This window comes from Bacillus sp. FJAT-27231, from assembly GCF_001183975.1.
Taxonomy (GTDB): Bacteria; Bacillota; Bacilli; order Bacillales; family Domibacillaceae; genus Pseudobacillus; species Pseudobacillus wudalianchiensis.
In genome coordinates, this window is sequence record NZ_LFZU01000002.1 from 1 (window position 1) to 57,671 (window position 57,671).

52 protein-coding genes and 2 pseudogenes are annotated in these 57,671 nt (G+C 36.4%); 43 read left to right on the forward strand and 11 right to left on the reverse strand.

Annotated elements, in window-relative coordinates; translation table 11 throughout:
* The 17 genes and pseudogenes from AC623_RS21850 to AC623_RS20425 form a co-directional block, all read left to right on the forward strand.
* A pseudogene (locus AC623_RS21850) lies at positions 1-266 on the forward strand (hypothetical protein); the annotation flags it as partial.
* A 6-nt stretch (positions 267-272) separates the two neighbouring features.
* Positions 273-695: a single-stranded DNA-binding protein gene (locus AC623_RS20350; protein ID WP_049666845.1), complete on the forward strand. Its 423-nt coding sequence runs from the start codon at positions 273-275 to the stop codon at positions 693-695.
* Between the two features lie 21 nt (positions 696-716).
* Positions 717-3,251 carry a VirD4-like conjugal transfer protein, CD1115 family gene (locus AC623_RS20355; RefSeq protein ID WP_049666846.1) on the forward strand — a complete coding sequence of 845 codons (2,535 nt, stop codon included), beginning with the start codon at positions 717-719 and terminating at the stop codon, positions 3,249-3,251.
* Between the two features lie 15 nt (positions 3,252-3,266).
* Complete coding sequence (locus AC623_RS20360) at positions 3,267-3,473, forward strand: hypothetical protein (protein ID WP_049666847.1); 207 nt, start codon at positions 3,267-3,269, stop codon at positions 3,471-3,473.
* A gap of 6 nt (positions 3,474-3,479) precedes the next feature.
* Positions 3,480-5,447, forward strand: coding sequence for a pLS20_p028 family conjugation system transmembrane protein (locus AC623_RS20365; RefSeq protein ID WP_053104198.1), 1,968 nt, complete (start codon positions 3,480-3,482; stop codon positions 5,445-5,447).
* 59 nt (positions 5,448-5,506) lie between these two features.
* Positions 5,507-5,797: a DUF5592 family protein gene (locus tag AC623_RS20370; protein ID WP_049666949.1), complete on the forward strand. Its 291-nt coding sequence runs from the start codon at positions 5,507-5,509 to the stop codon at positions 5,795-5,797.
* Positions 5,798-5,816: 19 nt separating this feature from the next.
* Positions 5,817-6,590 (forward strand): hypothetical protein, encoded by a 774-nt coding sequence (locus AC623_RS20375; RefSeq protein ID WP_049666849.1) that lies wholly within the window; start codon positions 5,817-5,819, stop codon positions 6,588-6,590.
* A 13-nt stretch (positions 6,591-6,603) separates the two neighbouring features.
* Positions 6,604-8,556, forward strand: a complete 1,953-nt coding sequence (locus AC623_RS20380; protein WP_049666850.1) for a VirB4 family type IV secretion system protein — start codon at positions 6,604-6,606, stop codon at positions 8,554-8,556.
* Between the two features lie 5 nt (positions 8,557-8,561).
* Positions 8,562-9,665, forward strand: coding sequence for a bifunctional lytic transglycosylase/C40 family peptidase (locus tag AC623_RS20385; protein WP_049666852.1), 1,104 nt, complete (start codon positions 8,562-8,564; stop codon positions 9,663-9,665).
* A gap of 15 nt (positions 9,666-9,680) precedes the next feature.
* Positions 9,681-10,268: a hypothetical protein gene (locus AC623_RS20390; protein ID WP_049666854.1), complete on the forward strand. Its 588-nt coding sequence runs from the start codon at positions 9,681-9,683 to the stop codon at positions 10,266-10,268.
* A 19-nt stretch (positions 10,269-10,287) separates the two neighbouring features.
* The gene (locus AC623_RS20395) at positions 10,288-11,127 is read left to right on the forward strand and encodes a hypothetical protein (RefSeq protein ID WP_049666855.1); all 840 of its coding nucleotides are present in this window, start codon (positions 10,288-10,290) and stop codon (positions 11,125-11,127) included.
* 191 nt (positions 11,128-11,318) lie between these two features.
* Positions 11,319-11,576 (forward strand): hypothetical protein, encoded by a 258-nt coding sequence (locus AC623_RS20400; protein WP_049666857.1) that lies wholly within the window; start codon positions 11,319-11,321, stop codon positions 11,574-11,576.
* Positions 11,573-12,760 carry a MobP2 family relaxase gene (mobP2, locus tag AC623_RS20405; protein ID WP_049666858.1) on the forward strand — a complete coding sequence of 396 codons (1,188 nt, stop codon included), beginning with the start codon at positions 11,573-11,575 and terminating at the stop codon, positions 12,758-12,760. Before AC623_RS20400 ends, mobP2 begins: the two co-directional genes overlap by 4 nt.
* 8 nt (positions 12,761-12,768) lie before the next feature.
* Positions 12,769-13,203: a hypothetical protein gene (locus AC623_RS20410; protein ID WP_049666860.1), complete on the forward strand. Its 435-nt coding sequence runs from the start codon at positions 12,769-12,771 to the stop codon at positions 13,201-13,203.
* Positions 13,204-13,488 carry a hypothetical protein gene (locus tag AC623_RS20415; protein WP_049666862.1) on the forward strand — a complete coding sequence of 95 codons (285 nt, stop codon included), beginning with the start codon at positions 13,204-13,206 and terminating at the stop codon, positions 13,486-13,488.
* Positions 13,489-13,569: 81 nt separating this feature from the next.
* Positions 13,570-15,099, forward strand: a pseudogene (locus AC623_RS20420) (LPD25 domain-containing protein); the annotation flags it as partial.
* Between the two features lie 131 nt (positions 15,100-15,230).
* Positions 15,231-16,688, forward strand: coding sequence for a DNA topoisomerase (locus AC623_RS20425; protein ID WP_082174577.1), 1,458 nt, complete (start codon positions 15,231-15,233; stop codon positions 16,686-16,688).
* Between the two features lie 22 nt (positions 16,689-16,710).
* Here AC623_RS20425 and AC623_RS20430 read toward each other — a convergent pair whose 3' ends face one another.
* Positions 16,711-19,659, reverse strand: coding sequence for a Tn3 family transposase (locus tag AC623_RS20430; RefSeq protein WP_049666863.1), 2,949 nt, complete (start codon positions 19,657-19,659; stop codon positions 16,711-16,713).
* Positions 19,660-19,695: 36 nt separating this feature from the next.
* A complete protein-coding gene (locus tag AC623_RS20435) occupies positions 19,696-20,247 on the reverse strand; it encodes a recombinase family protein (RefSeq protein ID WP_049666865.1) in 552 nt (183 codons plus the stop codon).
* Between the two features lie 254 nt (positions 20,248-20,501).
* On the opposite strand from AC623_RS20435, the gene merR1 reads away from it, so the two are divergent.
* The 7 genes from merR1 to AC623_RS20470 are packed head-to-tail and all read left to right on the forward strand — an operon-like array spanning position 20,502 to position 25,366.
* Positions 20,502-20,900: a mercury resistance transcriptional regulator MerR1 gene (gene merR1, locus AC623_RS20440; protein WP_049666866.1), complete on the forward strand. Its 399-nt coding sequence runs from the start codon at positions 20,502-20,504 to the stop codon at positions 20,898-20,900.
* Between the two features lie 13 nt (positions 20,901-20,913).
* Positions 20,914-21,183 carry a hypothetical protein gene (locus AC623_RS20445; RefSeq protein ID WP_047914437.1) on the forward strand — a complete coding sequence of 90 codons (270 nt, stop codon included), beginning with the start codon at positions 20,914-20,916 and terminating at the stop codon, positions 21,181-21,183.
* Positions 21,180-21,482, forward strand: a complete 303-nt coding sequence (merT, locus tag AC623_RS20450) for a mercuric transport protein MerT (protein ID WP_049666869.1) — start codon at positions 21,180-21,182, stop codon at positions 21,480-21,482. Before AC623_RS20445 ends, merT begins: the two co-directional genes overlap by 4 nt.
* A 17-nt stretch (positions 21,483-21,499) precedes the next feature.
* Positions 21,500-21,838: a mercury resistance system substrate-binding protein MerP gene (merP, locus tag AC623_RS20455; protein ID WP_049666870.1), complete on the forward strand. Its 339-nt coding sequence runs from the start codon at positions 21,500-21,502 to the stop codon at positions 21,836-21,838.
* A 15-nt stretch (positions 21,839-21,853) separates the two neighbouring features.
* Positions 21,854-23,494, forward strand: coding sequence for a mercury(II) reductase (gene merA / locus AC623_RS20460; RefSeq protein ID WP_049666872.1), 1,641 nt, complete (start codon positions 21,854-21,856; stop codon positions 23,492-23,494).
* A 57-nt stretch (positions 23,495-23,551) separates the two neighbouring features.
* On the forward strand, positions 23,552-24,367 hold the full coding sequence (locus AC623_RS20465; protein WP_082174578.1) for a type IA DNA topoisomerase: 816 nt from the start codon (positions 23,552-23,554) through the stop codon (positions 24,365-24,367).
* A 15-nt stretch (positions 24,368-24,382) separates the two neighbouring features.
* Entirely contained in the window at positions 24,383-25,366 is a 984-nt protein-coding gene (locus tag AC623_RS20470) for a toprim domain-containing protein (RefSeq protein WP_049666873.1), read from the forward strand.
* Between the two features lie 219 nt (positions 25,367-25,585).
* Here AC623_RS20470 and AC623_RS20475 read toward each other — a convergent pair whose 3' ends face one another.
* Positions 25,586-25,912, reverse strand: coding sequence for a four-helix bundle copper-binding protein (locus tag AC623_RS20475; protein WP_049666875.1), 327 nt, complete (start codon positions 25,910-25,912; stop codon positions 25,586-25,588).
* A 143-nt stretch (positions 25,913-26,055) separates the two neighbouring features.
* Here AC623_RS20475 and AC623_RS20480 point away from each other — a divergent pair, with 143 nt between their 5' ends.
* The 4 genes from AC623_RS20480 to AC623_RS20495 all read left to right on the forward strand — a co-directional run bounded on the left by AC623_RS20480 (position 26,056) and on the right by AC623_RS20495 (position 29,611).
* Complete coding sequence (locus AC623_RS20480; RefSeq protein ID WP_231603732.1) at positions 26,056-27,438, forward strand: HAMP domain-containing sensor histidine kinase; 1,383 nt, start codon at positions 26,056-26,058, stop codon at positions 27,436-27,438.
* Positions 27,435-28,112 (forward strand): response regulator transcription factor, encoded by a 678-nt coding sequence (locus AC623_RS20485; protein ID WP_049666876.1) that lies wholly within the window; start codon positions 27,435-27,437, stop codon positions 28,110-28,112. Before AC623_RS20480 ends, AC623_RS20485 begins: the two co-directional genes overlap by 4 nt.
* 36 nt (positions 28,113-28,148) lie before the next feature.
* On the forward strand, positions 28,149-29,123 hold the full coding sequence (locus tag AC623_RS20490) for a F510_1955 family glycosylhydrolase (RefSeq protein WP_049666878.1): 975 nt from the start codon (positions 28,149-28,151) through the stop codon (positions 29,121-29,123).
* A 104-nt stretch (positions 29,124-29,227) separates the two neighbouring features.
* Positions 29,228-29,611, forward strand: a complete 384-nt coding sequence (locus tag AC623_RS20495) for a DUF302 domain-containing protein (protein ID WP_049666960.1) — start codon at positions 29,228-29,230, stop codon at positions 29,609-29,611.
* 117 nt (positions 29,612-29,728) lie between these two features.
* Here AC623_RS20495 and AC623_RS20500 read toward each other — a convergent pair whose 3' ends face one another.
* Positions 29,729-31,333 (reverse strand): multicopper oxidase family protein, encoded by a 1,605-nt coding sequence (locus tag AC623_RS20500; RefSeq protein ID WP_049666883.1) that lies wholly within the window; start codon positions 31,331-31,333, stop codon positions 29,729-29,731.
* A 259-nt stretch (positions 31,334-31,592) separates the two neighbouring features.
* On the opposite strand from AC623_RS20500, the gene AC623_RS20505 reads away from it, so the two are divergent.
* On the forward strand, positions 31,593-32,144 hold the full coding sequence (locus tag AC623_RS20505) for a TVP38/TMEM64 family protein (RefSeq protein ID WP_049666884.1): 552 nt from the start codon (positions 31,593-31,595) through the stop codon (positions 32,142-32,144).
* 28 nt (positions 32,145-32,172) lie between these two features.
* Here the strand turns inward: AC623_RS20505 and AC623_RS20510 are convergent, their stop codons facing one another.
* Entirely contained in the window at positions 32,173-32,892 is a 720-nt protein-coding gene (locus AC623_RS20510) for an urease accessory protein UreH domain-containing protein (RefSeq protein ID WP_049666886.1), read from the reverse strand.
* Positions 32,893-32,994: 102 nt separating this feature from the next.
* Complete coding sequence (gene lgt / locus AC623_RS20515) at positions 32,995-33,795, reverse strand: prolipoprotein diacylglyceryl transferase (RefSeq protein WP_049666887.1); 801 nt, start codon at positions 33,793-33,795, stop codon at positions 32,995-32,997.
* 247 nt (positions 33,796-34,042) lie between these two features.
* On the opposite strand from lgt, the gene spoIIP reads away from it, so the two are divergent.
* From spoIIP to asnB, 5 genes are all read left to right on the forward strand, one after another.
* Positions 34,043-35,191, forward strand: coding sequence for a stage II sporulation protein P (spoIIP, locus tag AC623_RS20520; RefSeq protein WP_049666889.1), 1,149 nt, complete (start codon positions 34,043-34,045; stop codon positions 35,189-35,191).
* 383 nt (positions 35,192-35,574) lie between these two features.
* A complete protein-coding gene (gene resA, locus AC623_RS20525) occupies positions 35,575-36,108 on the forward strand; it encodes a thiol-disulfide oxidoreductase ResA (RefSeq protein ID WP_049666890.1) in 534 nt (177 codons plus the stop codon).
* A gap of 17 nt (positions 36,109-36,125) precedes the next feature.
* Complete coding sequence (resB, locus tag AC623_RS20530; protein WP_049666892.1) at positions 36,126-37,739, forward strand: cytochrome c biogenesis protein ResB; 1,614 nt, start codon at positions 36,126-36,128, stop codon at positions 37,737-37,739.
* 22 nt (positions 37,740-37,761) lie between these two features.
* Positions 37,762-38,949, forward strand: a complete 1,188-nt coding sequence (gene ccsB, locus AC623_RS20535) for a c-type cytochrome biogenesis protein CcsB (RefSeq protein WP_049666893.1) — start codon at positions 37,762-37,764, stop codon at positions 38,947-38,949.
* Positions 38,950-39,206: 257 nt separating this feature from the next.
* Positions 39,207-41,129, forward strand: a complete 1,923-nt coding sequence (asnB, locus tag AC623_RS20540) for an asparagine synthase (glutamine-hydrolyzing) (protein ID WP_049666894.1) — start codon at positions 39,207-39,209, stop codon at positions 41,127-41,129.
* Here asnB and AC623_RS20545 read toward each other — a convergent pair whose 3' ends face one another.
* Positions 41,130-41,981, reverse strand: a complete 852-nt coding sequence (locus AC623_RS20545; protein WP_053104203.1) for a C39 family peptidase — start codon at positions 41,979-41,981, stop codon at positions 41,130-41,132. It lies immediately after the preceding gene.
* Positions 41,982-42,346: 365 nt separating this feature from the next.
* Between AC623_RS20545 and AC623_RS20550 the strand changes: the two genes are divergently transcribed.
* The gene (locus tag AC623_RS20550; RefSeq protein WP_082174579.1) at positions 42,347-43,495 is read left to right on the forward strand and encodes a D-alanyl-D-alanine carboxypeptidase family protein; all 1,149 of its coding nucleotides are present in this window, start codon (positions 42,347-42,349) and stop codon (positions 43,493-43,495) included.
* A gap of 148 nt (positions 43,496-43,643) precedes the next feature.
* Here AC623_RS20550 and AC623_RS20555 read toward each other — a convergent pair whose 3' ends face one another.
* The 3 genes from AC623_RS20555 to AC623_RS20565 all read right to left on the reverse strand — a co-directional run bounded on the left by AC623_RS20555 (position 43,644) and on the right by AC623_RS20565 (position 46,486).
* Entirely contained in the window at positions 43,644-45,062 is a 1,419-nt protein-coding gene (locus tag AC623_RS20555; RefSeq protein ID WP_082174580.1) for a sensor histidine kinase, read from the reverse strand.
* On the reverse strand, positions 45,062-45,769 hold the full coding sequence (locus AC623_RS20560; protein WP_049666899.1) for a response regulator transcription factor: 708 nt from the start codon (positions 45,767-45,769) through the stop codon (positions 45,062-45,064). Before AC623_RS20560 ends, AC623_RS20555 begins: the two co-directional genes overlap by 1 nt.
* A gap of 78 nt (positions 45,770-45,847) precedes the next feature.
* The gene (locus AC623_RS20565; RefSeq protein WP_197091029.1) at positions 45,848-46,486 is read right to left on the reverse strand and encodes a YwmB family TATA-box binding protein; all 639 of its coding nucleotides are present in this window, start codon (positions 46,484-46,486) and stop codon (positions 45,848-45,850) included.
* A gap of 266 nt (positions 46,487-46,752) precedes the next feature.
* Between AC623_RS20565 and AC623_RS20570 the strand changes: the two genes are divergently transcribed.
* From AC623_RS20570 to AC623_RS20605, 8 genes are all read left to right on the forward strand, one after another.
* Positions 46,753-47,673: a plastocyanin/azurin family copper-binding protein gene (locus AC623_RS20570; protein ID WP_049666901.1), complete on the forward strand. Its 921-nt coding sequence runs from the start codon at positions 46,753-46,755 to the stop codon at positions 47,671-47,673.
* Between the two features lie 168 nt (positions 47,674-47,841).
* Positions 47,842-48,513 (forward strand): C40 family peptidase, encoded by a 672-nt coding sequence (locus tag AC623_RS20575; protein WP_049666903.1) that lies wholly within the window; start codon positions 47,842-47,844, stop codon positions 48,511-48,513.
* Positions 48,514-48,676: 163 nt separating this feature from the next.
* A complete protein-coding gene (locus tag AC623_RS20580) occupies positions 48,677-49,384 on the forward strand; it encodes a cytochrome c biogenesis CcdA family protein (protein ID WP_049666904.1) in 708 nt (235 codons plus the stop codon).
* Positions 49,385-49,807: 423 nt separating this feature from the next.
* Positions 49,808-50,095 (forward strand): metal-sensitive transcriptional regulator, encoded by a 288-nt coding sequence (locus AC623_RS20585; RefSeq protein WP_049666905.1) that lies wholly within the window; start codon positions 49,808-49,810, stop codon positions 50,093-50,095.
* 96 nt (positions 50,096-50,191) lie between these two features.
* A complete protein-coding gene (gene copZ, locus AC623_RS20590; protein WP_049666906.1) occupies positions 50,192-50,395 on the forward strand; it encodes a copper chaperone CopZ in 204 nt (67 codons plus the stop codon).
* A 151-nt stretch (positions 50,396-50,546) separates the two neighbouring features.
* Entirely contained in the window at positions 50,547-52,964 is a 2,418-nt protein-coding gene (locus tag AC623_RS20595) for a heavy metal translocating P-type ATPase (protein ID WP_049666908.1), read from the forward strand.
* Between the two features lie 127 nt (positions 52,965-53,091).
* Entirely contained in the window at positions 53,092-53,724 is a 633-nt protein-coding gene (locus AC623_RS20600; RefSeq protein WP_049666910.1) for a YdhK family protein, read from the forward strand.
* Positions 53,725-53,970: 246 nt separating this feature from the next.
* Positions 53,971-55,473, forward strand: coding sequence for a multicopper oxidase family protein (locus tag AC623_RS20605; RefSeq protein ID WP_049666911.1), 1,503 nt, complete (start codon positions 53,971-53,973; stop codon positions 55,471-55,473).
* Positions 55,474-56,131: 658 nt separating this feature from the next.
* Here the strand turns inward: AC623_RS20605 and AC623_RS20615 are convergent.
* Positions 56,132-57,490: a DUF4062 domain-containing protein gene (locus AC623_RS20615; RefSeq protein WP_049666914.1), complete on the reverse strand. Its 1,359-nt coding sequence runs from the start codon at positions 57,488-57,490 to the stop codon at positions 56,132-56,134.
* Positions 57,491-57,671 lie beyond the last annotated feature (181 nt).

Sequence of the window (57,671 nt, forward strand, 5' to 3'; positions counted from 1 at the left end):
CTGAGCCAGAACCAGCACCGGAGAAACCAACAACACCACCTGTTGAATCACAACCAGAGCAACCAGAAGCACCAACTGAGCCGAAGCCAGTACCAGAAGTTCCAACAGCTCCTTCAGAGCCAGAGCCAGCACCGGAGCAGCCAACAACACCGCCTGTTGAATCACAACCAGAGCAACCGGAAGCACCGACTGAGCCGAAGCCAACACCAGAAGTTCCAACAGCTCCTATTGAGAATGGTGCTAACGCTGGAAATACACAAGGTTGATAAATTATGATTAATCAAGCTATTTATATAGGACGGTTAACTAAAAAACCTGAATTACGAAAAACGGCTAACGGTGCAGCAGTAGTTTCTTTCATCCCTGCTGTTGAACGAAAAAAGAAAAGCAATTTAGAAAAAAATACTGCTGACTTCATTCCTTGTGTGGCTTGGAATACCTGGGCTGAAAATCTATGTAAATATCAAACTAAAGGAAGCATGATCGCTGTTAAGGGCAGTACACAAAGTCGTTCTTATCAAGATGAAAGAGGAAAAATGATATTCGTAAATGAATGCGTGGTACAAGAAATTCAATTTTTAGAGTATCAAAACGATATTTTAGAGCCAATAAATACAGGTGAAGAAGTAGAAGAATATCGTCCTTTCACAGATAGCCCTTTTGACAATAAAGAAGATGATGAACTTCCATTCTGATTTAGGAGGAAATAAGGCAGCATGAAAGGAAAATCTATTAAACACATATTTGCAGAAAAACAAGCACTCATCCCTTTGAGTGCTTGTTTGTTTATTCTAATATTCTTGGTTGCTAATTTTTTGTTTAACACCATTTTAGAGCTAATTAGAACAACATTTAGTGATGTAATGAATCCCCAGCCATTCAAGTTTTCAATAGATAACTTTTTTTTAATACGTATGGCTGAATACCCTATCTTTTATATCATCATCTGTTTGATTGCTGGAATAGCTGTTCTCAAATTTGTATATGAAATGAGGTCAAATTTCAAGAGCTTAAATAAAGATCAAAAAGGCTCAAGCCGTTTCACGACTATTTCAGAACTTAAAAGCCAATACAAGTCAGTTCCAGAAAGAGAAGAACGTTATGAAGGTGGTGGAGGCGTTGTTATCTCTAGATATAAAAAAGAGGTATTTATAGATGATAGTCCGGTAAACAATCTCATTATTGGTACAACTCGCTCCGGTAAGGGTGAATCTTTTGTATTTCCAACCATTGATGTTTACTCAAGAGCAGAAAAGCAACCTTCTCTCATTTTAAATGATCCTAAGGGGGAGTTATTTAGTGCTTCAAAAGAGACTCTTGAAAAACGTGGTTATCACATTGAAGTTTTAAATCTTTTGAATCCATTAGAATCAATGAGTTACAACTTACTACAACTTGTCAAAGACGCATATAAAGAGGGCGATTATTCCACTGCTCAAGCGCTATGTAAAACCCTCTCACACACACTTTATTACAATCCGAATGCTAAAGATCCATTCTGGCAACAATGCGCTATGAGCTTGTGTAATGCCATGATTTTAGCTGTGACAGATAAATGTATTAAGGAAGGCCAAGAGCAGAAAATTACTATGTATGCTGTAGCAAATATGTTGTCAGAACTTGGTTCTCAAGAAGTAGAAGATGAGGAAGGAGAGCTTCAAAATGCTCTTGATAGGTACTTTCAATCTTTACCGGCAGATAGCGTCGCAAAAATGCAATATGCTACTTCGAATTTCTCGAAAGGTACAACAAGAGGGGGGATTTTCACTCAAACAATGAATGGATTGTCCATTTTTACTTTTGATGAAATTGCCAAAATGACAGCAGAAAATAGCGTTGATCTAAAGCGTGTAGGTTTCGGAAAGACAATCAAAGGAAAAGCGACTCCATTAAAACGTATAGGAATAACCTTTCCAGACGGCTCGACCCAAACCGTAAAGACAGATATGACTGGACGTTTTGAGCTGAATTTCGATCAAGAAATCAACGCTGGTGATCGAGTCCAGATACAAGAACTAGAGAGTGAATTTAAGACCGTTGCTTTAATTACAGATATAAATGAAAAAACAGGTGCAACAAAGGTTTTAACCAGCGGAAATAATGAAGTTATTCAAGTACAAGAAATGATTTGCTTTGATAAACCAGTAGCGATCTTTATGATTACACCTGATTTTGATTCCAGTAACCATGTGATAGCTTCTATATTTGTTAGGCAGCTTTACTTCGTCTTAGCGAAATATGCTTCGCTGGCTCGGGGCGGTAAATGTTATAGAGAAGTTGTGTTTATGTTAGATGAGTTTGGAAACATGCCTTCAATTGAAGGCATAGCAAACATTGTGACCGTTTGTTTAGGTAGAAATATTCGATTTAACTTAATTATTCAAGCTTATGCACAACTTAAAAATAAATATGGTGATGACGCGCCAACTATTGATGGAAATTGCGGCAATACCATTTACATTTTAACCAATGACTATGATACTGCCGAAAAAATCTCCAAAAAACTAGGAGAAGAAACGATTGACTCTATGTCCAGAAGTGGCAAAGGTTTTTCCTTTGATAAGAATAAAACAGAAAGCGTGGATGGACGAAAGCTTCTTACTCCAAATGAATTGATGGCTTTAAAAGAAGGAGAAAGTATTGTCATACGTGTTATCAAGCGACAGGATAAAAACCGAAAAAGAATCAAAGCTTTCCCAATTTATAACACCGGCAAAACAGCTCTCAAGTATCGTTGGGAATATCTTGGAGAAGAGTTTGATACAGATAAGTCTATTCTTGATATAGAAATCCATTCGTTACACACAAATATTGACCCAAAAAACTTGCTGGTTGACTTCTTTGCTAAGGAAGAGAAGAAAGAAAAAATAGAAGAACCGCAAAAGTCACAAGAACCAGCAAAGGAAACAGAACCACATGCAGTAAAAATTGAGAAAACAGAAGAGAACACAATGCCTGTTAATGATTCGCCTTTTGATGAACTTTCTGCTGATAACTGGCAGATTAAAACAATGGAAGAGTTTTTTGCTTCTGACAAAATGAGTCTAAAATTAATTGAACAACACTTTTTAGCTGAATTAGAAACGTCAATGGAAGAATTAAAACAAGAACCAATGGGGGAAGTCTGGGAGAAAATAAAAACTTTAGGTGCAAATGACAAAGTGAATAAGACAATCTATCAGGCTCTTTCCGGAAAAGTAAAAAGAATTATTGATGATCTGAAAGAAAAAAAGGAAGAAGTATTAACTTAATAAGGGGCGTTTACTATGGAAGTAAATCAAACATTAGTGAGAATTTTGGATGATTATTACGATAAAGTCAGAGCAGGAAACGACATCGTCATTGCCTTTATAGACGGTGTCGTTTTTCTTGAGAAAGGTAAGTCAATCAATGACCCTATTAATATAAAGATCGAACCGTTTGATAAAAAAATTGAGAAGACGATCAAAGAAGTATTTCATATGGAGGAATGATAGTGAATGAGCGATGAAGAAGTTTTACGAATCTTGAAGGAGTTTTCAGACTACCTTGAGATTGGAAATGTAACTGGATATTGTCTTAGATGGTTAGGATGGTTCTTTATTCAAGGGCTAGCTTGGCTTGTTGATGGATTAGAAAATATTACAGATAGCATTTTAGGAATTAAGACTTTTTTTGCTTCCGAGGGTATACAAGAATTTGTTCAAACCATTCAGCCTTTTCTATATGTATTGTTAGCTTTTTCATTCTTATATATTGGCTATATGCTTATTATGAATAAGAAGATTAATAGAGAACAAATCGCTATGAATGTATTTGTTTCCCTTACAGTATTGCTACTCTTAAATACAGGGATGACAAAAGCAAATAAATTTACAGATGACGCTATTTCTGCCGTTGATCTAAACGGAGAAGGTACAGTAAGTGAAAAAATTATTAAAGATGGTTTGACAGATGTAGCACAGTTTGATGTGAACGGCTGGAAATCCACTGAATTAGAAAATCCCAACAATGTCTCTCAAGAAAATATCAAGTATATTGATATTACAGAAAATATCGACGATGATTTTGAAGTAGCAGAGGGGAAGGAACTAGCAGCACCAAAAGTCTTTGAAAATAAAATGGAGATCACTCCTGATGGAAAAGAAGCCCTTGTCGAACTTAAAAACGGCTGGTTTGACTTCTTTCCAGAAAAGTATTATCGCTGGCACTGGGATTTTTGGACGATTGCCATTTCTCTTTTTGTTACTGGGATGACAATGCTGTTTATCACAATTAAATTGGCTAAACTATGTTATGAACTAGCATTTAATTACATTTTAGCTAATTTAGTTGCACCAGCCGATGTATCTAATGGACAAATGTTAAAACAAGTATTGAAAAGCATTTTAAATACTTTCCTTGTCATTATTATGATCTTCATTTCAATGAAGGTTTACCTAATGGGAACTGTATTTATTAGTGAACAATTAGATGGGATGGCTTATTTGATTGCTCTTATCGCTATAAGTATCGCTGTAGTAGATGGTCCAGTTATGTGTGAAAGATTATTTGGAATTGACGCTGGATTGAAAAGTGGATGGGGCGCTGTTGCAGGTGGATTTGCACTTGGCAAGAGTGTAGGTAATCTAGCAGGAGCAATTGAAAGAAAAACCGGAGCTGCTAAAAAAGCTGCAGGAACAGTTGGAGCAGTTGGACAAGGAGCAGGAAAAGCCTTATCAAAAGCTGGGACAGGAGCTTTACTGGCAGGAGCTGGTTCAGCAGGTGTCATAGCCGGTCTTAAAGGAGATAACAATGATAAACAATCTTCTTTGAAAGATGAGATGAAAAATGATGAGAACAAAGAAAAAAATCAAAATGGAACAGGAGGTTTGCTTTCAGCCAATTCACAAGCGAATAAAGACAATACTGGTGGAGAACAATTATCTAGTGTTGGAGGTTCAAATAGCCAGGGTATGAGCTTGCAAGATGAAATGAGAGCAGCCGGATTTACAGGTGACATTCCATCAAGTACAAGTGGCGATCTATCGAGCAGTGACACCTCTGATAATGATTCAGTTGCTAGAGGAAACTCCGCAGACATAGGTTCAAATACAGGATTTTATGATGATATGCAGTCATCAGGGTTTGCTGGAGAATCTTCATCGGTCAATGATAGTCCTGTAACAGATAGAGGAAACTTTACAGGTTCAACACCTATTCATCAAGAAATGAACTCTGGAACGAACTCAGGTGATAATACAGCATACTCGCAGGTGGCAGCTGCTTCAACTACTACCTCATCAAACGGAAGTCCTGTTACTCAAAACAAAGAAGTAGAAACTCGAACAATCGGCCAATATGCAAGAGAAAGGGTTGCCAACAGACTTAATAATTCTCCAACTGTGCAACAAGCAAAGCGTAGTTACCAAATTGGGGTAAATACAGGAGAGAATTGGAGAAGAAAAAGAGAAAACAAAGAAAATTAAAGGTATCTCAGACAGGCGTAGTTATTATGCCTGTCTTTTTCTTTAAGGAGGTAAACAAGATGGCAAATTATCGCATACCAAAAGAAATATCAAGTGAATTAAAAATTAACAAGGTATTATTTCTCTTTGATTTGCTTTTTATTATTGGATTAATTGTACTAACCTTAATATTTAATAATTTCGTTCATAACGACTTGAGGATTGCTTATTATCTCTTTATGGCTATAGTCGGGATCATTATGATATGGCGACCAAGCACTAATCCAAAGAAAAGAATGTATGAAGTCTTGTTAATAACAATCATGAGGAAAAGGAACACCTATTGTGCAATAGATCGTGAACAAGAATAAAAGAGAAAGGAGAAAAAAGATGGCTTTATTTAATGAAAAAGAGATGGATAAAAAAAGCGTTCCCCCAACAGTACCTACTAAGAAGAAAAAAGAAGCCGAGGAAGATAATATTGTAAAGGTTCAATTCAGTGAAAAGAGTATGTTGGTGAAAAAAGAACAGCAAATACCTTCTAAAAAGAAAAAAAAGCAACAAAAAATGAAAAATGAAAAAAAGAATAAAAAAAATGTGAAGAAAGGTAAGAAAAAAGAGAAAACAGAAAAACGTCCAATGGCAAAGAAGAGCATTGTAGAGGTGTTGCCGATCATCGACATAACGGACGATGGCTTAATTGAATTAAAAGACGAGCAAGGCTTCTTTGATATTTGGCAAATTAAAAGTAAAGATGTATACGCTATGAATGATGAAGAGACCCAATTTGACATTTATAATTTAGCCTATTTCTTTCAGGCTTACCAGTATCCAGTAAAGATCGTTTCCCTAAACTTTCCGGTTTCAACTGTAAGACAACAAACTTTTATCCAAAAGAAATTAGAAGAATGTAAGAGTTCTTTATATGAAAAGTTCCTTCTTCAAAAGTTGAAAGAACTGCAATTCCTTGAGTGGGGAAGAACCAATCGAGAGTATTTTATTTTTATCTATGGAGCTAATGAATATGTGGTCAAAGAACGGGTGGAGTCCATTAAAAGACATATGAAGCGTTCAGCTCCGATTAATCCGGTCGAGACTGAAAAGAAGGTTGAGATTCTCTACAAACTGTACAATCAAAATTCAAAATTAGGCAATAAAAAATAGGAGTGACAGATGAATGTTCAAATTAAATTTTAAAAAGAGAGTGAAGACTGAAAAAGAGTTGAAAGATAAAAAAGGATACAATCCTTACTTTTTGGCTCGTATTCAGCCCCAGGGGGGCGTTAAGTTTGAAGAAAGCTATATCCGTAAAGGGGATGGTTACGAAGCCTGCATTCATGTTTATGATTATCAAAGCAATGTAACCGATTTTTGGCTAGAAGAAATTATGAATATGCCAAATGTGATCACTACTCTTGATGTGATAAGTGATAATCGCAAAGCAGTCATTGAATCCATTAACAAGTCGATGGCTGAACATAGTGTCCGTCATGCTACAGCAAAGGAAAACATTGATCGACTCGAAGCTTCCCAACAGTATAGAGAGCTAGAGGAATTGTATCAACGTATTACCAATGGAGAAGTTATGAAACGTATTCACTTGCGGATTTATATATCAGGGAAAATAATTGATGATTTAGAAAAACAAGCAAAAGAAGTCATTGAGAATCTTGAAGCCCAAAACTTTCGGGGTTCTATTTTTCTTAATGAACAAGAATATGAATTTCAATCGTTAGTAACAGGTTTTGAGACTCAAAAAAATTATATTAATAAGAGAAGAGGAAAGGAAATTACGTCGCTATCATTAGCTGGGGGATTTCCTTTTCATTTTACCCAACTTAGTGATCCCTACGGAACATTTTATGGATCAACACAAACGAAAGGCAGCGTAATTTTCGATCAATTTCATAAAGATCATCAGCGTAAAAGCTATAATGCTGTTTTAATAGGACAAATGGGCGCTGGTAAAAGCACGCTATTAAAAAAGAGCTTACTGGATAATGCGATTAAAGGCTATAAAATTCGTGTCTTCGATATTGTTGGAGAGTTTAAAGACTTAGTGGACGCTCTTGGAGGAAAAACCATTGCGCTTGATGGCTCACAAGGAATCATCAACCCTTTACAAGTATACAAAACTGTAACGAAAGAAGATGGATCTCCTGACGAAGCTTTATCATTCACTCAGCACTTATCTAAGTTGACGGTATTTTACCGATTTATCACACCAGAAGCGACTGACGATCAATTAAAAGAATATGAAAACTTGTTAAGAAAGCTATATATCAGCAAAGGATTATGGGATGACCAAGATGTCTTAAACAATAACATTACCGGTCTTCCAGCAAATGAGTATCCAATCTTGAGCGACTTTCTTACGTTTATTAGAGAAGAACTTTATGAAGATTTCGGAACGAAAAAACATCACGACAACTTAGGCGAAAGCAGAAAGCAGCGGCTTGAGCTAATAGAGTTAAATATCGAAAATCTGGTTGAAACATACGCTCATTTATTCGATGGCTTTTCCACGATTGAAGATTTTAATGATGAACAAATTGTCGCTTTCTCCTTACGTCACCTTTCTTCTCTTAAACCTGAAATTTTCCAAGCCCAACTGTTTAATGTGATGAACTTGCTTTGGGATGGCATGCTTCAAAACGGAGCCCCTCAATTAAAAGCTTTCAATCAAGGAGTTTTAAAATTTGAAGACGCTGTCCGATATTTAATTTTAATTGATGAAGCCCATCACATTATCAATACAAAGAAAGGGAGCGAACATGCTTTAAGATTTTTAACAAAGTTTAGTCGCGAAGCAAGAAAGTATTTCGGTGGTCTGTTTTTCGCAAGCCACTCTATCCGAGACTTTGTTCCAGAAGGTTCAGATCAAACAGCCGTTGAAGAAATTAAAATTTTGTTTGAACTGACGCAATACAAATTCATCATGCAACAGGACAACAATAGCTTAGATATGCTGAGAAGAATATTCTCTGGCCAGTTAAATGAAAGTGAAGTGGCAGAGATTCCTTATCTTTCAACTGGAAATGTATTATTGTGTATTAGCTCTGTTAAGAACGTACGATTTCAGGTAGAAGTAACAGATGAGGAACTTGCTTTGTACGGTGGAGGTGCTTAATCTCTATGGATATAGCTTTAAAATTACTGCCAAAGAAATGGCTGTTTATTGGAGGGGTAATTACCCTCTTTTTTTTCATCATCCTTTTAATTGGTGTCATTACTACATTGGTTGGTGGCTTTGAAAGCAGCTCGAACGACACGAGTTATATCTCCGAAGGTGACTTTGTTGGCGGTACTGCGAATGTTTCTCCACAAGTCATGCAACACCTTCCCTTAGTTGAGGAATATGCAAAGAAATATGGAATTGAACAATATGTCGCCATTATGCTTGCTCTAATACAACAAGAATCTGGTGGTAGAGGAAACGATCCAATGCAATCGTCAGAATCATTTTGTGGTCGTGTTGGTTGCATAACTGACGTTGAAACTTCCATTGATAAAGGTGTTCTTCATTTTAAAAGTGTATTGGAAAAAGCCAATTATGATATTAAATTAACCCTCCAAAGTTACAACTTTGGGGGTGGTTTTATTGACTGGATAAAACAACGTGGTGGCACATACACTTTGGATTTAGCGATTCAATTCTCGAAAGAAATGTACGCAAAAGAAAAAGCTAGAGGTCGAGGACATTTATATACATGTATCCGACAAGAAGCAAAACCACTTGGAGCTTGTTATGGTGACATTCTCTATGTAGAAGCGGTTTTGAAATATTATAACGGCGGTGTAGCTGCCATTGGCAATGGTGACGGAACCGTTATCCAAGCGTCAGGGGCAATAAAAAAGGCGATTGAAGTGGGAATGACTGCTTTGGGAAGACCCTATTTTTGGGGCGGTGGTAGAACGACAGCTTCTATTGCGAGGAAAGAATTTGATTGTTCTAGCTTTGTTTGGTGGGCATACCGAGAAGCAGGAATAAATCTTGGACCGATGGGGGCAACGACAGAAACATTAAAGCACAAAGGCCGAAAGATCAGTCCTACCCAAATGAAAGTAGGCGATCTGATTTTTTGGGACACATATAAAAAAGATGGACATGTCGCAATTTATATTGGTGATGGAAAATTTTTAGGTGCGCAGAGTTCTAATGGTGTCTCTGTTGAGCGAGTAGACAATACTTACTGGAAAACACACTTTTCAGGGCATGTTCGGAGAGTTGTTGAATAAAAGGGGGAAGAAATTTTGGAAGCAAAAAAAGATAAAAGCAAAATTATATTTGCTATTTTTGCAGCTATTGTCATCAGTATAACGGTTTTCAATATTTACTTAGACAGAAAAATTGATAGCGGTGAAGATGTTGAAAGACTAAAAAAAGAAAACAATGAGCTAAGAGCAGAAAATGTTGGAATGGAAGAAAAGTTACTCTCTGTTACTCCATCCAGTCAGGAAAGTGAAAGAAAGGACTACATTCAACTTGCAGAAAAATTTATTAATCTGACCATGTTTCAAGAAAAAGAAGGTTATGAAGAAAGAAGAAATCAAGCAGAAAAAATTATGAGCAAAGATTTGTTTGAGCTATTCTATCCGACAGAAACTTTTCAATATGAAGAAAGTTACAGTTCCAAACCTTCGGATGTTTCTATTTATCTTCGATCACATCAAGCTCTTGAAAATGAAATAATCTTGCTTGCTGAATACAAAGTGAACTTGCTAACAAAAGAGAAAAGTGAACCAGAAACAACCAATAATGTGGTGAAGCTAACTGTAAATAAACAAGAAGGTAAATGGATTGTTACCAGCATTGATGAAATCAGCATAGGAATTATTTAAATAAAAAGGGGTGGAAGTTTTGGATGGAATAAATTTAAGAAGGAAAAAATCATGGGTGTTTCTCTCCATTATTATGTTTCTGTTTCTAGGTTTCTTTTCTTTCATTTCTTCAAAAGCATACATGAAAGAAGAACAAAATTTTTATCATACAGAACTAAAAAAAGAAATTTCTCTCACGACAATGAGTACTTTAAGAATTGAAAGCTGGGAGTATAACCCGAAAAAAAATATCATGGAAATCTTGCTTACAATTGATGATAGCAACGATTATACCTTTGAAGCTTTATCAAAAGCTAACACTCGAAGCCCTATGTCGTTGAAGACGATCTATCACGAGCAGGAAAATTATGTTCTTCAAATAGAAGATGTTCCTTCAAATTGGGAAGCTATTGCATTAGATATTTATGAAGTAAATAAAACGGATGAAGCAGCCGTCATCAAAAATGAAGACGAGAAAATAGAAGAAGAAAGAGAAGAATTAATCAAAACTATTTATGCAGATCAAAAGAAAACGAAAGTTAATGATGAACTAGAAACCAAGGAAAAAGATGTTTACGCTATGTATTTTATAGAGATGGAAAGAACTCAACTGGGAAAAGAAATTAAGAAATATACTCAAGCAATCCAGCAAGAAGTTCAGAAAAAAAATGAACTAAATAAAGAAATTAAAGAGCTAGAAAAGGAAAAAAAGTATGATACAGAAATCGAAAAGATTGATACTGAAACAGAAATTGAATTAAAAAAAGACTTCATTAAAGAATGCGATTTAATGATAGAAGATTATGAGTTTGAACAAAAAAATGCAGAAGAGAAGATCAGAAAACTAAATCAAAAAGAACAGGATTTATTAAAGATTTAAAAAAACATGTTATCACTAGGTCTACATTAAGGGATTTTATGTTATCACTAGGTCTACACTAAAGAGCTTTCTTTGTCCCCATTGTTTTGTCAGGCTTTGCCTGACCCCACACCCTCAGTGGGGGCAAAAACCCCTTATGCTCTTTCTATTTTTTTGCAGTAAATCCCTAAGATTCAGGAGGATGATGAAAAGTGGAAGTAAAAATTAGAAACCTTGATCCAGTTGCCATAAAAAAAATAGACGAACTTGCAAAGAAAAAAGGTCTTTCTCGTCAAGAATTTTTAAAAGGACAGATTGAAACACTGGCGGTTTTTCATGAACAATCAAGAAGAGAGACACATTTACAAACCTTGATAGAAAAAAATATTTACACAATGACTCAATGTTATGAGGCGTTGGAAAAAGTAAATGACTTCATTGAATTAATGACAGGAGAAGAAGAGGAATGATTCAAACAACCGTTGTTCCAGGCGTTGTTTTGAAAACTCGTTTTGTAACTCCTGAACAATCCGACTTTAAAAATTATGTAGATTATGTTGATCGTGATGAAGCAAAGAAAGAATTTCAAGCCAATAATAAATTGTTTTCTCTGTACCAAGATTATATGGATAATCCAGATAAAACCTCTTCATTATTTACAGAAAAAACGAATCGTTTAAGTTCGGATGACAAAAAACAATTGAAAAGACTATTTAAAACAGCTCAAGAAAATGAAAGCATTATGTGGCAAGATGTCATTTCATTTGATAATAAATGGCTGGAGGAACAAGGCTTGTATGATTCTAAAACACATACAATTGATGAGAACAAGTTAATGGATGTTACTCGTGCTGCCATGAAAGAAATGATGAAGAAAGAAAGATTAGATCAAAGTGCTGTATGGTCAGGAGCGATTCATTACAATACAGATAATATTCACATTCACATTGCTACAGTTGAACCCAACCCGACACGAGATCGAGGAAAACGAAAACCTAAAACTCTTGACGCAATGAAATCTAAAGTCGTTAATAACATACTTGATCGAGGGGAAGAACAAAAAATAATTAATGACTTGATTAGAAAAGAGATCGTCGATAAAAAGAAAAGTGATTCAACGTTAAGATGGAGAAATAGAGAAATGAAGCCGATGTTCCTCAAAATATATAATCAATTACCCGAAGACAAAAGACAATGGCAATACAGTTACACCACGATCAATCATCTTAAACCTTCTCTTAACCAATTAACGGAAAAGTATATTGAAAAATATCACAAGAAAGATTATGAGCTTTTTCTAAAAAAATTAGACAAGGAAGTTGACGTTTTAAAAAGAGCTTATGGAGAAGGCAAGTTCGATAAAAAACGTTATGAGAATTACAAAGAAAATAAAATTGAAGAGTTATATAAAAGAATGGGAAATGCTTTTTTAAAGGAAATGAAAGAATATGATCGCATGAAAAATAAAGGGAAACCTACTTATTCTTTCAACAAAAAAGGAACAGTCTTCAAAAACAAATTTGCTTTGCAATATGCAATGAAAAAGATGGAACGTGCTTTTTCATCTGAATATGATAGCTGGAAAAATCAACGTCATTATGAAAACTTGCAAAGGGATATTGAGAGAGCTAAAGAAATGGAAATGGAAAGGTGATGTTTACAATGGAAAATGAAAAAATTAGAAAGCTTGTTTCATTTGATGAAGAAACATTTGAGTATGTAAGTGATTATATGGATGAAAATAAAATCCGTTTTAACGGAGAAGCCATTGCTCGCATTTGCAAAGAGCATAAAGAATTAAAAGAAAACCAGTGGTCAATCAAATACATTTCAGAAGTAGTTACCAACGCTCTCAAAGAAACATTTAAGGAAGAACTAAACAAAATACGCATAGGCACTAATAGTGCAGACAAGAACACTCAAATATTAATTGAATTATTAAATGGTATCTACTTCTTCGAGTCATATGAAAACTTAATCACAACGAGTGTTCAAGAAATGGAAGGGGTGAAGACAGCCAAACAAGAAGTACAAGAAAGAATTACGAACCAACGGCAAAAAAAATTAGAATATGAAGCTTCTAAAGGAGGAATTTAAATGTTATTAAATAATGAAATTTCATTAGCGGTGATCAAAGAAGTAGGAAATCAAGATGTTGTTTTATCAGTGGATGGGAAAGAAGTTGAATTGGAATTAACAGAGGAAGAAGCAAAAGAATTACAAAATTATCTGACTGAACAAGATAATTTTCTTGTACCCATACATGTAAAGACAATGAAACTATTCCCTGAGATTAGTGAAAAGTGGAATGAAGAAGATATGGCTGAATTAGTCGGGGCTTCGGAAAAGGGAAGCCCTGAGAAGGAAGAGGAAGAAAATTAAAAAAGCAACATAAGGTCAGAAAGCTATCGGTAAATGACGGTAGCTTTTTTATTTTTTAAATTAGGGGAAGGAGTTTATATCATGGCAAAATTCCAACGAAAAAGCTTTGAAGAAAAAAAGAAAGAAGTTGAAACCCTAACTAAAAACATGGAAGAGAATATCGAAAGATATTTCGAATCACCAGAGCAGCTAGCAGAATATCTTGCTTTTAAAGCAAAATTTTATAAGTATTCCCCTTCTAATGCGGCTTTGATCGAAGGGCAATTCCCTGGGGCCGAAGCTGTCGGTTCTTATAAGTTTTGGAAAGACAAAGGCTTTCCAGTTCAAAAAGGGGAAAAGGGAATTAAGATACTCGTTCCCAACCGAACTAAACCCAAATTCAAAGATGAAGAAGGAAAGATGAAACCATTAGAAAAAGCTTCTTCAAAAGAAAGAAAAATGATCGAGGAAGGAAAAATAAAGGTTGAACAAGGTCGCTTATATTTTTCAGTTGGACACGTGTTCGATGTTAGCCAAACGAGCGCGACAGCCAAAGATTTACCTGATATATTCCCTAACAGGTGGCTTGAAGGAAATGTAGAAGATTACTTTTTGCTTTATAAAGGCATGGAAAAGATTGCAGAAAGCAACGGAATTAAAATCATTGAACCTAAGGAAGAGCTAGGAGCTGCTAAAGGAGTCAGCTACACTTTGACAAAAGAAGTAGCTTTAAATCCTAGAAACAGTGAATTGCAGAATGTGAAAACACTCCTTCATGAGTTAGCACATGCAAAACTTCATACAGTAGAAACCCATGAAAATTATACTGCGCCTGAAAAAGAATTTCAGGCTGAAATGACAGCTTATACAGTCGCTAACTACTTTGGTATTGATACAAGTGAATACTCTCTGAATTATTTACACCACTGGACAGAAGATCGTGAGTTGAGAGAGAAAACACAACTTTTAAAAGAAGTGCATGAAACCTCAATAGAATTTATTGACACCATAGAAGAGACCGTTGGACAGGAAAGAGAAAGAACTAAGGGGCAAGAAAACGAGTCACCGGAGCTTTTAGTCGTTCAATTCGGAGCTTTATCTTCTACCGCTGAACAGCATATGACCGTTGAAAGTTTGCGTAAAATGATAGACAAACAAGATTCATCCTTTACAAAAATTGAACATGAGAACTTAGATGATAAAGCATTTATTGAAGCTTTTAACCAAAGTCAGGACAAAAAAGCGGTTGCTATACCTGAGTCGGCTGTGACGAGTCCAGCCGTTCTTATACAGTGGTCTGAGAGTGAAGGATTAAAGAGCGGTGAATTAATTCCTTTCGGAGAAGCCAATGAAAAAATGAAACATTTATCAATGGCAGCGGAAAAAGAAGCTTACTATGAAAAAACAAGATACCATATCATTTTGCCGAAAGAACTAAATGATAAGAACCAGCTTTCTGTTATTAATATGGACAGACTTGATCTAGGCGATGGTTTTTATAAGTCACCTCTCGAACAAATAATGAGCGAAAAGAACCTTCCTGATAACGTGTTATCTGTTTTAAAAGAGGAAGCAAAAAATGCAGAGACAGGGAAAGAAGTATCTGCTTTAGAAAAAAATCCGTTAAAAAAAGAAGCCAGCGATCATCAAAAAGCTAAAACAAAGAAAGAGAAAAAACAAGAATTAGCATTAGAAATGTAATAAGAAGAACCAAGCCCTGATCTTTCTTTTGATTGGGGCTTTTTATTTTAGGAGGACAGAAGATGACAACGGTTATTTTAGCTGAAAAGCCAGATCAAGCTCGTCATTATGCCGAAGCATTCTCCAGCCAGAAAAAACAAAAAGGATTTATTGAAGTGGAAGATTATCGTTTTTTCAAAGGAAAAGCCTATATTACATGGGGGGTTGGCCATTTAGTCGAGTTACAGGAGCCAGCGGATTATAAAGAGGAATGGGAGAAATGGTCTTTAAGTTCGTTACCTGTTCTCCCCGAAACATTCAAGTTCAAAGTGGATGCTTCAAAAAAACAGCAATTCAATGTCGTTAAAAAGTTATTGCAGGAAGCAACAGAAATTATTGTCGGGACCGACTGTGATCGAGAGGGAGAAAATATCGCGCGTTCGATTATTTCTCTTGCTGGGGCTTTCAATAAGCCGACAAAGCGATTATGGATTAACTCATTAGAAACAGAAGAAATCATTCGAGGATTTAAAAATCTTAAAAATGGAAACGACTTTTTACCTTTGTATTATGAAGCTCAGACTCGGCAAATCGCTGATTGGGTAGTCGGGATTAATACTTCAAGGTTGTACAGCCTTCTTTTACAGAATAAAGGGCTGAAAGATAGTTTTTCAGTTGGAAGAGTGCAAACACCAACTTTATTTCTTATCTATCAAAGGCAGCAAGATATAGAAAACTTTAAACCCACTACCTTCTATGAGATTTATGCCCATGTGACAGCAAAAAACGGAACATTTACAGCTAAATATGCGGAGAAGTTTGATTCGATGGAAAAACTTCAACGCAAATTGGAAGAGCATAGCATTCAAAAAAAGAATGAAGGAACGATTAGTAAGGTTGAAAAGCAGATAAAAAAGAAGAAATCCCCCCGATTGCACAGTCTATCTAGCTTGCAAGAACGAGCCAATAAATTGTGGAAGTATAGCCCTTCCGATGTTTTAAAAACTGTCCAGGGATTGTATGAAAAAAAGCTTTTGAGCTACCCACGTACAGATTGTCATTTCATCACAGAGGCAGAATTTAATTATCTTTCTGCCAACATCAATCACTATCAATCATTACTTAACTTTGAGATTGCCTATAAGGACGCTCGCAAAGGCTATGTAGAGCCTTCTAAGGTTCAAGAACACTACGCTATTATTCCGACAAAGAAAGCACTCACACATCAAGAAATCGACCAATTAGAAATGAAAGAAAAGAACATTTACATGGAAGTCTTAGCGACTGCTGCGGCTATGTTTGCACCGGATTACGAATATGAAGAAACCAAAGTTGAGATTGACCTAAACGGATTGTTATTTAAACAGACCGGAAAAGTTGAAAGGAAACAGGGATGGAAAGCTCTTTTTCAAGAAAGCAAAGAGGATGAAGAAGAAACAGAATCCAAGCTCCCTCTCCTTATAGGGGTACAGCCAACATTTCGGAAATTTTGTACGGTAAGCAAAATTCGACACGAAAAAAGCCAAATACCTGTACGCTAAGGGATTTGGCTTATGTTAGGGATTAGTTTCTATTTAAGGGCCTTAGCGAATTAGCTGGTAATCTATTTGAATCAAATTTATATTCTCCAAGAAAATTAATATGTTCCCATCCTAAAGGTGAAATGTGTGGAAGTAATTCTTCTTTTAGGACATTATTTTTCTTAAATTCTTTTGTTACTTCACTTAAATACACAGTATTCCATACGCTAATTGCATTGATCAATATATTTAACGCACTGGCTCTTTGTAGTTGATCTTGTATGCCACGCTCTCTAAATTCTCCACGTTTACCAAAAAATAAAGCTCTAGCCAATCCATTCATGGCTTCTCCTTTATTTAACCCACGATGTATCCTTCTTCTTAATGTTTCATTTGTTATATAGTCAAGAATAAAGATTGTTTTTTCAATTCTCCCAATCTCTCTGAGAGCTGTAGCTATTTTATTTTGTCTTGCATATGAACCTAATTTCCCCATGATTAATGATCCAGAAACTCTTCCTTCTCGAATTGAATGTGCCAGCCTTAATACATCATCAAAATTCTCTTTAATAACGTTTGTGTTAATCTTTCCTCGAAGTATGCCTTTTATGTTTGAAAAATTATTAGGAGAAGAAATGGTATATAATTTAGCGTCACTTATATCTCTTAGTCTTGGTGCAAAACGAAACCCTAACAAATGACTTAATCCGAAAACTTGATCCGTGTAACCGGCTGTATCAGTGTAATGCTCTTCAATTGAAAGGTCAGATTCATGATGTAATAATCCATCTATCACATGTACGGCATCCCTTGCATTTGTATTAATAACTTTTGCATAAAAGGAAGAAAACTGATCACTTGTAAAACGATAAATGGTCGTACCTTTCCCAGTTCCGTAATGCGGATTTGAATCTGCATGTAACGATGATACACCGACAGGAACACGCATACCATCAGAAGATGATGTTGTCCCATCTCCCCAATATGAAGTTAATGATATACGGTGCTGATAATTTACCAGTGTAGCTTGTGCGCGAGTCATCGCATCTTCATGTAATCTCCATTGCATAACATTGGCCATCTGGCGATATGAAATATCAGGAGTTGCTTCCGCCATTTTAGTTAATCCAATATTTGTCCCCATTGCCATTATTGAAGCCATCACAATAGACTTTTCCTCACCTTTAGGGGGTTGATTTGAAGAAGCGTGAACAAATGATTCGTCAAATCCAGTCCATTCAGCTACCTCCATTAATAAATCAGTAAGTTTAACTCTAGGAAGCATATTATAAAGCGATAAGCTGAAATTTCTAGCTTCTTCAGGAGTATCAGCTTGAAGTCTTTCAATATGTATCCTTTGTTTTTCAATGTTGATACTTTCAACTTTATCAATATTTTTAGAAATCCATTGAAGTTTAGTATTTAAAGTTCCGCATCTTTCCTGTATATACTGTTCAAAACTTATATTAACAGCTATATTAGTCCCTTCAGTCTTTGCTTTTCCCCAATCATCTTTTGACACTAAATATTCTTCAAAATCCTTATGTAATCGACTACCTTCAACCCAAACATCACCAGAACGGATAGAGTTTTTGAGTTCTGTTAAGGCAGCCATTTCATAATATTGACGGTTAATGTTACCTTCATCATCAAAAACATGTTTTTGCCAACGTTTAGGAACAAAACTCAAAGGTGAGCCATCAGGGATTTTCCTTTTTCCAGAATCATTTAATTCGCGTATGGTATCTAATGCTTTTAATAAAGGCTCTGCTGATTTAGTAGATTTGAACACTAAAGAATCCAACAAGCTCGGAGTATATTTCCTTAAATAGTTATATCGAGTTTTTATTAAATCAAGGTAATCATAATCCATTGGTCTTGATAATAATTTAGCTTCCTCAATCGATTCTACAATTTTATCCCACGGCATTACTTGCTCTAGTGCCCCATAGGGATCAATACCTTCCTCTTTGGCTTTAATTAAAGCCGTTCCTATATCTGCGTAATGCACAACTTTTTCATTTACTGACTTTCCATTTTGTTTTTGCATCTCTTCTTGTGTTTTTCTGCCTTTTGCTTGTAACACCATCATTTGTCTATCATGAATTTCAATGGCATGGTCAGTTAAGTCTTGGGAGAGAGTGATTAAGTGAGCGACTAATAATGCATATCTTTTATCTTCGTTAAATCTTCTAAAAGAATGGGGTTCATATCTTGCCCCAATTCGCGCCAATTGTAAAAGTCTATTGGGGTGTATTAATGCCGTATTGGCTGCAATATTCATTTCTTTAATGTACTTTAATCTTTTTATGACTTTTATAAAAGAATCTGGTGACGACTGTCCGGGAATTTCCCGAAGCCAAGCTAATTGGGTTTTATTATTATTTACCGTTAAATCGATTAACTTTTCTAGTTCACGCTTATGTCTTTCGGAAAGATTACTTGTTAGTATGGCATATATTTTTTTCTCTGCACGCGTTCTTGCTATCCAAACCATCCTTTCGATTGTTGGTATAGCAGGAAGAATTATTTTTTTCTTTCTTAATAAATCAATTGCTGTGCGTACTAGATACATTGAATTCCCATTTTCCAATGCGGCTTTTAAAAGAACATTAGAAATCGTACGATAATCACTGTTATTAAAGTTTCTATATCCATATACTTGACGTATTTCTTCTAAATGCTCACGTCTAGTTGTATCACGTTGAGCATATGAAGAGAAAACCTCTGGATCTACATTAATTTGATTAGCGACATATTTAATAAGGTTTTCGGGTATTTCTAACATATTAATTAAAGAACAACCGGGATTTCTAAGAATGCATAATTGGAGTGCGAACCCTAAGCGATTATGATCTCTTCTATGACGATTTATAACATCAATATCATAGTCAGATAGACTGTAATAAGAAGTAAATTCAAATTCTGATAAATTATTAAGGTTTAAAATTTCCTTGCGCTGTTCTTGTGTCAGCAGTTCTTTCACACTCAAGTTAAATCAATCCTTATTAATAATTTTGGTATGAGCCTAATTTACTTTGTCTAAGTATCTATACAGTGAGGTTTTGCTAATTCCTGTTGCTTCTGTAATTTGGTTGATTGTATAATCCTTGCTCTTATACATTTTAATTGCCATTTCAACTTTGTCCATTTTCTTCGATGGTCTGCCACCTTTCCTTCCTCTGGATCTTGCTGCTTGAAGTCCTGATTTTGTCCTTTCGCTAATAATATCTCGTTCTAACTCTGCAATATTTGCCATTGTACGAAAGAAAAACTTCCCCATTGCAGTTGAAGTATCAATACTGTCATTAATAGAGACAAAATCTACGCCCATATCATTGAATAATTCACTAAGTTCAATTAGATGTTTTGTAGAACGTGAAATACGATCAAGTTTATATACAACAATTTTGTCGCCACTGCGTAAGACCTTAAGAAGTTCTTCTAGTTGGGGTCTATCTTTTCTAGTTCCGGTCAACTTTTCTTTATAAATTTTCTCTACCCCATATTTTGTAAGGGCATCAACTTGCATATCCAAGTTTTGTTCCTCCGTACTTACACGTGCATAACCAAATATCATCATTCATCACCTGCAAAAGTAATTTATAACCCTATATTAGCACCAAAAACGGCATTAGATATTAAAAATGTTACTTTGATTTTGGGAATGAGTTTTGAATCTATAGATTAATAGAAATAGGTTGTTTTTTTAAAAATATTTATCAGTACCATAAACGGTCGTTTTCGGTATTGGAATCATTTAATTGAAGGGAGTAAAATATATTGACCATGTACTATGGTACAGGGTTTATATTATATGTGAGGTGAAGTAAATTGCATTTTCGAGTCGGAGAAATCGCAGAGAAGTGTAACGTTAACAAAGAGACCATTAGATATTATGAGCGTTTAGGCTTAATTCCAGAGCCTGAGCGTACCGAAAAAGGATACCGAATGTATTCACAACAAACGGCCGATCGGTTGAATTTCATAAAACGGATGCAGGAATTAGGATTTAGCTTAAATGAAATAGACAAATTGCTAGGGGTCGTCGATCGCGATGAAGCAAAGTGTCGTGATATGTATGATTTCACCGTTCTTAAGATAGAAGACATCCAGCATAAAATTCAAGATCTCAAAAGAATTGAACAAATGCTGATGGATCTTAAAGAAAGATGTCCTGAAAACAAAGATATTTACGAATGCCCCATTATTGAAACATTGATGAAGAAATAAGAGGTGAAACAGGATGAAAAACACAATAAAAAGTTCAGGCTGGTTTCTTGTCGCACTAATCACATGCCCGTGTCATCTGTTTTTACTGCTTCCGTTGGTTGCAGGAACGGCACTGGGTTCATACTTCACGGACTTTAAAGATGTTATTTTCATCGTGATGGGTCTGTTATTTGTTTTTGCTCTTTTCAAGGGCTGGAGAAAACTTGACCCAGAAACAAAGAATGAAACAAAAAAGGAAACAAAAACGCATGATTGTTGCAGTATGGAGAGGTTTAAATCATGAAGGAAAAAGTGTCGCAAGTAGCTACTGTATTTTCAGCTTTTGTTATGGCTGCATGCTGCCTAGGTCCACTGATTTTCATTCCTCTTGGACTAACTGGATTTGCAGGAGCATTAGCCTTTTACTCACTGAAATATCGGTTAATGTTCAGCATTGCTACCATCATCCTTCTTGCTTACTCCTTTTATATGGTTTATGGGAGAAAGGGAAAAAGAAAAAGTTCTGTCATTGGCTTATGGATTACGACGCTTTTTGTTTTCGGCATGTTTCTTTTTTTATTTCTAGTTGAAGGTGGACTATAAAAAATGAGGTACTTTATATGAGAGTACAAATAATCAGAATTATGATGGTATTATCTCTTTTGCTGGTGGTTAGTGCGTGTAGTAACGAAAAAGAAGCACAAAATACTATAGATGCTAAGCAGGAAGCAAAAGCTACCATTGAAACAACTAAAACAGGGACATTTACGGTTTTGGGGATGGATTGTTGCCCGCCATCTGTTGTAGAAAGGGTTCTAAAACAGGTAGATGGCGTTAGCAAAACAGCCATTAAAGTCAGTGGAAGCAAGGCCGAAGTAACGGTTTCCTTTGATGATAAGAAAACGGATTTACAGGCAATTAAGACGGCAGTTTTGGATTTCGGGCTTGGAGTCGAATAAAAGGAGGGAGTTAACATGAAAAAATATCGAATGAACGTTCAAGGGATGACTTGTACGGGTTGTGAAGAGCATGTAGCTGTTGCTCTTGAAAACATGGGTGCAAGAGGGATTGAAGTAGATTTTCGCCGTGGCGAAGCTGTATTTGTGCTACCAAATGGCTTAGAGGTTGAAACAGCGAAAAAAGCGATTGCTGAAGCGAAATATCAACCAGGCGAAGCAGAAGAAGTACAATCGCAAGAAATGATGCAGTTAGGTGATGAAGGTGATTATGACTACATCATCATCGGTTCTGGTGGGGCTGCCTTTTCATCTGCCATCGAAGCCGTGAAATACGGAGCAAAAGTGGCAATCATTGAACGTGGTACGGTTGGTGGAACATGCGTGAACATCGGCTGTGTTCCTTCAAAGACTTTGCTTCGGGCTGGCGAAATCAATCATCTGGCAAAAAATAATCCATTCATCGGATTGCACACGTCAGCTGGCGACGTTGATTTGGCACCATTGATCAAGCAGAAAAATGAACTGGTGACGGATCTTCGAAACTCAAAATATGTGGATTTGATTGATGACTACGGCTTTGAATTAATCAAAGGCGAAGCGAAATTCGTAGATGAAAAAACCGTTGAAGTCAATGGCATGCAGTTGTCAGCCAAACGATTCTTAATCGCGACAGGTGCTTCACCAGCAGTGCCAAACATTCCTGGACTGGATGAAGTCGATTATTTAACAAGTACAACGCTGCTTGAATTAAAGAAGGTGCCTAAGCGTCTTACGGTCATCGGTTCTGGCTATATCGGGATGGAATTGGGACAACTCTTCCATAATCTAGGCTCAGAAGTCACATTGATGCAAAGAAGCCCGCGTTTGTTAAAGGAATACGATCCTGAGGTTTCAGAAGCGATCACGCAAGCCTTGACAGAACAAGGGGTCAACTTAGTGACGGGAGCATCTTTTGAACGAATCGAACAAGATGGAGACATTAAAAAGGTCCATGTTGAGATAAATGGCAAGAAGCGAATCATTGAGGCAGATCAATTACTGGTTGCCACAGGAAGAACACCAAACACGGCAACCTTGAATTTACAGGATGCAGGCGTTGAAGTAGGCCCCCGTGGTGAAATTGTAATCAATGAGTATTCAAAAACAACGAATTCACGCATCTATGCAGCAGGAGATGTCACGCTTAGTCCTCAATTTGTATATGTAGCAGCTTATCAAGGTGGAGTTGCGGCAGGAAATGCTATCGGTGGACTGAACAAAAAGCTGAATTTAGAAGTGGTTCCGGGGGTTACATTTACAGCTCCAGCCATTGCAACGGTTGGTTTAACGGAGCAACAGGCAAAAGAGAAAGGATATGAAGTGAAAACATCCGTCTTGCCGTTAGATGCCGTTCCAAGAGCACTGGTTAATCGGGAAACAACCGGCCTGTTTAAACTGGTTGCGGACGCGAAAACGTTGAAAATATTAGGGGCTCATGTGGTGGCAGAAAACGCAGGAGACGTGATTTATGCAGCGACATTAGCTGTCAAATTCGGTTTAACCGTAGAGGATCTTCGCGAAACCCTTGCACCATATTTGACAATGGCAGAAGGACTGAAGCTGGCTGCTCTAACGTTTGACAAAGATGTATCCAAACTATCTTGTTGTGCAGGATAACCATCTTTTAATATCAAGCCGATGATTCCTTAACGTAGGAAAAATCGGCTTTTTTAGATGGAAATTTGCTTAGCGTACAAAATTTCCGAAATGCTGGCTGTACCCCTTATAGAAGGAGAAGTTATTACATCAACTATAGACACTAGAGAAAGCGTGACAACACCGCCAAAGCCCTTTACAGAAGGGGAATTAATTAAAGTCATGAAAACAGCTGGATATAAGGGGAATTTAGCTGTCGAAGATGAAGAGTCCAGAGCCATATTGAAAGAAACAGAAGGGATTGGCACAGAAGCAACAAGAGCTGACACTATTGAGACATTAAAGAAAAAATCTTATATAGAAGTAAAAAAGAATACAGTTTCTATTACTGAAAAAGGAATTATTTTGTGTGAAGCGGTAAAAGGCACCTTGCTTTCCAGTCCGGAAATGACGGCTAAGTGGGAGATCTATTTGAAAAAGATTGGCGAGAGAAAAGGGAACCAAGAAACCTTTTTAAAAAACATCGAAAAATTCATTCGTCACTTGCTCCATGAAGCTCCTAAACAGTTAGAAGTAGACAAAGTAACTCAAAGTATCAATAGCATAAAAACCTCTTCCCAAATTGGCGTATGCCCTGCCTGTCAGAAAGCGGTGATCGACAAGGGCAAATTTTATGGATGTGAAGGGTACACGAACGGTTGCCGTTTTTCCCTTCCAAAAACCTATTTGAGCAAAGCCATTAGTGTCAGCAATATTAAAAAATTGCTTGATACAAGGAAAAGCAGCCTGATTAAAGGCTTTAAAAGCAAAAAGAAAGGAACCACTTTTGAAGCCATTCTTATATTAAATGCCGACAATGAACTACAAATGGAGTTCTCCCAAAAAAAGAAGTAAAGGAGGTTGACCTCAATGGCTAAAAAGCGGGTCACTGAGGAAGAGATTATGAAAGCAAGAGAAGTCGATTTGTTATCATATCTTGAAGCCAAAGGAGAACGTTTTAAAAAGGAAGGAAACTATTATCGTCATGTAGACCATGATAGCTTAGTCATTAGAGGAAATATGTATGCTTGGAATAGTCGGGGAGAAAAAGGCTATGGGGCCGTTAATTTTGCCCAGATGTTTTACAATATGTCTTTTGTGGAAGCTGTTCAGGATTTAAACGCTGACAATTACCAAACCATTGACCATGCAAAAGAGGATTATGTAAAAAATAAGCAGCCATTTCGTTATCCTTCACAATATGAAGTAAACGATCAATCAGCTATCAGGAATTATTTAACCAATGACCGTAAAATAGATCTTCGTCTGGTAAATTGGTTAATCCAAAAAGAACTGATTGCTCAAGACCGAAAAAAGAATGTCATCTTTAAATGGAGAGAAAAAGGCGGCAAAGGAAAAATCATTGGGGCAGAGCGACAGGGTACTATCAAAATAGATAATAAGAGAGGTTCATTTAAGCAAATCTTGAAAAATGGGAAGGAACATTCAGGTTTTACAGTAGATGTAGGTCGGCCTGATACCCTTTATTTCTTTGAAAGTCCTATTGATCTACTCTCTTATTGGAGCATTAAGCAAAAAAAATTGACAAACGCTCGAATGGTAAGCATGAATGGGCTGAAACTAAAAACAGTTTTCCAATCCTACCTTGAAGCTAAAAAAGAAGGCTTAAACATTAACAACGTTGTTCTTGCGGTTGATAATGATAAAGCTGGAAAAGAATTTATTGAGAAGGTGAAGCAGGTAGTCAATAATGACATGTTAAAGATCGATATTCCTAGTAATGAAAAAGACTGGAACGATGAACTGAAGCAGGTAAGAAATAAACAAGAAAAGAAACCAAATTCAATGAAAGCAATCCCACAAAAACAACCCGGAGCTTTAGCAGAAAGATGAATTTTATTGTTTTTAAACGAATTTATTGTCTTCGTAAAGACAGTTATGACAAGTTTTTGAATATCGTTGAAGAGTTAAAAGTATAAAGATTATTATTTTATTTTGCCTATTTGAGAATATAGTGAAATGATCAAACAAGAAAGCAAAACAAACAGATTAAAACAGCCTATACACGATTAAGTGTATAGGCTGTTCTAATTGGCTCCAATCCACCTTAGATTAAGCTCCCATCTTGCGGCACTCTTCAGCACAATGGAAGCACATTTCAGCACATTTCTGACAATGATCATGATCATGTTTTTTGCACTCATTTCCACATGCTTCGCAAATATTAGCACATAACTGGCAAATTTGTTTGGCAAATGGGCTGTTAGATTGCATGGATTTCGCGGCAAATGCGCAAATGTCTGCACATTCTCTGTCTAATCGGATACAGTCAGCCATCATTTTTATATCACTCTCGTTTAAACACGCATCATAACAAGCATTACAGGCTTCCATACACTCGAGACAAGCTTTAATACATTCTTCGTACGTTGCATTCATAAAAACATCCTCCTTTATTTTTTAATCAATTAAAGTCTACCCGCTTCGTTTATTTTTTAACGTTTTAATAAAAACTCCTTAAAAACTGCACAAAAAATCGATGCTTATTCGTTATGATATAGGCAGTGAATTAAAAAGTGGTGATGATAATCAATAAAATAACTATAAAACTAGGCCTTTGGTTTTTCTTTGTTATGTTGATAATTGAAGTCTGCTTATTCTTTTTTTTACATACAAGCATGGTGAAAAGCAGAGTAGAGGAAGAATTAATTGCACTGCAGGCAAGAGGGAACAATCATAGAGAAGTTCTGGAAGACTCATACAATGAGGAAACTCTTCATCATATTGCTGTAATGGAATGGAATGCCGACACGGAAGTTATTATTACGGATCAGGAGAAGAACATAATTATCTCTTCTTCCAAACTAGATAAGGAAGAGAAAGAGATTTTATATAAAAAGATTGAACCTGTTCCTCGTAACGGGAAAATACTGGAGAACAGATGGAAAAGTGAAAAGTATATTTCTACTGTCAGCCCTTACGCCGTTAATGGACAACAAAAAGGGTATGTGTTTATGTTTAAAAGCACTGATCAGGTACAGAGTTTAATCTCAAGACTAAACCATCATTTTTTAATTGCTGCGGTCATAACCGTTACTCTTTTAATCTTAACGATTCTTTTCCTTACCAAATCTATAACCACTCCTCTTATTCAAATGAAGAGGGCCACAGAAAGGTTGAGCAGGGGAGATTTTTCTGTTCACTTGCCTAATATGGGGGAAGATGAGCTAGGTGATCTGTCCCGATCCATAACCATTCTTGCAAAAGACTTAAAGCACCTTAAAGAAGAGAGAAGCGAGTTTTTATCCAGTATATCTCACGAATTGAGAACACCGCTAACTTATATCAAAGGATATTCGGATGTAGCTAGACGAAGGAACCTTGCGAATGAAGATAGAGAACGTTATCTCGGTATCATTTATGAAGAATCTGAAAAATTATCGAACATGATCAAAGATTTGTTTGACTTAGCCAAAATAGATAAAAATACTTTTGTTATTCATGAGGAGAAAGTACAGCTATGCTCCTATTTACATGCCATCTGTGAAAAGATGCTACCAGCATTTAAAGAAAAAGACATGAACCTTGAGGTTAATTGCAATAAGAATATACATGTTTTAATCGATCCTATGAGATTTGAACAAGTTTTTTTAAATTTATTTGATAATGCCATCAAATACTCAGATCCATACACCAAAACAAGCGTCTTTGTTAAAAGAGAAAAGGGAGATGTTTTAATCGAGGTCAGGGATGAGGGGCGTGGCATTCCTAAAGAAGACATTCCTTTTATATTTGAGCGGTTTTATAGGGTAGATAAATCCCGTTCCAGAGATTTTGGCGGGACAGGCTTGGGGTTATCGATTGTAAAAGAACTGGTAGAAGCACACCAAGGCTACATTGAGGTGAAAAGTGAACTTGGCAAAGGAAGTGCGTTTTTTATTCAGATAGAGGAGATGACAGAATGAAAACAGTATTGCTTGTGGATGATGAAGCAAGAATGCTTGATTTATTAAGTATTTACTTATCATCCAACTATCGATGTATCAAAGTGAATTCAGGGGCGGAAGCTATTTCCTACATGAAAAATAATGCTGCTGATTTAATCTTATTAGATATCATGATGCCAGAAATGGATGGGTGGAGTACCTGCAGCCAAATAAGAGAGCTTTCAGATGTTCCTATCATTATGTTAACAGCCAGAAATGAGAAGGAGGATATAGTCAAAGGCTTGCAAATAGGTGCCGATGATTATGTAACCAAGCCATTCGATGAAGCAGAATTGCTTGCAAGAATAGAAGCTCTATTCAGGAGAGTAGAAGACAAAAGCAAGGTAAAAATTGAATTTAAGGAGCTTTTGTGGGATGGAGCAGCTCATGAATTAATCTATGAAGGACAGTCTATTCAAATCACTCCAAAAGAGTTCTCTTTGCTGGGCTTACTACTGAAAAATCCCAACAAAGTTTTCTCACGGACGCATTTAATTGAAGCTGTTTGGGGAAACAATGCAATTACAGAAGACAGGACGATTGATTCCCATATCCGTAACATTCGTGATAAATTGAGACAGGTAAACTTTCCAGTTGACTTACATTTAGCTACTGTTTGGGGAGTCGGATACAAATGGATGACGAAGAATTGAACGATCCAATTCAAAACATTAAGGTGGGTTATTGGAATGAAAAAGATAATAACTCGCGTTCATTATTGTAAAAAGGGAGAGAATTTAAAGTTGAAAAAAAGTAATAGAATACTAATAAGCGGGACTGTTGCCTTATTTTTATTAACAGCATGCTCCAATAACGGGAAAGAAGAGTATTTTGTCAAAGCAGAAGGTGAGAAAGTCGAGCATATTCATGGAGCAGGATATTTGGGAGAAGAACAAGCGCCGGTTGTAGCTACACATAGTGGTCTCTTCAAATATGAAAACGAATCATGGTATAAAACGACCGAAAATAACCATGATTATATGGGTTTTCAAACGTTTAAAGACGGTTTTTATGCCAGTGGACACCCGGAAGAAGGGTCAGACTTAAAAAACCCTTTAGGCCTTACGAAAAGCACAGATGAAGGAAAAAGCTTGGAAAACTTAGCTTTCTACGGAGAAACAGACTTTCATTACCTTGGAGCCAGCTACGAAACAGGAATTATTTATGCTGTAAATGAAATGCCAAATTCCAAAATAGGCACAGGAGTATTTTATACAAAAAATGAAGGAAAGGATTGGACCCAGGCTGCATTAAATGGTGTGACGTCAAGCTCACTTGGTGGCCTAGATGTTCACCCTTCAAAGGGAAACCTAATCGCGTTATATGCGAAGGAAGGTATCTTTTTATCAGAAAACTACGGAAAGGATTTTTCATTTGTTCAAACAAAAGGAATGGTTACTTCGTTAGCATTTAAAAAAGAGTCCATTGTATACTCCGCGGTGGAGGGCGACAAACCTGTTCTACACGAAATAAATCTGGCCGATAAGAAAGAGATAAAGCTCAATGCGCCTTCTCTAGCTGCAGACAATCCTCCGATTTATCTGGAATCTAACCCCCAAAAAGAAACAGAAATGATGTTTGTGACAGCTAAAAATGACGTGTACATTACGCAAGACCCAAAAGAAGGTTGGAATAAAATATTATCAAACGGGGAAACAGAGTAAAGAGTTACTCTGTTTTTTTATTTTTAGTTCTGAGTTCACCCCTTAATTTCTGCACATTTTTTGGTGGGATTGGGTTTAAACTCTAAAGGAGGGATGCCTTGATGATGTTTCACTATACAAAAGAAGTGTCTATTTCTGTAGAAGAGGCTATTACAAAACTGGAAGAGTCTTTAAAGAGTGAAAAATTTGGTGTGCTTTGGCAGTTTGATATTAAAGATAAGCTACAAGAGAAAGGACTGGAGTTTGATAAACGCTTTATGGTACTGGAAGTGTGTAACCCACATGAAGCAAAACGTGTGTTAGAGGAAGAGAGCTTAGCAGGATACTTTCTTCCATGTAAAATTGTTGTATATGAAGAAAGTGGTCAAACAAAAATTGGGATGCCGAAACCAACAGCATTAATTACCATGCTAGAAAACCAAAAATTAAAAGAAGTAGCCGCAGATATTGAAAAAAGGCTGATTGGATGTATTGACTCTATTCATTAAAAATAAAATGGTCTACATCATTTGAAAAGACTTCATAATATCAAGAGTTAAACAGGGCTGTTGACAAAAGTCAACAGCCCTAAAAATTCTTATGTTTTTTTATAGAATGCAAAGAAATTACTCAGGTATATTGTTAGCACTTGGGTCTGGTACAAATTCAGGTTTAAAACCTTCGTACTTAACCTCGGTAACCATTCCAGCAGATGCATGGTGTAGATCGTGACAATGGAACATCCAATTTCCAGGATTATCGGCTTTAAAAACGACAACATATTCTTCTCCAGGCTTAAGATTCAAGGTGTCTTTCATAAGTGGAGAACCTTCTATTGGTTTGCCATTTTTACTTAAGACTTGAAAGAAATGGCCGTGTAAGTGCATAGGATGATCATCTGCTTTAGAAGTATTTCTCAAAATTACTTTTACTAAGTCGCCCTTTTTCACATTCAGTGGTTCTGTTTTTGGATAGATCTTACCATTAATCGTATACACCATTTCCTCTTTGCCCATAGACGTACCCAAATCCATTGTATATTCAACATCATATTGATTTTTTTCTATAGATGACGGATTTTTGCCATATTTCGTAATATCTAATACAGGAAGCTGTTCACTTTGGTTCGTTTGATCCCTCTTTTTGTCTACGTTTTCATATACGATTTTTGTCTTCATTCCTTTAGCAGCATCATTTTCATCATGGGATTCAATAAACCATGTACCAGGATTGTCAGCAGTGAATTCTATATCATAGCGTTCACCGGGTGCAATCTCTACTAAAGAATTTTCAAGATTTCCAGGATTTTTAATCAACTGTCCGTCTGTAGAGGTAACTTGAAATTTATGACCGTGTAAATGGATTTTATGAGACATGTATCCGGCATTCACCAAACGAACCTTTACCCGATCTCCTTCTTTTACAGTAAGCGAAGGAATTGAGTCGCCACTCTTACCGTTAATTGTATATAAATCATACATACTCATATCATGACCTTCCATATCCATACCAGAGTGATCCATGCCTTCCCTTTCACCATTTTTTGAATTAGCTCCGCCCATATCCATATTGGAATGATCCATACCTTCCATGTTTCCCTGACTCATATCCATATCATCTTTTCCGGGTTTACTAATCCATTCATCTAAAACCAATGTATAATCTTTATCAACCTTTTCACCCGTTCCCTCTACAATCAATGTACCATATAATCCTTTGTCAATCTGATTAACACTGTCTTGATGAGAGTGATACCAGTAAGTCCCGGGAACAGTAGCGATAAACTCATAAGTAAAAGTTTTTCCGGGTTGAACAGCATTCATTGTTACACCTGGAATACCATCTTGGCTATTTGGAACAGGCAGTCCATGCCAATGAATGGTAACAGGTTCAGGAAGTTCATTCTTTAAATGTATTTTTAACCGTTCTCCCTGTTTTACTTTTAATTGAGTGCCTGGAACGGATCCATCATAGGTCCAAACAGGTAGGGAAGTATCTTCATCAAATTTATTAACAGCCTCTTTGGCTGTAATGGTAAATTCATTTCCAGTTTTAATTTCGGTTTCTTCTGTTGTTGAACTGTTTTTATTACTTGTGTCCTTCACGTTTTGAGTGTTCTCAGAATTATTCATTTTGGACATGTCATGACCTTCCATGCTCTCTGAATTAGAGCAAGCAACCCCTATTATTGCAAATACAGCAAATAGAAGAACTAATAAAAACTTTCTCATGCTTATTCCTCCAATTTCGAATGATGTAATGACAGTATAAAAAAAAGATTTGAAGATTCTTTGGAGAAACGGTTAACACTTTAAGGATTTTTGAAAACTTATCAATGGAACAATGTGTATTGTAGGCGAACGGGGAATAAAATGTGTGGTAATGTCATAGGTAAAAGACAATTTTGAACTTTACAATTAAAGTGAGAAGTTTTATTAATATACTTCAAGACAAGTGGCAGATGGAATTAATCCAGAAAGGAATTAAAAAATGGAAAATGAACTCGTTCAATGGCTTCCAGCAAATCCAATTTTCGTCTTTTTAATTAGTACCAGCCTTAATATTATTATATCGATTTCAGGATTCCTACCGAGCGCTTTTATCACAACAGCGAACATTGCTTTTTTCGGCTTTAAGACGGGGCTACTTGTATCAATTATTGGAGAAGCTGGAGGAGCTATTATTAGTTTTATTCTTTATCGCCACAGTCTCAACAAGGTCCAGGTGCAGCCAAAAAATAGATTTCTGAAAAAGTTAAAAAATAAAAAGGGAATGGAAGCGATCATTCTAGTAGTTATTTTAAGAATTTTGCCTTTTATCCCTTCTGGTTTGGTTACACTGACGGCTGCTTTCAGTCAAATGAGACTACTCTCATTCAGCCTAGCAAGCACATTTGGGAAAATTCCTTCATTATTCATTGAGGCCTACTCGATCAATCAGATTTTTGGATTTTCAGTTCAATGGCAAATCGTTATTTTTATTTTTATTATTAGTAGCTATTTATTCTACAAAATTAGAAAAGTAAACCCTCAAGATAAATGAGCATTTTGTAAAGACCAAAAAATAAAAATTACCAATATGTAAAAATATCTAATAGACCTAGAAAAATCATAAACACACCAGCTGCCTTTTGAACATGAGCACCTATTTTTCTGCCTCGTTTAAGTAAAGTTCCATCAAATCCAAAGAACCAGATAAATGTAACGAAAAGAATTAACGGGAACGATGTTCCGATAGCAAATATTCCAGGCAAAATTGCACCATAGGATGTCGATAACACTAGAGGCATTAAACTTACAAAAAACAAGACGAACATGGTTGGACAAAATGCCAGAGCAAAAGTTGCCCCCATTAAAAATGAACCTAATCTGCTTTTTTTAGTAAATACTCTTATTTGAGGGTTGTTCCACCTAATTTTAATTACGCCTATCATAAATAGACCTACAATAATCATGAGTGGTCCCATAGTTTTGCGAATCCAAGGGAAAACCTGTATAAGCATGGGTTTAACTTCATTTCCTAATAGCCAGACAATGAATCCTAAGGCAGAAAAAACAATAACCTTTCCTAAAGTAAACAATAGTATCTCAATCCAGTTAATACTTTTTTGAAGAGCACGATTGCCGTATAAAGTAATAGCACTTATATTCCCAGAGATTTGGCATGGAGCCAGCGCCCCGACTAAGCCTAAAGCAAGTGCCCCTATTATTGGAATTGCCTCGGCATTATTGGCCATATTTAAAAAAGGCCTATTTAATAAATTGCTCATTTCATTTAATAAGGTGTACATGGAAAATCTCCTAATCAGATATATTCAAGTCTTCATTTTTAATAGTAGAGCGTATGATTTTGCAAAGCTTCTACATACTTTTTATTATCAATATGCAAGAAATTAATTAGATTTTTCAACTCTATTTAATAGACGACGATACCATATCAAAATAATGGCTATAAAAATGAGGGAGATAGACATTACCTGAGCCATACGGATAGTTTCACCTAGCATTAAACTGTCTGTCCGTAAACCTTCCACAAAGAATCTACCAATTGAGTACCAAATTATATAAAGAAGAAATAATTCACCTGTTTTTAATCTTACTTTTCTTAAAAACAAGAGAATAAAAAAGCCGGATACGTTCCACAAAGATTCATATAAAAAAGTTGGATGATAATACCTTCCATCTATATACATTTGATTAATAATAAAATCCGGTAAATTTAATTTCTCTAAATAATTTTTCGTCACTGGTCCTCCATGAGCCTCTTGATTGATAAAATTTCCCCACCTTCCAATTGCTTGAGCTAAGATAAGACTTGGAGCAGCGATATCGGCCAAGAGCCAAAAGGAAAGTTTCTTTTTATTAGCATAAACAACGGTGGTAGCCACTGCTCCAATTAAAGCTCCATGGATTGCAATTCCTCCCTCCCAAATCTTAACGATATCATTAAGGTGTTGGGAATAATAATCCCATTGAAACAACACATAATAGATTCTTGCACTAACGATAGATAAAGGGAAAGCCCATACTACTAGATTAACAAAAGTGTCTTCAGGTAGTTTTTTTCTTTTTGCTTCTTTAGTGGCCAACCACAGCCCAATTAAAGCACCAGTTATGATAATAACACCATACCAATAGATTGTTATAGGACCTAATTCAAGTGCTACACGGTTCAAAGCTCCGGATTGCTCCATTTTTATCCCTCCAGTAATCTTCTCGATTTTCATAAAGCCAGTCGCCGGTTTGTTCTTTAATATAATAAAAAATTATGAAGAAATTATGTAAAGTAGAAAGAATAATAAAAACGCCATGAAATGTTCAAACATAGACAAGAGACAAGAAACATAAAAGGGGAGGGAACCTTTCTTAGCCACTTTTTGTCATAGGTTTTTGAGACCTCTGCATAACCTTTATTAATAACGATGAAGAAGAAGGTGACCAATGACTAATAAAGGTGAAAATATTTCTACTCTCTCTTTACTAATGATCATTCTCTTATTTGTAGCATTTACTTTAATTCTCGCTTCAAGCTTCTTTTCAAAAGAAAGACAAGCTGTTCATTACCATTTACAGAAAAATATTGAAACGGTGTCTTCACGAATATTTGTTACAATGTTAGCTGCGGAGATGCCCTCTTTTTCCTCAGACATTTTAAAAAAGGATCAACCTTCTGTTATTTCTTTAGGATTCGAGCTAGCAACTAGTGTAAATATTGGAGATGTCCGTAGTCTAGTGGGGAATGAATTGCCGGGCTTTAGTATTTTCAAAGATGAAATTATCATTTCAGGGAAAGGAACAAATTTTGCAACCCTCCCAATCGAATCTGCTCCTCCACTGGAAGATACTTTAAATGAGACAGAAATAGCTAAAGATCAAATAAAAGAATCACTGGATAGAGAAAGCACTAACGAGATGAAGCATAATGTCCCCCCACGAAAAAATTTTTATATCTATCACACCCACAGTTGGGAATCCTATCTTCCGTTGTTAGGACTTGAAGGAGATCGCAATGTTAATAAAGCAGTTGATTCTAAAACTAATATCACAATAGTTGGAGAAATGCTGGGGAAAGAAATGGAAAACCTTGGTTTGGGAGTAACAGTGGATAAAACAAACATGGGCGAAGAACTGAAAAAGAAAGGTTGGAAGACACCAAAGTCTTACAAAGTATCCCGCGCTTTAGTTCAAACAGCTATGTCCAATAATCAGGATTTAAATTACTTTATTGACTTACACAGGGATTCCTTACGAAAGAAAAACACTACCATTAAGATTAACAATAAGCAGTACGCTAAAGTTGTGTTTGTCGTTGGAAAAAATAATCCTAACTTCGAAAAAAATCTCGAAATAGCAAAATCTTTACATGAAATTCTACAAGATAAATATCCTCATTTAAGCAGAGGTGTTATTGGAAAGAGTGGTAAGGGTGTAGATGGTGTATACAACCAAGACTTATCACAAAGATCCATTCTTGTTGAAATTGGGGGTGTCGATAATAATATGGATGAACTGCATAACACAACTAAGGCACTTGCCAACGCCATAAATGAATATTATCAAGAAACTGAAAAGGTAAGTGGAGGTAGTTGATAGACCGCTGAAATTAGCTCAGTGATCAACAATAGTATTATATAAGTTATAACTAAATAGATTTGCTTATGGTGAAAACAGGAATTTAAGATTTCCTAAAAAGTAACTCTTTTTAAGAAATACTGAATTTAAGGCTACTGAGAAACTCTCAGTAGTCTTTTTGTGTGTTTAAAAGATAAGTATTAACCGTATTTGGTGTCCTAAAAAATTACTAATTTCCGAATGTTTTATGTCATTTATGCAATCTAAATGGGCTTGCATAGTTTCTTGATAATCTTTTGCTATGCTACAAGAATGTAAAGGATTTAAGTATCAGATCCTTTTTTCGTTAAATTTAATGACTTAAATCCTTACATATTAATAGTTATGAGGGGGTGTGTTTCTTGAATAAAAAGAAGAACAGATTGATTATACGCTCTGTCATCTTGGGAGTACTAGCGATTGCTGTTGGCTATACATTTTACAACAATTTAACGAGTGAAGCTCGGGGAAATTTACAAGAAGGTGACAAAGCTCCTGATTTTGTTTTAACAGATCTAAATGGAGAAAAACGCCAATTATCAGATTATCAGGGAAAAGGCGTCTTTCTTAATTTTTGGGGTACATGGTGCGAACCATGTAAAAAAGAAATGCCACACATGGAAAAAATGTCAAAAGAGTATAAAGATTTAGGCGTCGAAATATTAGCTGTTAATGTCGGTGATTCTGAGCTGCAAGCAAAGAAATTTGCCATGCAATATAACTTAACGTTTCCCATTGCCATCGATACGTCAAGGGAAGTTCAGAACGCTTATGGAATCCAACCTCTTCCTGCTACTTTTATGATCAATCCAGAAGGAGAAGTGCAGAAAATTGTTATTGGCGGATTAGTAAAAGAAGAGCAGGTCAAAGCATTGTTTGAAACAGTCAAACCATAAGTTAAGGGAGATTGGATATGAGAAAAGTGAAATGTGAATGCGGACATGTTAACCCGCATGGAACTATTCTCTGTGAGTCATGCGGACGAGCATTAACAGAAGAAGCAAAGCAGGAAAAGCTGTATGACATGCGCTATGAAGGAAGTGCACGCCGCTCACAGACATATAATAAATCGATTGTGGACAAAGTATGGAACTTTTTCTCATCTGTTAAAGTCGGTGTTTGGTTAATTGTACTGACACTCATAGCATCGTCTTTTGGAACCATCTTTCCACAGAAGCTGTTCATCCCTAATAATGTTCAACCAGAAACTTTTTATGAAGACATGTATGGCACAGCGGGAAAAATTTATTATATTCTTGGCTTTCATGACTTGTACAATTCTATTTGGTTCACTGCTTTGATTGCAGCGATTGGTGTGTCACTCGTTATTTGTAGTCTGGACCGTGTTATACCATTATATCGGGCTTTGAAAAATCAGCGTGTCGCCAGGCACGTTACTTTTATGAAGAAGCAAAGATTGTTTGCCAGCCAGGCAGGTGTAATCAATGGGCAAGAGCTTGAGAAGGTAAAGAAAAACCTGCAAAGCAGGCACTATCGTATCCGAGAAGAAGAAGACAGCCTACTTGCAGAAAAAGGGCGGTTTTCCCGCTGGGGGCCGTATGTAAATCATATTGGTCTCATTATTTTTCTAATTGGTGCCATGCTGCGTTCTGTTGAAGGAATGTACATAGATGAGTTGTTATGGGTCCGTGATGGAGAAACATTAGAAATTCCGGGGACAAAGGGAGAATATTACTTAAAAAACGAAAAATTCCTAGTGGAAAACTATGATCCAGAAAAAGATCCAGAAGTATTTAATGAAGCAATTGAACGAGTAGGGGGAGTGGTGAAAAACTACCAGACGAATGCTGTTCTTTATAGAGATGAAAATCGAGATTTACCCGGAGCAGAACCGAAACTCTCAGAAATAAAAAAAGCAAAAATTAGAGTAAATGAACCATTAAAGTTTGATAATTACGCGCTTTACCAGAACAGCTACATCCAAGATGAAATGAAATCGATGGAATTTGCGTTAACCAATAAAGAAACAAAAAAAGAAGCAGGCAATATAAAAATTAATCTTTTCAAGCCAGAAGATATGTACGACCTTGGAAACGGCTATAAAGTGGAATTAATGGGGTATTATCCTGATTTCGATGGATTTACGGAAAAGGGAGAACCAAAGACAAAATCTCCATTACCTAACAATCCAGCTTTTTTATTTAAAATGATTTCACCAGAGTATCCCAAAGGAGAAGTCAGTTTTGTAGCCATTCAAAAGACGATGGAGCCGATGGGTAAAACGGAATATAAAATGGAGTTCAAAGGAGTCGAAACCCGTAACCTTACTGCTTTGACTGTTCGCAAAGATTTGACTCTTTGGATTTTGGGACTTGGAGGGGCAATCTTTATGATTGGTGTTGTGCAGGGAGCTTACTGGAACCATCGCCGACTATGGATTCGCCAAATAGACGGGGAAGTGTATGTGGCTGCCCACACAAATAAGAACTGGCATGGTCTGAAACGTGAAATCAGTACGGTTATCGAGGATACGACGATTCCAACCCCAAAAGATCAGCAAGGATAATATTTTAAGGAGAGAAAGCCAAATGTCTCAATTAGTCCAATGGAGCAGTAATTTGCTTTATGCTTCATTTATTTTGTATTTAATCGCTACTTTTCTTTTTGGTGGAGCTATCCGTCAAAAAGACGAGAATGAACAGCAAAAAGTGAATCACTGGGGTAAGCTTGGCATCACTGTAACCGTTATTGGATTTGTTGTACAGCTAGGTTATTTTTTCACTCGTTGGGCCGCTGCTGGCCATGCTCCGGTCAGTAACATGTTCGAGTTTATTACCCTCTTTTCGATGATGTTGGTAGGAGCATTTATTCTTATTTATTTTATTTATCATTTGCCTGTCCTTGGATTGTTCACCTTGCCAATTACGACAATTTTAATCGCATATGCCAGCATCTTTCCACAAGACGTTAACCCGTTAATTCCAGCTCTGCAAAGTGACTGGTTACACATTCACGTGACAACGGTCGCCATAGGTGAAGGTATTCTCGCAATCAGCTTTATTGCTGGACTGATTTATTTAGTGAAAACAATAGACCAGACGAAGAGAAACAAACAAACGCTCTGGCTTGAAGTCATCATGTTCAGTCTTGTGGCTGTGATGGGTTTCGTCACAGTGACAACGGTATTTACTCTTTTCGGCTATGAAGCGAAGTTTGATTACATTAATAAAGAAGGAAACCCGGCTAGGGAAACATTTACACTTCCGGCACTTATCGGTCCAAATGAAGGCGAGCTTCTGTCTAAAGACAAATTTGCCCCGATTATTGAAATGCCCGCTTTTATTAACTCTAAAAAATTGAACACAGTGCTGTGGGCGTTAGGAGCAGGAGCGCTATTATATTTAATTATTCGTTTATTGACCCGTAAACGAATTGGAGCGCTCGTGCAGCCGCTCCTGAAGAATGTAAATACTGATTTAATGGATGAAGTCAGTTACCGATCAGTGCTGATTGGATTTCCAGTCTTTACGCTCGGCGGCTTGATATTCGCTATGATCTGGGCACAAATCGCCTGGACAAGATTTTGGGGGTGGGATCCGAAAGAAGTATGGGCGCTCATCACGTGGCTGTTCTATGCTGCCTTTTTACATCTGCGGTTATCGAAAGGCTGGCATGGCGAAAAGTCTGCCTGGCTTGCTGTGATTGGTTTTATCATTATTATGTTCAACTTAATAGCTGTTAACTTAGTCATTGCTGGCCTTCACTCTTACGCTTAATAGTCTCCGCTTAATGCGGAGGCTTTTTTATTGCTGTGAACGAATGTAACACTGCCATTTTAATACTTATCCAAGGTTAAAGGTATATAAAGATTTCCTTGACGTTGTAAACCTGCATTTTCATCCGCTTCTTAAAAGTTTTCTTTAGAACTACATAATTTCCACAAACTTATTTGTTATTTTTTATAAAAGTTGTTTGCTGTAAAAATCAACAGGTGAAATTTTACTTTTAAATTGCAAATAGGTAGGTGCTTTTAATGTGTGGATTTGTTGGTTGTATTTATCATAAACCTAAAAAAATGAATGCAAAATCAGAGAGTAAATTTAGAAAAATGAACTCAATTATTACTCATAGAGGGCCTGATGACGAAGGGTTTTATTTTGATGAATATGTTAATTTTGGTTTTAGACGATTAAGTATTATTGATATTGAAAGTGGACATCAACCCCTGTCCTATGAAAATGATCGATATTGGATTATTTTTAACGGAGAAATTTATAACTACATTGAGATTCGTGAGGAATTAGAAGACAAGGGGCATAGGTTCTCTACTAACTCTGACACTGAAGTCATCATTGCTCTTTACAGTGATCTAAAAGAGCAATCCGTAAGAAAGTTAAGGGGTATGTTTGCTTTTATGATTTGGGACAAAAAAGAGAAAACATTATTTGGAGCAAGAGATCACTTTGGTATTAAGCCCTTCTTTTATTCAGAACAAGAAGGTATGACTTATTTTGCTTCAGAAAAAAAGAGTATTTTATTAGCACAAGACAATGATCTTAGTTTTGATTATGAGTTGGACCATGATTCGTTACATCATTACCTTAGTTTCCAGTACGTTCCTGAACCTGATACGATGACAACTTTAATTAAAAAATTATCTCCAGGTCACTACTTTTTAAAAAAACCAGGACAAGCAATGGATATCCATTGCTACTGGAAGCCTAATTTTCAGCCAGTAAAATCCTTTGAATTTCAAATTGCTTCAGAAATTCGTGAAGTCCTCACTGATTCTGTAAATGTGCATATGCGTAGTGATGTACCTGTAGGTGCTTTTCTGTCCGGTGGAATAGACTCATCATTCATTGTTTCTTTAGCAAAAGAAATTAATCCTAAGTTAAAAACGTTTTCCGTTGGTTTCGAGAGAGAGGGGTTCAGCGAAATTGATGTAGCTCAGGAAACAGCCCAATCCTTAAATTTAGAGAATATTAGCTATGTGATTTCACCTGAAGAATTCCTAAAAGAGCTTCCAAAGATTATTTGGCATATGGATGACCCCTTAGCAGACCCAGCAGCTGTGCCTCTTTATTTTGTAGCACGCGAAGCCAAAAAACATGTAACTGTTGTTCTGTCAGGAGAAGGGGCAGACGAGCTATTTGGAGGATATAACATTTACAGGGAACCTCAATCTTTGCGTTTATTTAACTATATGCCTGCTTCGATGAAATACTTGTTGAAAGCACTAGGCCGCATGTTGCCAGAAGGGTTCAAGGGTAAAAGCTTTATTCAACGTGGAATTACTCCTTTGGAAGAGAGATATATTGGTAACGCAAAAATATTCGAAGAGCAGGAGAAAAAGTTATTGCTTAGGGATTATGAAAATTATTTAAGCTATACCAACATCACAGAACCAATTTATAGTCAGTCAGCAAATTATGATCCTGTCACTAAAATGCAGCATCTTGATATTCATACTTGGTTAAGAGGAGACATCTTGTTAAAAGCGGATAAAATGACGATGGCACATTCCCTCGAGCTGAGAGTTCCTTTTTTAGACAAAAATGTTTTCAATGTGGCGTCAAAGATTAGTGCGAATAAAAAAATAAAAAATAATACAACAAAGTATATACTACGAAAAGCCGCCGAAGGCATCGTACCAGACCATGTATTAAATAGAAAGAAGTTAGGATTCCCTGTTCCTATTCGCCATTGGTTAAAAGGAGAATTATATGAGTGGGCTTCCCTTTTAATCCGCTTAAGTGAAGTCGATTATATCTTTGATAAACAAGAAGTTTACTTGTTATTGGAGGAGCATGTCACGAACAAAAAAGATAACAGTCGAAAACTCTGGACCATTCTTACATTTATGATTTGGCATCAAATTTATATAGAGCGTGCCTACGATTTTGATTATTTATACGAAAATCAGAAACCACAGAAGAGACAAGCCTTCTCTTAATTAATCTTTTGAATAGGTGATAGCTTGTCTTCCCATTTGCGCCCAAGCCTCAATAAAGTCTGGTTTGGGTGCTTTTTTATTTTTGTTACCTGTAAGTGGATCATTAAAGTAAATATAATTTTTATCATAACCAGTAATTAGTACCGAATGCTCTCGATAAGTCATTCGTATTTTGCCTCTTGTAGTATTCCACGTATCAAATTCTTCTGGGTGTAATTTGCTATACCGGGTGTTTATAATAATCCACACTGGAAATCCATTAGATACGGAAATTTCTATTTCGTTAAACTCCTTCCCAGTAAGGTCTATAATTTGAGTAGGCAAATACTTCTCAGCCAACTCTTTGATTGGCTTATGATATACCCCATAACCTGGATTGTTTATATTGTACATATCTCCCACAAAACCTACATTTGGATTTCCGAAGAATATTTGTCCATTTTCCATTTGAAAAGGAGTAGGATCTTTCTTTATTCGTTTTGCTAACTCCATTTTTTCTACATTGACTCCTGCATACTGCAAAAGCATAGAAAGACTAGTTACTTCACATCCTCTTGGTAACTCGGGTAATTGAGATACGAGAGGAGCATTTAACAATATTTCTTCCTCCTTTACAAACTGATTTTGAAACGGTTCTTTTCTCTCTTCAGTGGGCTTAGCCTCGGTTCTTATCTCCTGAACAAATTTTCTTACCTCTGGAGAAAGATATACACTTAAACAAAATAGGAAAAAGAAAAGAAGAATATAAGCTAAAATAAGCTTTTGAAACCTTTGAGGAACCTTGTTAAGTAACATTAATGAACAAAGAAATAGTGCAAAAAAAGACGTAAAGAAAATAAGAAAATTATTCATAAGTCCTTCCTTAAAATATTGTATTTAATGCTATTGAGGATAAAGGAATATTTTGAAGGAATTAAGGAGAAACTAAAATTTTTAACGGAATGAACTTATTTGATATAAACATTATGGTAAGAAGAAAAGATTCAAACATACTAATGTAACCCTTAAATATTGATAAAAGAAGAGTCGGTTTTACAAATTAAAACCTGAATCAATGTATAATAAATCTTCATTTAAAATTTTTTAACATTCTTAAAATTATATTACATCCTCATATATCTACTCCTTCTCCATACAATCTTCATAATTTTCAACTAAAATCATACAGAACAAACAACGCGTTGAAATAGACAAAAATATTTATAGTAGGTGTCATTGTGAAGAGGATTGTTTTAATTTTGTGGGTGATTTTATTAACAAATGCAGTGACAGTGTTAACAGTTTTTGCTCAATCTAATTCTCTGTCTACTGATTTAATGAGCGAATCAGCAATTTTAATGGATGCAAAATCAGGAAAAATCCTGTATGAAAAAAATACCGAACATCAAATGTATCCAGCTAGTATCACCAAGATCGCGACAGCTATATATGCAATTGAAAATGGGGATTTAGAGGACATAGTGACAGTAAGCAGGAAGGCCAGGGAAGCGGAAGGTACGAGGGTTTACCTTGAAGAAGGTGAGCAAGTCCCTCTAAAGAAATTAATTCAAGGGCTGTTAATCAACTCAGGTAACGATGCTGCTGTTGCAATAGCGGAACATTTGGAAGGCAACGTAGAAACTTTTGCTTTCAAAATGAACGAATATTTAACTGAAAATATAGGTATTACTGATACAAATTTTGAAAATCCACATGGTCTTTTTGATCCGAATCATGTAACAACTGCTGCTGATATGGCTAAAATCACTCAATACGCTATGGATAATAAAGAATTTAGAAAGATTTTTGGCACGGTAAAGTTAAAATGGGAAGGAGAATCGTGGAATACGACTCTTTTAAACCATCATAAATTAATGAAAGAAATTCCATATGAAGGAGTAACCGGTGGGAAAACAGGCTTTGTTAATCAATCAGGTCACACCCTTGTAACAACAGCAAAAAGAGGAGACTTATATTTAATTGCTGTCATTTTAAAAGCCCCCTCTTCAACAGCCGCCATTAACGATACAATCCAGTTGTTAGATTACGGATATGATAATTATAAAGGGTTTAAGCTTACCAAAGGGTCTACCTTTCATACAAAACAAGGTAAAAACTATGAGTTGACTAAAAACTTATATTATACTCTTTTGAACGGGGACACACTAAAGGGACGAGTGACAGGGAAAGGATTTTTGCAAATTATAAATCAAGAAAAGGAAGTGCTCACTTCTATACAGTTAAAAGAGGAAGGGGCTGCAGATGATGCTGAATCTGAAAAGCACTCTCTAAATAAGGTCAGCAAGTTATATATAGGATTTTTAATCGCAATACCACTTATTTTAGGCCTTACCGTAAGGTTTTTCACCCGATTTCGCGAAAGTTAAGTAATATGGATATTCAAAAGAATAGACTATTAAAAAATAAAGGCGGGCAATTCTTCAAGAATTGCCCGCTATCTTTTTAATTAATGCATAACTTGATGAAATTTTATAAGCGATCATAATATCCCAAACCTATGGTCTTGTAGAATGATTATTGATTCTCATTTTGTGCTACATCGATTGGTAAAGATAAAATGAATTCAGTACCTTTTCCAACCTTACTGTTAACCTCTATATTTCCTCCTAACATCTTTACGATTTCCCGTACAATAGCTAACCCTAATCCCGTTCCCCCCATTTCTCTTGAACGGGACTTTTCTACACGATAAAAACGATCAAAAATCAATGGTAAATCTTTTTCTGGTATTCCTGCCCCTGTATCCTTTATAGATATATATACGTTATCCTTTTTGCTCCATGAATTAATTTGAATATATCCTTGATTCGTATATCTAATGGCATTCTCAACAAGGTTTGTTATGACTTGTTCCAGCCGCATTCCATCTGACAATAGCATAGGCATCTTATTTTTAGAAGAATAATTTAAGGCTAAACTTTTCTCTTTGGCTTTTAATTTTACTCTGCTTAATATACCCTCAATTAATTCTTCAACATCAATCCACTCTTTATATAATTCTATTCTGTTTTCTTCCATTTTTGACAATTCAAACAAATCATTGATTAGGATGACCAACCTAGAAGATTCATTCTCGATAATTTTCAGGTAATCCTCTTTCTCTTTTTCATTTTCATAAAGGCCGTTTCTTATAACAGAAGCATATCCGGAAAGATAAGATATTGGTGTTCTAAGCTCATGTGAAATATTTGCTAAAAATTCACTTCTATTCGTTCTGTAATCTTTTAACTCTACCGCTAAATCATTAATTGCCTGTGCAAGTGAACCGACTTCATCCTCAGACACTTTCTCAATATTTACATTTAAATCACCCTTAGCAATTCTCCTTGTTATTTTCTCCATACCAATCAACGGGCTTGACAGCTTTTTTGAAAGAAAATAGGTAAATCCTAAAGCTAAAATGAGAGCACCAATAACTGACAGAATCAAGTATTCTCTTATCTGATGTGTAGATTGATGAAGAGCATCTACAGAAGAGAAGACTAATACTCCTCCCTGAAAGTGGTTATTTCTTATTAGAGCTCTTCCTGACATAAGAAAGTGACTGTTGTTAACAGGGTCTGTATAATTTTGATGGATCTTTTTATTATTCCTAAGTGATCCCAATAATTTTTGGTCTAAAGTATCTCCTTTGGAATATTGAGTTATATTTGAAGAAGTGAGCACCTTTCCCTTGTTATTAACGATTACTATTTCTGTATTAGTATGATTAGCTAATTCTTGATAAAGCTTTAATTCGTTTTTATTATTTAAATCCCTTAGAGAGGTAATAATATCTGCTGATACCTCATCAATGTGAGTATGAACTTGGCCATAATAAAAGCCAGTGAATATACGATCCATTACATAACCTAAAGGAATTAGAATCACCATGAATAGAACCATAATAGTAGCCCCAAGCTTTATAACTATGCTGTTAGATCTTATCTTCATTACGATTCATCCGCTTTCTGAAATGTATATCCAACCCCCCAAACGGTTTTGATTGGGTTAAAAGAACAATTGGCTTCTTTTAATTTTACGCGTATATTTTTTATATGAGTGTCAACTGTTCTAACATCGCGGTCATCATCAATTCCCCATACATTATCTAATAAAAGTTCTCTAGTAAATACACGTTGAGCCTGAGATGCTATGAGCCACATTAACTCAAATTCTTTTGGTGTAAATTCTACAGATTGACCATTTACTATAACCTTTCGGCTTTCTTTAACAATCGTTAGTCCATCCTCACTAATTAACTCTTCTTCCTCTATTCCTTTTCCTTTATTAATACCAGATCTCCTTAATAAGGCATAAACGCGCGCAGCTAATTCCTCAAAAGCAAACGGTTTAACCAAATAATCATCTGCTCCTAATTCAAGCCCATGAACTCTATCTTTCACTTCATTTCGAGCTGTTAACATTAAGATAGGCGTTTGATACTTTTCCCTTATTTTTTTGCATAATTCCCATCCGTTTAAGTAGGGCATCATAATATCCAGTATAATTAGATCAAAATCTTGTCTATTAATATGTTCTAAAGCTTCATATCCATCACCAGCTTGCACAACTTCATACTTTTGGGATAAATGAATCCGTACAAGATTTAACATATTCCATTCGTCATCTACTACTAATATTCTTTTCTTTATTCCCATGGGTTCCTCCGAGAGTATATAAATGATAAGAGTGATTTTTTAAAACTCCTAACATGTTGGAAACATTAAAGGGAGAGATCAGTATTCCGTTGTGATGATAGGGGTTCCAACTGTCACATTTAATTTATCATTACTTGGATTAAATCTCATAGCAATTTGTAAATTCATTTTTTTACTCTCATCCAAGTTGATGCTATTATCCCATTTAGTAGATAGACCGGAAAAAGAACTAAAGTCGTCTTCTACCAAGCTCTCTATTTCTGTAGCAGATAGATTCTCCATCAATTTTTTTGTGTTTTTGACTAATTCTCTTTTTCCAATACTCGTTCCGTTTGACTCGCCCTTAATACTATAAAAGCTAGATTCTTGATTAGCTGGATAATCAATTTTCGCAAGAATTGTATTGATATTTTCACGATTCCATTGGTAGCTTTTTACTTCGTTTGCCACTTCGATAGTATAACTATCGAAGTTGTTTACACCGGTTATAATAATACGATGTACGAAGTGTTCCTCCTTGCTTTTATAAACACCTACTAATTTTAAATGATGATTGACATCCTCAATAGAAGACCACTTATAACCTGTATTTTTCTTTCTTATTTTATTTGTCTTATTATAAAATTCTTTCTCACTTTTTGCTTCTCCAATTGATTGTCTACTATAGACACTCCATTCCTTCACAGTATAATTTTCATTTTCGATAGCTTTTGCCATTTCGTATAATTCCTCATGATCTGCACTTTTTACGATATTTACTGAAAAATAGATTGATAGAATAACACATAGGGTCAATATATACCTCATTTTACTCACTCCCCTCTTCCTTGATTAAATCTTTGACAGAAAGAAAGAATAATATACTTCTAACCAGTCAATCTGTTAAAGAGGAATGTTATGCTTTTCACCTAGCTCTAACAGGAATGGACTAGCCTTTCTTTTTTAAACATATAATTCATTAAATAGAGCTAAGGAGGAAAAAAATGAGTTCTTCATTAATCATCATGCTTGTTTGTTCCATATTTCTAATAGCTATGGTAATGGCTATCCCTCTAAAGAAAAATTACAAGGTATCCCAAATGGCAGGAATGATGGCTGCTATGTCAATAGGGATGACTCTAGGTTTATTGGCAGGCACAATTCTGGGAGTAATTTTTAAAGGAGACCTTTTTCTATCTACAGTAATAGGAATGGTTATTGGTGCAACAGTAGGGAGCATTGCTGGTGTTCCTTTCAATTCGTATGCACTAATAGATGGTGGCCTATCTGGGGTAATGGGAGGAATGATGGGCGCAATGCTGGGGGAAATGATTGCTCCTGGACAAAGTGAAATAATGATAAAAATTCTGTTTACACTATTTGTATGTAGTCAATTTACAATATTTTATATTTTAAATACAGATAATTCGAAAGAAGCTAAAGGACGATCTCTGGGATTTTATAAAAATCCGGTGTTTATGGCTATCGGAGTATTGAGTTTCTTTTATATATTTAACCAGCTCCCTCCTCTGCTCGACTTTGATGGATCCATGGTAAAACAAGAAAGCCAAGGAGGGAATCCCCATCACGCAGAGAATCAGAAGATTTTAATATCAGCTACTGACTATTCATACGGTCCTAATTCACTTAATATCGATTCGCAACAAATAGTCACTTTAAAGTTAGTGAATGAAGGAAAAGTAGAGCATGATCTCGAAGTTGTCGGTTTAACAGCTGAAATCATGAAGAGTAATGGTGCACATGAGCATCAAAATAAACAAAATTCCATTGTTCACATACATGCTAAAGCTGGAGAGGAAGCAGAAATAACTTTTAAACCATTAGAAAAAGGACAATTTTCATTTTATTGTACTATTCCTGGGCATAAAGAAGCTGGGATGGTAGGAACCGTTGATATTTCATAATTAGCTAAATTTTTTCTTGAACTAAGTAAAACTTTCGACACATCTGTTATATTTCTGCACAAATTCTACATTGTTTTTTAATGCAAACGTAATGCTAGAAATACAAGGGTGAAATGATAGAATGATAAACTCTCTGTAACTAGAAATTGGGTTACAGGGGGAAATCAAGTGAAGAAAATGATCGTTGCTTTGACTATGGCTGGCACAATCTTTAGTATGCCTATTGTTAGTAATGCAGCTCTTGGGGACCAGACATTAAAAATTGGAATGACACATCAAGATGTAAAAGAGCTAAAAGAGGCTTTGAAAGAAAAAGGATACTTTACGTCACCAACTATCACCACCTATTTCAATTCAGAAACAAAAGCAGCTGTTATGAAATTTCAAAAGGCGCACGGAATATCTGCCGATGGCATTGTAGGTAAACATACTCTTCAGCTTCTTGGTACAACTAATAAAAATAATATCCCAACTTCAACCGCGAATGTGGACAAACTAATTATTGAAGCTAAAAAACATATGAATGTACCTTATGTTTGGGGCGGCTCCACACCTAAGGGGTTTGATTGCAGCGGATTTTTAAATTATGCTTTTGAAAAAGGAATAGGGGTAGATTTGCCGAGAACTGTTGCTGATATTTATAAAAAAGGACAAAAAGTTTCAAAACCGGCAATCGGAGATTTGGTCTTTTTTGAAACATATAAGCCAGGAGCATCCCACGCGGGTATATACTTAGGAAACAACCAATTTATTCATAGCTCATCTTCAAAAGGAGTAAGTGTCTCTTCCATGAATAACAGTTACTGGTCTAAGCGTTATCTTGGAGCAAAAAGTTATTAATAACGAGAGGTTCAAAAGTATATATTTTCAAGAAAGAAGCGGTTAATATCACTTTTGGACAGGTTTTATAGATTTGATACTAAACAACGATAACAGCGGCTAAAAAGCCGCTGTTTAGTATGTAATACGCTTAAAAATGTCAATGGAAAGGCAGAGGTTTTCATTGGATGATATCAACTTGTTTTTAGCGTTTGGAGCAGGCTTGCTCAGTTTTATTTCTCCCTGCTGTTTGCCTCTATATCCTGCATTTCTTTCATATATAACCGGTATGAGCGTCGACGAATTAAAAAACGAGAATGCAATGCTTCAAAGAAGAAGCATTTTGCATACATTGTTTTTTTTATTTGGCTTCTCCATTATATTTATTGCGCTAGGATTTACCTCTTCATTTATAGGAAAAATGCTGTTTCAATACCAGGATTTAATCAGACAAATAGGCGCTGTTTTTATCGTGTTCTTTGGTCTTGTTGTTACAGGAATTCTTCAGCCCAAATTTATGATGGCAGAACACCGGCTCGAATTTAAAAACCGGCCTGGAGGCTATCTAGGATCGGTGCTAATTGGGCTCGCTTTCGCTGCCGGTTGGACACCTTGTACTGGTCCTATTTTAATGTCTGTTTTCGCACTTGCTGCAAGTAATCCAGGGGCGGGCTTGTTATATATGATTGCTTATACGCTCGGGTTTGCTGTTCCATTTTTTATTCTATCCTTCTTTATCAGCCGTATGAAATGGATCCGAACACATAGTGGAGTCATTATGAAAGTTGGCGGCTATATCATGATTGTCATGGGAATCATGTTGTTTTTTGACTGGATGACGAAAATCATTATTTACCTAATGCCGTTTTTTGGAGACTTTACCGGTTTTTAAAGGAGAGATAACTAGTGAACAACTTAATCCTTGTGAATTAATGTGCTTCATGGCAGCTTCTGCTGAGGAAAAAATATCGATGATAGGGTATTGGCTGAAGAGCACGTACAAATATATCAGAAGGGGTACTTTGTCGCTAATTAGTGGTAAAGTATCTCTTTATTTGTAGTAGCTATTGTTATAGCGTTTTTGACTTTTATGGGAATGAATGCATAAACATTGTAGAAAAGGGTAACCTCTTATTGAGAATAAGAAAGAATTTCACTTTGTTTACATCCTTAACCACCTCAAAACAATGTCTTACTCAAAGTCTCGTTAAAAAAGAAGTTGGGCGGATAAAGTAAAAATTGATTATTGACACAATTAAACGCAGTTGATAATATAGGTATACGGGGTATATGTATGTAGAGAAGGGTGTGTATCATGCAAGAAGCAATGAAAACAACGGTCCAGCCAAATAAACAACAGCTTCTTAACCGTCTAAAGCGTATTGAAGGGCAAGTGAGGGGCATTCATCAGATGGTCGAGAGTGATCGTTATTGTGTGGATGTCTTACATCAGATTAGTGCTATCCAATCAGCCATAAATAAGGTTTCTTTAGCCTTGTTGGAAGACCATACACACCACTGTGTAGCGAATGCTATTAAAGGAAATGATGGTGAAAACGCCATAAAGGAATTGATGGATGTCATGAAAGTGATGACAAAGTAAGAAACCATTGTTAAAAATGATTTTTTATTTATCATTCCTAATACCGTACAATGGTATAGTATAGGGAATAATAAATTAAATAGGAGGTTGTTAAAAATGAAAGAAACGTTAAAAGTACAGGGGATGTCATGTAATCATTGTGTCAATTCAATCGAAGGGAGTGTTGGCCAGCTTGCAGGTATTTCTTCCGTAAATGTCAATCTTAGCAAGGGTGAAGTAACTGTTGAGTTTGACAACCAGCAAACAACATTAGATAAAATTAAGGAAACGATTGAAGACCAAGGTTATGATGTTGTCTGATTTTCGCGCATCTTTTAAGAGAATTTAGTTAATAAACAGTTTTCTGCTTACACAATGTGGGAGGAGAAAGCAGTGGATAAGATCGTACCTTCAGGTATGATCTTTCTTTTCAAATAAAATATACCCCCACTATGTATAGGAGGGATTTAGAATGGCAACTGAAGAAAAGACGCTGCAAATTAATGGGATGACGTGTGCAGCCTGCGCCAATCGAATTGAGAAAGGACTTTCGAAGATAGAAGGTGTCGAGGAAGCAAACGTGAACTTTGCATTGGAGCGTTCGACGATCATCTATGATCCAACAAAAACAAATGTGAATGATTTTAAAGAAAAAGTTGAAAAGCTGGGCTATAGTGTTGTTCAGGAAAAGATGGACTTTGATATTTCTGGTATGACATGTGCAGCTTGTGCAACAAAGATTGAAAAAAGAATCAATAAGATGAAAGGGGTTTCTAATGCGAATGTTAACTTTGCCTTGGAAACAATGACAGTCGAATACGATGATCAACAAGTAAAACCTTCGGAAATGATTGAAGCTGTTAATAAACTAGGATATGAATTAATTCCGAAGCAAGATAATAAGGAAAAAATTGATCATAAAGAACAGGAAATCCGAAAGCAATCTAGAAAATTTTTGTTCTCACTCATCTTGACGATTCCATTACTGTGGACGATGGTTGCACATTTTGAATTTATGTCTTTTATCTATCTGCCGCATCTACTCATGAACCCATGGGTACAGTTAGCATTAGCGACCCCAGTACAATTTATTATAGGGGCCCAGTTTTATAAAGGGGCCTACCATGCTTTAAAAAATAAAAGTGCGAACATGGATGTACTTGTGTCTCTTGGCACAAGTGCTGCGTATTTCTACAGTATCTATTTGGTTTGGGAATGGGTGAATGCAGGTGGAATAGGAATGCCTCAACTTTATTTCGAGGCGTCTGCTGTTATCATTACACTCATTGTGCTCGGTAAGTTATTTGAAGTGCGTGCGAAAGGAAAAACAAGCCAGGCCATTCAAAAACTGCTTGGTCTGCAGGCAAAAACAGCACGTGTTTTAAGAAATGGAGCTGAAGTAGAAGTTCCGATTGAAGAAGTTAGAGAGGGAGAGACCCTCTTAGTGAAGCCGGGTGAAAAAATACCAGTGGATGGTGAAATTCTAGAAGGACGTTCAGCGATCGACGAATCAATGATTACAGGAGAGAGTATTCCGATTGATAAAGTAGAGGGTGACACCGTTATTGGAGCCACTATTAATAAAAATGGTTCATTGAAAATAAAGGCGACAAAAGTGGGGAAAGATACGGCACTGGCGCAAATCGTTAAAGTGGTTGAAGAAGCACAGGGATCTAAAGCAGATATTCAGCGTTTAGCTGATAAAATTTCCGGCATCTTTGTGCCAGTGGTAGTAGGTATCGCGGTTATTACTTTCTTCATTTGGTATTTTATTGTGACACCGGGTGATTTTCGTTCGGCTCTTATCCCAACAATCTCAATTTTGGTTATCGCTTGCCCTTGTGCACTCGGTTTGGCTACACCAACTTCGATTATGGCCGGTTCGGGTCGAGCTGCTGAAATGGGGCTTCTCTTTAAAGGAGGAGAGCATTTAGAAAACACCCAATCAATCGATACAGTGGTCTTAGACAAAACAGGAACAGTCACAAAAGGAGAGCCTGCATTGACAGATGTTTCAGTAACAAATGATTTTGAAGAAGAGGAAGTTCTTCAATTGATTGGTACCGCTGAAAACCAATCCGAGCATCCTTTAGCGCAAGCCATTGTCAATGGTGTAAAAGAAAAAGGCATCGCGCTTCTTAAAACTACTGAGTTTGAAGCATTGCCAGGCTATGGAATCAGGGCGGCAGTGAATAACAGGGAAGTGTTGGTCGGAACAAGAAAATTAATGAACCAACACAATGTGGGAATCAAGGATTTGGGAACATTAATGGAAAAGCTGGAGAACGAAGGAAAAACATCCATGCTGATTGCAGTAGATAGCAAAATTGCCGGTATTGTCGCAGTAGCCGACACTGTAAAGGAAACATCTAAAGAAGCCATTGCTCGGATGCAGGATCTCGGTCTGGAAGTCATCATGCTTACTGGTGATAATCAACGTACTGCAGAAGCTATTGCTCAGCAAGTAGGTGTGTCAAAGGTTATTGCAGAGGTTTTACCAGAGCAGAAAAGTGAAGAGGTCAAGAAACTTCAAGAGCAAGGCAAGAATGTAGCTATGGTCGGGGACGGTATCAATGATGCTCCAGCCCTCGCTACAGCAAATATTGGAATGGCCGTCGGAACCGGTACAGATATCGCCATTGAAGCAGCTGACATTACACTAATGCGTGGAGATTTAAACAGCGTAGCAGATGCAATTATCATGAGTCGAAAAACAATGCGAAATATTAAGCAAAACTTATTTTTCGCTTTCTTTTATAACACTATCGGGATACCGGTCGCGGCAATTGGCTTATTAGCACCTTGGGTAGCTGGTGCAGCAATGGCATTTAGTTCTGTATCGGTAGTTTTGAATGCGTTACGTCTTCAGAAAGTTAATTTAAAGAAATAAAGAGGATACAAATGGGTGACGGGATAAATAACGGTTCTATTTTTTATTGTGAACCTGAGCGTCATCCATAGTTTCTGCACATTTATTTGATAAAATGTTCTTTAAATGCTGAAGGAGGTTTTGGATAATGAAAAACAAGAAATTCTTATCATTGGTCGCCACTTTAGTTATGGCACTTGTCTTATCTGCTTGTGGCGGCAAGGATGAAGCAGAGCCCGCTAATAATGAAAATGCCGAAACAGAAACAAACAAAAATGCGGAAAACCAAAACACAGAAACGGATAAAAATATGGAGGAAGACCATTCAGGCTCACATGGACAGATGAATCATTCAAGTTCGGGTGAAGTACCGGAAGATTTAGCTGTTGCAGAAAATCCAACTTATCCAGTCGGCAGCGAAGCGGTGATAAATGCTAATCATATGCCTGGAATGGATAAAGCAGTGGCAACCATCGACGGGGCTTTCGATACAACGGTCTATTCTGTTACCTACACGCCAACGACTGGCGGTGAAAAAGTAGAAGATCACAAGTGGGTCATTCATGAAGAACTTGAAGGCGCAGGAGATCAGCCGCTCCAACCGGGAGATGAAGTCGTATTAAATGCGGATCATATGGAAGGAATGAATGGAGCTACAGCTGTCATTGACTCGGCAAAACAAACGACCGTGTATATGGTAAGTTATACAGATACCAAAACGGGAGATGAAGTGAAAAACCATAAATGGGTAACCGAGAGTGAACTGTCACCGATTAAATAAATTTAAGTGTATTTCATTGTAAAACATTAAATCCTAGCTGTTCATCTATGTTCGTGAGCAGCTGGGATTTTTGACGCTGAATCCTATACACCTACCAGTATCGGTATAAACACAACCGAACAACCGAATAAAAATGGGCCTTTCAACGATACTAATAATTGTTTTCGATAAACGTCATTTATAAAATACGGTAGTAGGTATATTAAATGTTTTCCACTAACGCTCTTTAAAGGAGGTCACACACATTTGAAAAAAATTGGTTTGACGGCAGTTATAATTGTTGTTTTAATTCTAGCCGGAGGATGGTTATTTATGAGGAGTATGGGCATGGGAGGAAATATGCCTGGTATGGGAGGCAATGACCGTGGTCGAGGCGGTGGTATGATGAACGGTTCGGTAGAAGACATGAAGAATAAAACATATCCAGAGGGTGAAAAACCTTTGCCTATTCCTCCGATTTTGAAGGATGAAAACCCTGATCCGAACAAGGCCGAATTTAGCCTTGTTGCCCAAAAAGGATCGATGGAATTTTTAGAAGGAAAAAAAACAGATACATTCGGGTATAACGGCGATTATCTAGGACCGGTTATTCGTGTCAAAAAAGGAGAGGATGTATCTGTAAAGATTAAGAATAAGCTAGATGAAGCCACTACCGTTCATTGGCATGGCCTAGAAGTGGATGGCAAGCAGGACGGGGGGCCACATAATGGTATCCAACCTGGAACAACATGGAATCCAAAATTTACGATTGAACAGCCCGCGGCCACTTTATGGTACCACCCTCATCTCCTTGATAAGACAGGTGAGCATGTATATAAAGGGATGGCAGGTTTATTTTTAATAGATGATGGGGTTACGGAAAAATTGGATCTTCCAAAAGATTATGGAGTAAATGATATCCCCCTAATTATCCAGGATAAACAGCTAGATGAGGATGGCCAATTCGATTATGACCTTAGCATGCATGATGTCATGATGGGACTTCAAGGTGATACGATTATGGTAAACGGAGCGATCAATCCATATGTAGAAGTTCCAAAAGACAAAGTACGATTGCGTTTGCTGAATGGCTCAAATGCCAGGATTTATGAATTTAGATTAAGCAATGGGCAGGCATTTTACCAGATTGGTACTGACGGAGGCTTACTCGAGAAGCCTGTGGAAATGACCAAACTCGTCCTGAGTTCTGCCGAAAGGGCTGAGTTGATTGTTGATTTCTCGCAATTCAAAGAGGGAGAAACTGTAGAACTGACCGATCAGGGAACTCCATTTATGAAATTTGTTGTGACTGATAAAAAGAGTGGTCCATCCGAAATTCCATCCCAATTAACTGAAATTCCAGAGGCGGACCCATCCACAGCTGTCAGGACGAGAGAATTTATTATGCAAGGCATGGGCAACAATGTTAGCATCAATGGGAAGCAAATGGACATGAACCGTATTGATGAAGAGCTTAATCTTCATGATACTGAAATTTGGGAGATTTCAAATGAAGAAATGGGAATGATGGGAGGAAATCAAGGAATGGCCCATCCATTCCATGGTCACGGCACTCAGTTCCTGATTCTAGACCGTGATGGCAATCCGCCGCCAGCAAATGAAGCTGGCTGGAAAGATACCATCCTTGTTAGACCAGGAGAGAAGGTTAGGGCAATCGCAACCTTTGACCACAAAGGGCTCTTCATGTATCACTGTCACATTCTTGAGCATGAGGATGCGGGGATGATGGGGCAGTTTAAGGTAGAATAAAATAGTATAGGTTAGCCATACACAAGGTCAAGGTAGAATTGCCATTTTTAGGGCGCAATTGAATAATTAGCACGAAAAGCCCGCTATCATTCCATATTGTAGAACGATAGCGAGCTTTTTTATCCGTTTTGGACGTAGACTACGGAGAACACTTTTTATTTATCATAAACAGCCAAATACACAAAGTTGTTTTATATTGAAATCTTAGATTGTGGAAAATAGAAAATCGGGTGTAATTAAAATTAAGGCTTTTAATTACAATAAAGTTGGAATAATAGCATATTAACCTATTCGTTTCCCGAAGGAAAGAAATTAACTAAATAGCATTTATTTTGAATCTGTATATCAAACTTTGATCACTATGTTAATAAGGGTTTATCTTTACTACGAAATGAGAGTGAATTTTTTAGGCTCCGCTTAACACACGCTTAAAGATATAATATGTAATTAGTCGATGTTATTCTCTTCACAAAATCGTTCGCAAAAGTACACTTTTGCGAACGGTTGTTTTTTGACCAAAAAAGGCTTTTTTTCACGTTCGTTTAAGTTAGAAAAAACGTTTGCGAACGTTCTCAATTTCTTATCCATCTTTACGAACGTTTTTAATAAAATAAATATAGAACAGGGGTCGTTCTTCCGGAGAACGCCCCCCAACAACTCATTCCTCACGGATAATTAAAGGGATAATAATTTCATCTTTTTTAGTGTATTCTTCACAAATGATAGATACCTTAATCTCGCATTCTCCAGGCTCTTTAGGTACAAGAATATAATCTTCTACACAATCTCTATATCTTGTATGAAGTAACTCTTTACAACGAATCGTAATGATATTATCATCTAACCAACTTATAAGATTTTGATTAGAACGTGATAACCCCTTAAGTAATTTTGAATTCAGTCGATTATTTGGTTCGATAAAACCTGAAACATGGGGCCAATTATTCAACAGAGAAGCTACTCCACCAGCGCCTAGATCACCATTGATTTTTTTCTGATAAAGTCTCTCAGCCTTCATCCAGGGATTCTCAGTTACAGCAGGTTTAGAGGGATAAGGGAAATCCTCCTTCACACCCTCTAAAACCAAGACAGAGTCGGGGAATTCGATATCAACATAAATACCATTCCCTTTTGCTTCCCCCTTATTGTAAAGAGAAACAGCTATATCTAATCCCATTAAATCTACTGCCCCGTTAAGTTTTAATTCTTTATTGTATTTCTCTATTTTCTCAGTATCTTTTTCTATAGATGCATTAAAATTCACGATATCGTCGCCAGTTACAAATTCAAGTAAATGATCGGGAATATCAGGCATCATCACTTCCCTTGGAATTGGAATAGAATGTAATCTCAAGTCTTTCTTATATACTAGTTCAATAGATTCTTTGTCATTTAATTTAACCTCAAATAGAGGTCCTTTATTTGCTTGACTTTTAAACTGCTCCAGCTCGGCTTGCAATGCTCTATTTTCCTTATTTAATACTGCCAATTCTTCCGCAACCTTAGGAGACGCAGCTTGATCACCACGCACCCAACCAACCCTTGGATGAGTAGAAAAAGAAGTAGCTAAACTAGTAGACACTTTATTTGCCAAATCCTCTGGATTACTCCAGAATCTGCATAGTTTGTTTGCTTTTGCCTTATCTACAAACTTATCCAGCTTTTCTTGTATCTCTGCTGAGCTCTCGCGTTCGAAAGTCTGAGTTGCAACATCTCTATCTCTTATAAAAGCTAAAACAGGAATACCTTTCTCACGTGCATAATCATATTCCTTTTCCGTGTAACCTATACCATCTGGTGCAAGAGAACCATATCTATGCCCCAAAATTAGAACATAATAATCACTTTTATCGATAACTGAACGTATATGAGTCCATTGATCATCGTCTCCTGCTGGGAAGACCTCCATACCTGCAGGAAACTGCTGAAGATCCAAAATAGTTTCTAACACTTTCCGTCGTGCTTCCTTTAAATCAATATAGGTAGAACTAATAAACACCTGATATTTTTTGTCCATAATGTCCTCCTATTAAGTAAATATTACTAACAATTATTTCAAAGCTTCCGAGTTTACACAATCTTTTATTAAATTAAATGGCCCGATTGCTGAACAAAGTTAAAAAAGCACTCTTTATCAAAAAAACAATCTGTTGATAATTACGTAAACCCTTTATTTGTTCCAAAACTCGTCAAATACA

Excerpts from the sequence above, each read along its gene's own strand:
- AC623_RS20490 (WP_049666878.1), top strand. The coding sequence starts at position 28,149 with ATGAAAAAGATAATAACTCGCGTTCATTATTGTAAAAAGGGAGAGAAT.
- mobP2 (WP_049666858.1), top strand. The coding sequence starts at position 11,573 with ATGATTCAAACAACCGTTGTTCCAGGCGTTGTTTTGAAAACTCGTTTT.
- AC623_RS20410 (WP_049666860.1), top strand. The coding sequence starts at position 12,769 with ATGGAAAATGAAAAAATTAGAAAGCTTGTTTCATTTGATGAAGAAACA.
- AC623_RS20350 (WP_049666845.1), top strand. The coding sequence starts at position 273 with ATGATTAATCAAGCTATTTATATAGGACGGTTAACTAAAAAACCTGAA.
- AC623_RS20470 (WP_049666873.1), top strand. The coding sequence starts at position 24,383 with ATGGCTAAAAAGCGGGTCACTGAGGAAGAGATTATGAAAGCAAGAGAA.
- spoIIP (WP_049666889.1), top strand. The coding sequence starts at position 34,043 with ATGACTAATAAAGGTGAAAATATTTCTACTCTCTCTTTACTAATGATC.
- AC623_RS20365 (WP_053104198.1), top strand. The coding sequence starts at position 3,480 with ATGAGCGATGAAGAAGTTTTACGAATCTTGAAGGAGTTTTCAGACTAC.
- AC623_RS20480 (WP_231603732.1), top strand. The coding sequence starts at position 26,056 with ATGATAATCAATAAAATAACTATAAAACTAGGCCTTTGGTTTTTCTTT.
- AC623_RS20415 (WP_049666862.1), top strand. The coding sequence starts at position 13,204 with ATGTTATTAAATAATGAAATTTCATTAGCGGTGATCAAAGAAGTAGGA.
- lgt (WP_049666887.1), bottom strand. The coding sequence starts at position 33,795 with ATGGAGCAATCCGGAGCTTTGAACCGTGTAGCACTTGAATTAGGTCCT.
- AC623_RS20495 (WP_049666960.1), top strand. The coding sequence starts at position 29,228 with ATGTTTCACTATACAAAAGAAGTGTCTATTTCTGTAGAAGAGGCTATT.
- AC623_RS20510 (WP_049666886.1), bottom strand. The coding sequence starts at position 32,892 with ATGTACACCTTATTAAATGAAATGAGCAATTTATTAAATAGGCCTTTT.
- AC623_RS20375 (WP_049666849.1), top strand. The coding sequence starts at position 5,817 with ATGGCTTTATTTAATGAAAAAGAGATGGATAAAAAAAGCGTTCCCCCA.
- AC623_RS20600 (WP_049666910.1), top strand. The coding sequence starts at position 53,092 with ATGAAAAACAAGAAATTCTTATCATTGGTCGCCACTTTAGTTATGGCA.
- AC623_RS20485 (WP_049666876.1), top strand. The coding sequence starts at position 27,435 with ATGAAAACAGTATTGCTTGTGGATGATGAAGCAAGAATGCTTGATTTA.
- AC623_RS20545 (WP_053104203.1), bottom strand. The coding sequence starts at position 41,981 with ATGAATAATTTTCTTATTTTCTTTACGTCTTTTTTTGCACTATTTCTT.
- ccsB (WP_049666893.1), top strand. The coding sequence starts at position 37,762 with ATGTCTCAATTAGTCCAATGGAGCAGTAATTTGCTTTATGCTTCATTT.
- copZ (WP_049666906.1), top strand. The coding sequence starts at position 50,192 with ATGAAAGAAACGTTAAAAGTACAGGGGATGTCATGTAATCATTGTGTC.
- resB (WP_049666892.1), top strand. The coding sequence starts at position 36,126 with ATGAGAAAAGTGAAATGTGAATGCGGACATGTTAACCCGCATGGAACT.
- AC623_RS20385 (WP_049666852.1), top strand. The coding sequence starts at position 8,562 with ATGGATATAGCTTTAAAATTACTGCCAAAGAAATGGCTGTTTATTGGA.
- AC623_RS20465 (WP_082174578.1), top strand. The coding sequence starts at position 23,552 with ATGGAAATTTGCTTAGCGTACAAAATTTCCGAAATGCTGGCTGTACCC.
- AC623_RS20475 (WP_049666875.1), bottom strand. The coding sequence starts at position 25,912 with ATGAATGCAACGTACGAAGAATGTATTAAAGCTTGTCTCGAGTGTATG.
- AC623_RS20560 (WP_049666899.1), bottom strand. The coding sequence starts at position 45,769 with ATGGGAATAAAGAAAAGAATATTAGTAGTAGATGACGAATGGAATATG.
- AC623_RS20425 (WP_082174577.1), top strand. The coding sequence starts at position 15,231 with ATGACAACGGTTATTTTAGCTGAAAAGCCAGATCAAGCTCGTCATTAT.
- AC623_RS20555 (WP_082174580.1), bottom strand. The coding sequence starts at position 45,062 with ATGAAGATAAGATCTAACAGCATAGTTATAAAGCTTGGGGCTACTATT.
- AC623_RS20585 (WP_049666905.1), top strand. The coding sequence starts at position 49,808 with ATGCAAGAAGCAATGAAAACAACGGTCCAGCCAAATAAACAACAGCTT.
- asnB (WP_049666894.1), top strand. The coding sequence starts at position 39,207 with ATGTGTGGATTTGTTGGTTGTATTTATCATAAACCTAAAAAAATGAAT.
- AC623_RS20355 (WP_049666846.1), top strand. The coding sequence starts at position 717 with ATGAAAGGAAAATCTATTAAACACATATTTGCAGAAAAACAAGCACTC.
- AC623_RS20435 (WP_049666865.1), bottom strand. The coding sequence starts at position 20,247 with ATGATATTTGGTTATGCACGTGTAAGTACGGAGGAACAAAACTTGGAT.
- merP (WP_049666870.1), top strand. The coding sequence starts at position 21,500 with ATGAGAGTACAAATAATCAGAATTATGATGGTATTATCTCTTTTGCTG.
- AC623_RS20445 (WP_047914437.1), top strand. The coding sequence starts at position 20,914 with ATGAAAAACACAATAAAAAGTTCAGGCTGGTTTCTTGTCGCACTAATC.
- AC623_RS20360 (WP_049666847.1), top strand. The coding sequence starts at position 3,267 with ATGGAAGTAAATCAAACATTAGTGAGAATTTTGGATGATTATTACGAT.
- AC623_RS20615 (WP_049666914.1), bottom strand. The coding sequence starts at position 57,490 with ATGGACAAAAAATATCAGGTGTTTATTAGTTCTACCTATATTGATTTA.
- AC623_RS20565 (WP_197091029.1), bottom strand. The coding sequence starts at position 46,486 with ATGGCAAAAGCTATCGAAAATGAAAATTATACTGTGAAGGAATGGAGT.
- merA (WP_049666872.1), top strand. The coding sequence starts at position 21,854 with ATGAAAAAATATCGAATGAACGTTCAAGGGATGACTTGTACGGGTTGT.
- AC623_RS20500 (WP_049666883.1), bottom strand. The coding sequence starts at position 31,333 with ATGAGAAAGTTTTTATTAGTTCTTCTATTTGCTGTATTTGCAATAATA.
- AC623_RS20595 (WP_049666908.1), top strand. The coding sequence starts at position 50,547 with ATGGCAACTGAAGAAAAGACGCTGCAAATTAATGGGATGACGTGTGCA.
- AC623_RS20505 (WP_049666884.1), top strand. The coding sequence starts at position 31,593 with ATGGAAAATGAACTCGTTCAATGGCTTCCAGCAAATCCAATTTTCGTC.
- AC623_RS20380 (WP_049666850.1), top strand. The coding sequence starts at position 6,604 with ATGTTCAAATTAAATTTTAAAAAGAGAGTGAAGACTGAAAAAGAGTTG.
- merT (WP_049666869.1), top strand. The coding sequence starts at position 21,180 with ATGAAGGAAAAAGTGTCGCAAGTAGCTACTGTATTTTCAGCTTTTGTT.
- AC623_RS20570 (WP_049666901.1), top strand. The coding sequence starts at position 46,753 with ATGAGTTCTTCATTAATCATCATGCTTGTTTGTTCCATATTTCTAATA.
- AC623_RS20370 (WP_049666949.1), top strand. The coding sequence starts at position 5,507 with ATGGCAAATTATCGCATACCAAAAGAAATATCAAGTGAATTAAAAATT.